Origin of the sequence: Allobacillus halotolerans (assembly GCF_018967645.1) — a bacterium.
Classification (GTDB): domain Bacteria; phylum Bacillota; class Bacilli; order Bacillales; family Alkalibacillaceae; genus Allobacillus; species Allobacillus halotolerans.
Window position 1 is genome coordinate 57,672 of record NZ_JAHLZF010000010.1, and the last position, 40,532, is coordinate 98,203.

At 41.8% G+C, this 40,532-nt stretch carries 39 protein-coding genes (1 of these 39 only partly in view); 31 read left to right on the forward strand and 8 right to left on the reverse strand.

Annotation, left to right across the window (positions count from 1 at the left end):
- From KQ486_RS08140 to KQ486_RS08155, 4 genes are all read left to right on the forward strand, one after another.
- Positions 1–936: the 3' portion of an NAD(P)/FAD-dependent oxidoreductase gene (locus KQ486_RS08140; RefSeq protein ID WP_216687331.1), read on the forward strand. Its footprint begins 168 nt before the window's first position; only the last 936 of its 1,104 coding nucleotides appear in the window; its start codon lies beyond the left edge, outside the window; its stop codon occupies positions 934–936.
- Positions 937–992: 56 nt separating this feature from the next.
- Entirely contained in the window at positions 993–1,781 is a 789-nt protein-coding gene (locus tag KQ486_RS08145; RefSeq protein ID WP_216687332.1) for a fumarylacetoacetate hydrolase family protein, read from the forward strand.
- 100 nt (positions 1,782–1,881) lie between these two features.
- Complete coding sequence (locus KQ486_RS08150; RefSeq protein WP_216687333.1) at positions 1,882–2,193, forward strand: CidA/LrgA family protein; 312 nt, start codon at positions 1,882–1,884, stop codon at positions 2,191–2,193.
- Complete coding sequence (locus tag KQ486_RS08155; protein ID WP_216687334.1) at positions 2,184–2,852, forward strand: LrgB family protein; 669 nt, start codon at positions 2,184–2,186, stop codon at positions 2,850–2,852. Before KQ486_RS08150 ends, KQ486_RS08155 begins: the two co-directional genes overlap by 10 nt.
- A 939-nt stretch (positions 2,853–3,791) precedes the next feature.
- Here the strand turns inward: KQ486_RS08155 and KQ486_RS08160 are convergent.
- A complete protein-coding gene (locus KQ486_RS08160) occupies positions 3,792–4,181 on the reverse strand; it encodes a cell wall hydrolase (RefSeq protein ID WP_375713325.1) in 390 nt (129 codons plus the stop codon).
- A gap of 83 nt (positions 4,182–4,264) precedes the next feature.
- Between KQ486_RS08160 and KQ486_RS08165 the strand changes: the two genes are divergently transcribed.
- Both KQ486_RS08165 and KQ486_RS08170 read left to right on the forward strand, forming a co-directional pair.
- Positions 4,265–4,636, forward strand: coding sequence for an LrgB family protein (locus KQ486_RS08165; RefSeq protein ID WP_216687336.1), 372 nt, complete (start codon positions 4,265–4,267; stop codon positions 4,634–4,636).
- A gap of 121 nt (positions 4,637–4,757) precedes the next feature.
- A complete protein-coding gene (locus KQ486_RS08170) occupies positions 4,758–5,066 on the forward strand; it encodes a hypothetical protein (protein ID WP_216687337.1) in 309 nt (102 codons plus the stop codon).
- A gap of 233 nt (positions 5,067–5,299) precedes the next feature.
- On the opposite strand, the gene KQ486_RS08175 is transcribed toward KQ486_RS08170, so the two are convergent.
- Positions 5,300–5,815, reverse strand: a complete 516-nt coding sequence (locus KQ486_RS08175; RefSeq protein ID WP_216687338.1) for a GNAT family N-acetyltransferase — start codon at positions 5,813–5,815, stop codon at positions 5,300–5,302.
- 221 nt (positions 5,816–6,036) lie between these two features.
- Here KQ486_RS08175 and KQ486_RS08180 point away from each other — a divergent pair, with 221 nt between their 5' ends.
- The 3 genes from KQ486_RS08180 to KQ486_RS08190 all read left to right on the forward strand — a co-directional run bounded on the left by KQ486_RS08180 (position 6,037) and on the right by KQ486_RS08190 (position 9,636).
- Entirely contained in the window at positions 6,037–6,981 is a 945-nt protein-coding gene (locus tag KQ486_RS08180) for a hypothetical protein (RefSeq protein ID WP_216687339.1), read from the forward strand.
- A 72-nt stretch (positions 6,982–7,053) separates the two neighbouring features.
- A complete protein-coding gene (locus KQ486_RS08185) occupies positions 7,054–7,680 on the forward strand; it encodes a hypothetical protein (RefSeq protein ID WP_216687340.1) in 627 nt (208 codons plus the stop codon).
- Positions 7,681–7,788: 108 nt separating this feature from the next.
- The gene (locus tag KQ486_RS08190; protein WP_216687341.1) at positions 7,789–9,636 is read left to right on the forward strand and encodes a zinc ribbon domain-containing protein YvbJ; all 1,848 of its coding nucleotides are present in this window, start codon (positions 7,789–7,791) and stop codon (positions 9,634–9,636) included.
- 106 nt (positions 9,637–9,742) lie between these two features.
- On the opposite strand, the gene KQ486_RS08195 is transcribed toward KQ486_RS08190, so the two are convergent.
- Positions 9,743–10,516 carry a hypothetical protein gene (locus KQ486_RS08195; protein ID WP_216687342.1) on the reverse strand — a complete coding sequence of 258 codons (774 nt, stop codon included), beginning with the start codon at positions 10,514–10,516 and terminating at the stop codon, positions 9,743–9,745.
- 197 nt (positions 10,517–10,713) lie between these two features.
- Between KQ486_RS08195 and KQ486_RS08200 the strand changes: the two genes are divergently transcribed.
- Positions 10,714–11,655: an MBL fold metallo-hydrolase gene (locus tag KQ486_RS08200; RefSeq protein WP_216687343.1), complete on the forward strand. Its 942-nt coding sequence runs from the start codon at positions 10,714–10,716 to the stop codon at positions 11,653–11,655.
- 243 nt (positions 11,656–11,898) lie between these two features.
- On the opposite strand, the gene KQ486_RS08205 is transcribed toward KQ486_RS08200, so the two are convergent.
- Positions 11,899–13,257 (reverse strand): hypothetical protein, encoded by a 1,359-nt coding sequence (locus tag KQ486_RS08205; protein WP_216687344.1) that lies wholly within the window; start codon positions 13,255–13,257, stop codon positions 11,899–11,901.
- A 1,142-nt stretch (positions 13,258–14,399) separates the two neighbouring features.
- Here KQ486_RS08205 and KQ486_RS08210 point away from each other — a divergent pair.
- Together KQ486_RS08210 and KQ486_RS08215 are read left to right on the forward strand one after the other, a co-directional pair.
- Positions 14,400–14,924: an AbrB family transcriptional regulator gene (locus tag KQ486_RS08210; RefSeq protein ID WP_144161746.1), complete on the forward strand. Its 525-nt coding sequence runs from the start codon at positions 14,400–14,402 to the stop codon at positions 14,922–14,924.
- Positions 14,917–15,399, forward strand: a complete 483-nt coding sequence (locus KQ486_RS08215) for an AbrB family transcriptional regulator (protein ID WP_216687345.1) — start codon at positions 14,917–14,919, stop codon at positions 15,397–15,399. Before KQ486_RS08210 ends, KQ486_RS08215 begins: the two co-directional genes overlap by 8 nt.
- A 1-nt stretch (position 15,400) precedes the next feature.
- Here KQ486_RS08215 and KQ486_RS08220 read toward each other — a convergent pair whose 3' ends face one another.
- On the reverse strand, positions 15,401–15,574 hold the full coding sequence (locus tag KQ486_RS08220) for a hypothetical protein (protein ID WP_186278564.1): 174 nt from the start codon (positions 15,572–15,574) through the stop codon (positions 15,401–15,403).
- An 86-nt stretch (positions 15,575–15,660) separates the two neighbouring features.
- Between KQ486_RS08220 and KQ486_RS08225 the strand changes: the two genes are divergently transcribed.
- Both KQ486_RS08225 and KQ486_RS08230 read left to right on the forward strand, forming a co-directional pair.
- Positions 15,661–17,556, forward strand: coding sequence for an SEC-C metal-binding domain-containing protein (locus KQ486_RS08225; protein ID WP_216687346.1), 1,896 nt, complete (start codon positions 15,661–15,663; stop codon positions 17,554–17,556).
- A 1,049-nt stretch (positions 17,557–18,605) separates the two neighbouring features.
- The gene (locus KQ486_RS08230) at positions 18,606–20,078 is read left to right on the forward strand and encodes a GGDEF domain-containing protein (RefSeq protein ID WP_216687347.1); all 1,473 of its coding nucleotides are present in this window, start codon (positions 18,606–18,608) and stop codon (positions 20,076–20,078) included.
- A gap of 56 nt (positions 20,079–20,134) precedes the next feature.
- Here the strand turns inward: KQ486_RS08230 and KQ486_RS08235 are convergent, their stop codons facing one another.
- Positions 20,135–21,220, reverse strand: coding sequence for an ABC transporter ATP-binding protein (locus KQ486_RS08235; protein WP_216687348.1), 1,086 nt, complete (start codon positions 21,218–21,220; stop codon positions 20,135–20,137).
- Between the two features lie 131 nt (positions 21,221–21,351).
- Between KQ486_RS08235 and proC the strand changes: the two genes are divergently transcribed.
- On the forward strand, positions 21,352–22,140 hold the full coding sequence (gene proC / locus KQ486_RS08240; protein ID WP_216687349.1) for a pyrroline-5-carboxylate reductase: 789 nt from the start codon (positions 21,352–21,354) through the stop codon (positions 22,138–22,140).
- A 338-nt stretch (positions 22,141–22,478) separates the two neighbouring features.
- On the opposite strand, the gene menC is transcribed toward proC, so the two are convergent.
- Positions 22,479–23,591, reverse strand: coding sequence for an o-succinylbenzoate synthase (menC, locus tag KQ486_RS08245; protein WP_216687350.1), 1,113 nt, complete (start codon positions 23,589–23,591; stop codon positions 22,479–22,481).
- A gap of 86 nt (positions 23,592–23,677) precedes the next feature.
- Between menC and KQ486_RS08250 the strand changes: the two genes are divergently transcribed.
- The 16 genes from KQ486_RS08250 to KQ486_RS08325 all read left to right on the forward strand — a co-directional run bounded on the left by KQ486_RS08250 (position 23,678) and on the right by KQ486_RS08325 (position 40,077).
- Positions 23,678–24,286, forward strand: a complete 609-nt coding sequence (locus KQ486_RS08250) for a pyroglutamyl-peptidase I (protein WP_216687351.1) — start codon at positions 23,678–23,680, stop codon at positions 24,284–24,286.
- 12 nt (positions 24,287–24,298) lie between these two features.
- Complete coding sequence (locus KQ486_RS08255) at positions 24,299–24,589, forward strand: hypothetical protein (protein WP_144161725.1); 291 nt, start codon at positions 24,299–24,301, stop codon at positions 24,587–24,589.
- A 175-nt stretch (positions 24,590–24,764) separates the two neighbouring features.
- Positions 24,765–24,992: a hypothetical protein gene (locus KQ486_RS08260; RefSeq protein WP_144161722.1), complete on the forward strand. Its 228-nt coding sequence runs from the start codon at positions 24,765–24,767 to the stop codon at positions 24,990–24,992.
- Positions 24,993–25,115: 123 nt separating this feature from the next.
- Positions 25,116–26,321, forward strand: a complete 1,206-nt coding sequence (locus KQ486_RS08265; protein WP_216687352.1) for an Nramp family divalent metal transporter — start codon at positions 25,116–25,118, stop codon at positions 26,319–26,321.
- Positions 26,322–26,397: 76 nt separating this feature from the next.
- Positions 26,398–26,853 carry a PH domain-containing protein gene (locus tag KQ486_RS08270; RefSeq protein WP_216687353.1) on the forward strand — a complete coding sequence of 152 codons (456 nt, stop codon included), beginning with the start codon at positions 26,398–26,400 and terminating at the stop codon, positions 26,851–26,853.
- Positions 26,854–27,693: 840 nt separating this feature from the next.
- A complete protein-coding gene (gene murQ, locus KQ486_RS08275; RefSeq protein ID WP_375713326.1) occupies positions 27,694–28,596 on the forward strand; it encodes an N-acetylmuramic acid 6-phosphate etherase in 903 nt (300 codons plus the stop codon).
- A 9-nt stretch (positions 28,597–28,605) separates the two neighbouring features.
- Positions 28,606–29,673, forward strand: a complete 1,068-nt coding sequence (locus tag KQ486_RS08280) for a serine hydrolase domain-containing protein (RefSeq protein ID WP_216687355.1) — start codon at positions 28,606–28,608, stop codon at positions 29,671–29,673.
- Positions 29,674–29,686: 13 nt separating this feature from the next.
- Positions 29,687–31,285 carry an ABC transporter substrate-binding protein gene (locus KQ486_RS08285; RefSeq protein ID WP_216687356.1) on the forward strand — a complete coding sequence of 533 codons (1,599 nt, stop codon included), beginning with the start codon at positions 29,687–29,689 and terminating at the stop codon, positions 31,283–31,285.
- A gap of 125 nt (positions 31,286–31,410) precedes the next feature.
- On the forward strand, positions 31,411–32,355 hold the full coding sequence (locus tag KQ486_RS08290) for an ABC transporter permease (protein WP_216687357.1): 945 nt from the start codon (positions 31,411–31,413) through the stop codon (positions 32,353–32,355).
- A 36-nt stretch (positions 32,356–32,391) separates the two neighbouring features.
- A complete protein-coding gene (locus tag KQ486_RS08295; protein ID WP_216687358.1) occupies positions 32,392–33,222 on the forward strand; it encodes an ABC transporter permease in 831 nt (276 codons plus the stop codon).
- Between the two features lie 23 nt (positions 33,223–33,245).
- The gene (locus KQ486_RS08300; protein ID WP_216687359.1) at positions 33,246–34,448 is read left to right on the forward strand and encodes an anhydro-N-acetylmuramic acid kinase; all 1,203 of its coding nucleotides are present in this window, start codon (positions 33,246–33,248) and stop codon (positions 34,446–34,448) included.
- A 1-nt stretch (position 34,449) separates the two neighbouring features.
- On the forward strand, positions 34,450–35,445 hold the full coding sequence (locus KQ486_RS08305; protein WP_144161695.1) for an ABC transporter ATP-binding protein: 996 nt from the start codon (positions 34,450–34,452) through the stop codon (positions 35,443–35,445).
- A complete protein-coding gene (locus KQ486_RS08310; protein WP_246569248.1) occupies positions 35,438–36,418 on the forward strand; it encodes an ABC transporter ATP-binding protein in 981 nt (326 codons plus the stop codon). The genes KQ486_RS08305 and KQ486_RS08310 overlap by 8 nt, the downstream gene beginning before the upstream one ends.
- A gap of 22 nt (positions 36,419–36,440) precedes the next feature.
- On the forward strand, positions 36,441–37,286 hold the full coding sequence (locus KQ486_RS08315; protein ID WP_144161690.1) for a MurR/RpiR family transcriptional regulator: 846 nt from the start codon (positions 36,441–36,443) through the stop codon (positions 37,284–37,286).
- A gap of 57 nt (positions 37,287–37,343) precedes the next feature.
- Positions 37,344–38,759, forward strand: a complete 1,416-nt coding sequence (locus KQ486_RS08320; protein ID WP_144161687.1) for an FAD-binding oxidoreductase — start codon at positions 37,344–37,346, stop codon at positions 38,757–38,759.
- Entirely contained in the window at positions 38,752–40,077 is a 1,326-nt protein-coding gene (locus KQ486_RS08325) for a (Fe-S)-binding protein (protein WP_216687360.1), read from the forward strand. Before KQ486_RS08320 ends, KQ486_RS08325 begins: the two co-directional genes overlap by 8 nt.
- Positions 40,078–40,236: 159 nt before the next feature.
- Here KQ486_RS08325 and KQ486_RS08330 read toward each other — a convergent pair whose 3' ends face one another.
- Entirely contained in the window at positions 40,237–40,422 is a 186-nt protein-coding gene (locus KQ486_RS08330) for a hypothetical protein (protein WP_216687361.1), read from the reverse strand.
- Positions 40,423–40,532: the final 110 nt, after the last annotated feature.

Below are 40,532 nucleotides of genomic sequence, written 5' to 3' on the forward strand. Positions count from 1 at the left end.
GAATGGTTTGCTATCTCTAGTCGGGGAGCCTTGTATTATCCAGAATTAATTCAATCATTAGAAGAACTTGGAGAAACAGAAACGGGATATAAGTTCACTGGGGCATTAGCAACGAGTGAAAAATTAGAAGATATATATGAAGTTAAAAGTCGAGTGGAAGAGAAAAAAAGAGAATTTAAAGAAGTTGGAGAGATCAAAGTATTGGAGGCACCGGCAGCTCAAAAATACTTTCCTCCTTTAGATGAAAATTTACACGCACTCTATATTTCTGGTTCTGCACGTTTAGATGGTAGATTGCTTGCTAAAGCATTGGTAAATGGTTTTCAAAAAAATGGTGGAAAATTGGTAGAGGAAAAAGTTAGCTTAAAGCGATCCGGAAATTCTGCTACCGTTTTAACAAGTGATGAAAAGATTGAAGCTGATAAAGTAATTGTAGCCGCAGGTTCTTGGACTAATGATCTGCTAAAACAAATTGGAGTTTCGATTAATCAGAAACCACAGCGTGGGCAGATTGTTCATTTGACAGTTGATGAAGACACATCAAACTGGCCTGTTGTTTTACCGCAAACAAGTAGTCATTATATGGTTGCTTTCAATGACAACAGAATCGCCTTCGGTGCGACGCGTGAAGATGAAAGTGGATTTGATTACCGGGTTACTGGAGGCGGGGTCCTCGAAGTATTGGATGAAGGTTTAAGCGTGGCTCCGGGGCTAAAAAGTGCAACATTTAAAGAAGTTCGTGTTGGATTTCGTCCAATGAGTTCAGATATCAAGCCACTGCTTGGTCCAATACCAGATATAGAGAATGTGATTATAGCTACCGGTTTAGGAGCTTCAGGACTCACGATGGGACCATACGTTGGATCTCTTGCAGCTAAAATAGCTTTAAATGAAAAATTAGAGGTAGATTTAGCACCCTATAATCCGTTGCGATAAGTAAATTTAATAATAAATCGTTCTTTCTATTATAAAGAAAAGAAGCAGGTGTAAATATGAAATATGTTCGATTTAAATATAAGGATAGCATATGCTATGGCATATTAAGAGATTTAGAGATTACAATCATTGATGGTTCACCGATTTCAAAACATACTAAGACCACAGGAGAGAGAGTCGACCTAAACGAAGTCGAATTATTGGCTCCGCTTATTCCTAATGAAATTATTGGAATTGGTGCGAATTTTATTGCAGATGAAAATAGCCGACCAGGTGTGCCCCCAAGTACTCCGATATTTTTTAACAAGCCAAAGTCCTCGGTCATTGGTCCAAACAAAAATATAATTCTTCCCCCTGGTATAAATTCAGTAAAGTTTGAAGCGGAGATTGCAGTGATTATTGGTAAACGAACTGAGAAAATAAATGAGGAGAATTATCAGGATTATATATTTGGGGTGACAGTGGGGAATGACGTCACAAGTCCAGAATACTTTAGAGAGGATGGCCATTGGTTTGTCGGCAAATCGTTTCCAAGCTTTACTCCTTTGGGCCCTGTAATTGAGACGGATGTGGATCTTGCTGAGTTATCAATTACTTCTGCAGTGAACGACCAACCATTTCAAGATAGTCCGACGAGTCATATGATTGTCAGTATTCCTCAGATGATGGCCTACTTGTCTAGAGTGATGGTACTCCAGCCAGGAGATGTCATTTTAACAGGTAGTCCAGTAGGTGCAGATTTCATAGAAGAAGGAGACACAGTAACCTGCACTGTGTCCGGAGTGGGGCAACTTACGAACACTGTAATTCGTTCAGAATGCACAAATAAGGTGAAGTTAAAATAATTAGTCACAATACTTAACTTTTTAAAACTAAACTTTTACGATCGAGGTGTTTATTATTTCATATCTACTAGGAATCCTACTTGTTATCGGGTTTTATGCTTTGGGTGAAACAATTCATAATTACTTATTGTCTTGGTTGCCAGGCAGTATTATCGGAATGGTGCTTTTGTTTAGTGTGTATTTAATGATTGGTGAGAGACTGGTCCGATGGGTAAAGGAAGGAGCAGAATTATTTATCAAATATTTACCGCTGTTTTTTGTGCCAGTGACAGTAGGTATTTTACAATATGAAAATTTAATGAGTGGATTTGGAATTATTTTTTTTGGGCTTTTATTATTTAGTTCATTTTTAATGATTTTAGTTATTAGTTACTTGATGAATCGAAGAGAGAGGGATTTATCGTGTGGCTGATTTTGACGGTTGGAATATTCCTATTATCGCAATGGCTTTATGTGAAAATAAAAAAAAGCTTCTTATTGCCCGTATTTACAACAACAATTGTGATTATCTTATTATTATTATCAACAGGTCATACATACAAACATTATTATGAAACAGCTCAATGGATCGACTGGTTGCTTGGCCCAGCGGTGGTAGCTTTAAGTTATCCATTGTACAAGCATCGTAAAATGCTTCTTAAAAACGGTGTGAAAATTATTAGTTGGGTGGTAGTTGCAACAGCAATTAGTATTCTAACTGGTGCGTTCATCTTTTGGTTGTTTGGTGTAAATGATACGTATGTTGTCACAGCCATGCTGAAAAATATTACAGCCCCTGTAGCAATTGACTTGGCAGAAATCTATGGAGGAATTCCAGCTTTAATTGCGGTGCTTTGTACATTAGCAGGTATGCTAGGTGCTGTCGCAGGTCCCCCTGTGTTCCGTTTATTAAATATAAAAAGCAGTATTGCAAAGGGAGTAGCAATGGGCTCCACTGCACATGCCATTGGAACCTCTCGACTTTTGGAAGATGATGATTACGCAGGAGCAATCAGTACGCTTTCTTTTCTAATTGTGACGTTAATCATGCCGGTTATTGTTCCAATTTTAGTATATTTAATGGTCAATTAAATAGAATTCAATTACAATAATTCAATGAAAAAATAATACCTGAACCAATAACAAAACCCGGCTGCCTCAATAGCCGGGTTTTATCTTTCTAATAAGGGAGATTTAAACCAATGTTACTTCTGCTCAGCCGAACGCAACTCCACTCGACGGATTTTATCGATTTTTTTTCGGTAGTTCTTCAATGAACTGTTAGGTCACATATCATCCTAACCAGGGTGCATATCGCCCGGTGCGGGGCCCATATATTTTCAATTTGGGAGCATATCTCGCATATTTTCTTCTGAGTCACTATGATCATGCTTAGGTCTCATTTTATTTTGCATTCGGTTCATATTTTTGGGTTTTGGGCTCACATATTCAGACGGCGGTCGCATATCTAATAGATTCGGTCACATATCATCCTAACTAGGGTGCATATCGTGCGGTGCGGGGCTCATATATTTTCAAGTTGGGTGCATAACTTTCATATTATCTGCAGCGTCTACTATGATCAGCTTAGACCTCATTATATTTTGCATTCGGCTCATATTTTTGGATTTTGGGTCCATATATTCAGACGGCGGTCGCATATCTAATAGATTCGGTCGCATATCTTCCTAACCAGGGTGCATATCGGCCGGTGTGGGGCCTATATATTTTCAAGTTGGGAGCATAACTCTCATATTATCTGTTGCTTTACTACGATCATACTTAGGCTTCATTTTATTTTGCATTTGGCTCATGTTTTTGGGTTTTGGGTCCATATATTCTGAAGACGGGCGCATATCTAATAGATTCGGTCGCATATCTTCCTAACCAGGGTGCATATCGTGCGGTGCGGGGCCCATATATTTTCAAGTTGGGTGCATGTCTTTTAGCGTTCTTCTCATGAAACGTCAAAGCGGGCGTATATTTCCTTAGATTGGCCCCATAAATTACCAAGTTTCAATAATTCAAACCTTATCGATAAGCACTCTCGCACGTATCTGCGATCGGTTCATAGTAGCAGTGTTGTTTATATTGTCCGGTGAATGGTTGGCCGTACCAGGTAGGTGGGCAGGGTGCATATGGGTTAAAGTACCATAAGGCATATTTCGATGGGTGTTGCCTCCATCGTTGCACGACTCTTCTTGCTAACTTTCTTTCTACTTCTCTTGCAGGTTGGTAAAACAAATTTCCTTTTTGTACGGCTTCAAAGGAGAAGTTTCCCCCTTGAACTTGGTAGATGACTTCTTCGATGTTTCGCACTTCTCGGAAATCCAAACAATCTGCAACGGCTCTGTTTACGATCACATTTCCGACCATCAGCATTCCTAATCTACCTTCCCCTTCAGCTTCTGCCCGCATCATCCGAGCGATTAAATCGATGTCTTTACTTGTATGTCTTACTCTTGTCACATCCATCACCTCTAACTATATTGTATGAATGGCTCATGGTTACATGTTCTTTTTTTTACACTGTGATCGAAAGAATGTGTTGTAGCGCAAAGCTGAAAAATATTACGACTCCGGTAGCGATTGACTTGGCGGAACTTTATGGCGGTATTCCAACGTTGGTTGCGATTATTTGTACTTTATTCGGTATGATTGGAGCAGTCGTCGGCCCGATGATCTATCGACGGTTTCGTGTTCAAAGTAAACTGGCACAAGGCGTAGCGATGGGTGCCCTCGCGCATGCAATTGGTACATCGAGATTGATGGAGGAGGATGATTATGCAGGTGCCATCAGTACGTTATCCTTTTTAGTAGTAACGTTGGTAATGCCATTGATCGTCCCTGTGTTGGTATATTGGCTCGTCGGTTAGGTTGTCGAAATCTGTTGAAAAAAGTCATATAAAAAGGTTTTGTGATATAATAAAAAGGAGACTGAAATTTTATATACATAGAAAATAAATTTCAGCGATTGAATATAAGGGGGAAATATTGTTGAGAAAGTTAATTATGACCGTCTTAATGGCAGGTTTTCTACTGTTAGTCGCCTGCGGAGGACAAAGCATTGAAGGAAAATGGGAAGATAGCACAGGCGCAATCGTTGAGATTACTGAAGATGCGATGAAATTCGGGGAAGATATGGGTCTGGCCTTAGAAATTGACCTCGCACATATAGAAGATGACTTGTATGAAATCTCCATGATGGGTGAATCTGAAGAAGTGAAATTCAACGTCGATGGCGATGAGTTAACCATGGAGCACGTGAGCTCTGGTGAATCAGAGGTTCTGATAAGAGCTGAATAATGGAAAGAGAAAATCAGGCTGTCCAATGCGGGCAGCCTTTTTTGAATAAAATTGTTCAGGCATGGCGTGGCACATATAAATCTGATTTGGGTGCATATCTCCAATAGTTGGGTCCATATAGTTGGTCTTTGGTCACATAAAATGGACTGGAGGGTTCATATACGGCCACGGTGGCTCAAATAATTGAATTAAGGTCGCATATATTGCTGATGACTGAGCGGAAGGAACAAAATTTACGCTCCAAATACATAATCCTTCCGCAGTAAACTCATCACAAAGGCATCATGATATTCGCCGTTCACGAAATAATGTTCACGCAGCCTGCCATCGATTTGAAATCCAATTTTTTTGTAGATGTGCACGGCTTTTTCGTTTATTTCATCGACATATAAATACAGTTTGCGCAGGTTCACTTTATTGAACCCATATTCCACGGTTAATCGCGTGGCGTCTGCAGCATAGCCTTTTCCTTGATGCTCGGGTGCGATCATAATTCCGAATTCTGCGTTTCGGTGTCTTGTTTCAATATCAAAAAGGCCGACATAGCCAATTCGTTCGTCATTTTGGTACAAAACAAATTGACGGTGCGAGTCGTTGTCCTGGCTGTTTTCATATATCGTGTTCATTTTTTCAAGCGTCGTGTAAGGCTCTTCAAACCAGTAGTCCATCACATCAGAGTTGACGCGCATTTGATGCATGAATTCCAGGTCGCTTTTTTCTAAAGGTCGTAAGTGTAAGTTGTTTGTCATTATGGGTTCTCCTTCGTTTGCAGATTATTTTTATCATAGCAAAGCAGTGAGAAAACGTGAAATGATTGATTTGAAGGTTAGCGATTTTTTGAGCGTTGAACGGTCTGTCAGGAGAGAAGTTTTTTTAGATGCGCAATGAATCGAATGGAGGAAAGTTTTAGCAAAGAATGATATAATCTACGTAACTTAGTCGAATTTCCAGTAAGTTGGGAGAGACGGAAATGAAACAGAAACGATGGATGTTAGTCTTGGTGACTGTGGGCTTGCTTATTTTGCCAATACATATGACAGCTGAAGAAAATCAGAATGAGCCTACTGTTCAGGAAGAAAATGATCCGCCAGCTGAAAGTCCGGAAACGGATGATCCTGAAATACCCAAGGATGAAGAAAATAAACCAGCTCAGCCGGACGGGAATAACGAAGACGAGTCGCCTGACGATGGACCGTTGAAGGAAGAAGAGTCAAACGGAACAACAGATGAATCCCCAAGTCCAGAAGAAGAATCTAAGCCAAGTAAAAAGCCGGATAAAGATAAAAATAAAGCCCCTGACAAAGATAAAAATGAATCAACAGAAAAAAACGAGCAAGATCGTTCACCACAGCAAGATAAGGATTCTACAACAAAAGAAGAGTCCGATAAAAAGGATTCAACTAAAAAAGACGATAATTCGAAAACATCAACAGACAACACAAGCAAACCGAAAAACGACGCAAATGATTCAACGGACACAACTAACGAAACTTCAACTCCAACCAACTCATCGAACAGCGAGTCTACATACGAAGATAATTCAGATCCTGAGATCGAGGATGTGCAACTGGAGGATGAAGAGGTTGACGAAGATGAAGAGACGGAAGAAGTCGATGAAGATGAAGACGAGGAAGAGGATTCAGCACTCGGCGGAATCGGCAGCAATATTTTCTCGAATCAACGCGTGACGGATGGATTTTTTCAAGAAGTTCGGTTGGTAAAGAGTAAACCTGAGGAAAAAGAAGCTGAAGCGGAGACGGATGCAGATTCAGCGAATGAAGTGAAAGTGAAACATTATTCTTCCGGTTACACATCGGATGAGCCGAATACGTTATTGATTGTAGTCATCGTGTTGACGACAGGAATTTTAGCGTTTATGGCGATTCAGCATTTGGTGAAACGGCGAGAGAAGTAAATGAATTGGCGCAACTCGATTCAAGGGTCGCGCCATTTGTTTATTTTTTCAACAAAAAAGGAGGCGTTCTTCATGGAAAATTACGTTTGGTATGCGAGTTACGGATCGAATATTAACCAAGATCGTTTTCATGCGTATATTTTTGGGGAAATTCCGCCGGGAGGAACGGTGAGTGAGATTGGTTGTCGCGATCAGTCTCTCCCTTTGCGTGCTGAAAATGTGATGATTGATTTTCCGATGTTTTTCGCGAAGCAGTCGAAGAGGTGGGACAATAAAGGAGTCGGTTTCATTGATACGACGTCGAATCCGGATCGGCCGACTTATGGACGGATGTATTTGATTACGAAGGAGCAATATGTTGATGTCGTTCGGCAAGAAAATAACGATATGACACTTGAGATTGATTTTGACCAACTGGAGTCGAAGGGAGAGTATGTCATCGATTCGAATAAGATGTACGGGAAAGTCCTCGACGTCGGAGAAAAAGAGGGACGTCCGATTTATACGTTTACGCATCCGAATGCAATCCAGCCGAATGAACGGATGACTCCTTCGATGACGTATTTGAAAGTGATCGGCGCGGGGATCAAAGAAGCGTTTGAAATTTCGACAGAGGAATTGGTCGATTATTATTTCTTACGAGAAGAAGTAGCGGAGGCTTATACGAGAGCGGAATTATTGAAACAATTGGCCCGGTAAGTCGGTTGAACGAGCAAACTTTCATTGAGCCTCTATCTTTTGCATGAATTTTCAGCTAATATAATACTATAGAACTATAAAAAGAGAAAAGAATAAAGGGGTAGAGAAATGAAGTTTTGTTCAGAGTGTGGAACGGAATTGTCTGAGTCGACAGCATTCTGTTCGAATTGCGGGAAAGAAGTAGGGTCGTCAACGAATCAACAGGGGGAAAAACCGACGACAAATGGGGCGAATCGACAAAGCCAGACGAATGATGGAATAGGGGTATTCATCAAAAAACATAAGCAATTGTTGTCAATTGGATTAGGTGTGGCACTCGTCATATTGGCTGGTTATTTCACCTTATCATTTATCAATTCATCAGAGCGTTTCGTCAATGGCGTCGTGGAAGCTATTGAAGAAGATGATTATGAATCATTGGTTGGTACGATGTATTTTTCAGATACGGAAGAAGAGATTTCAAAAAATGAAATAGAAATTTATATTGATTATATTAAAGAAAATGCCAACCATCTTGATCAAGTGAAGCGTGGCTTACAAGAGCAAGCGGAGATGATCGAGCAAGAACATGCGATTTCACAAGATTTTTCTAGCTATGCGGAAGAAATGTATTTGGTAAAACGGGAAGGATTTTTAAAAGATTCTTATCAAATTCATGTCATCCCGAGTTATATAACGGTTGAATCGACGATGGATGGTTTAATTTTATCTAATGAATCAGAAGAGGAACTACATACGTTTTCGACACATGAAAGTACATTTGAAGTAGGACCGACTGTACGTGGTTTTCATCAGTTCACCTTTACATATGAAGGCGAATGGATGCAGTTGGAGGAAGAACGCGAACATTATATTGCTGGGAAAGCTGAGCATATTTCACCGCAGTTTGATGTAGATTACGTAACATTTAAAACAGATTTTCCTATGGAATATGAAGGGAAGCTTCTTGTCGATGGAACGGAAGTGAAGGAGCCTGTTTTTAACGAACAGATGGGTCCATTTCTACTGGATGAGCAATCAACAGTTCAATACGATGTTGATTTTCCATGGGGTACGATGTCAACAGGCGAGCAGCCGATTGATGCAGCAACAGTTTCCTTAAACTTTGAATTGCATCAAGCGTTTGCCGACCAGTTGGCAGAAGCGTTACAAAATCACTACGAAACGATTCTGACAAGCTACGAGACGAGAGACTTCATCTTGATGGAAGGGATGAATGCAGGATTACGTGATTCTTATGAATACGACTACGAATCAATGTATCGTGCGTTCGATCGAAGTGATGAGTGGTATAGTGGGTTACATTATAAAGACTTTCAAATTTATTCGAGGTTAACAAACTTCGGTAAGGATGACCAGGGTGAGTGGTTCGTTGTCGTACCGGTGGCAGAGGATAAAATGGTGATCAACTCTTATGATCAACCGGATGCCAGTGAATTGGAGGATTACCGGAAAAACCACACTTTTTATCAGCTAAATTTCCGTGATGATGAGTGGGTTGTTGTCGATGATGTTCCGAGGTTTGGGTTTACGAGCGAAAAAGAAACGTATGATTATACCTATGATGGCGAAGTAAGGCTATTGGAAAAAGAAGAGACGCCTGAAGAGGACGTTGAAAAAGTCGTTCAAGTCAGTGTAGGTAAATATATCGAACATTTAGTTGAAGCTGTTAACGCTGGCGATTACTCCATTGTGTCGCCTTACATTTTATCGGGAAGTGACTTAGAGAAAGATCAACAGTCTCTTGTGGAACGTTTGCATGAAGCAGGGACGACAGAAGAGCTTGTTTCATCAGAAGTACTGTCTGTCAAAGAAGATGGAGATAGCTGGAAAGTTGATACAAAAGAAGAGGTCACCATTCATTACGATAGCGGAGAAAGTGAAACGAACTCATATGAGTGGACCTACACAGTCGTTGAAGAAGACGGGGATTATTTACTTAGTACGATTGAATAAGTAATCAGAAGCCTTTCAATAATTGTCGTTATATATAAAAATCGTGGAGCTGCATTAGGCATGAGCTCCACGATTTTTTTATAGTAATTGTGCAGGGCTGAAAACTTTAAAAATAAGTTAAGTGCTCAAACAAGTCCATCAAGTAATTATTAAATAAGAAGTATGTGATGAATGATACGAGTGCGACGCTGAATAAGGCGGCATACACATACTGGCCATTTTGTTTGGATAGGTGATGTGTCACGACGATCACGGGTGCAGCAGTGATGAATAAAGCGACAGGAACGGAAACCATAATGGCCTGGAAGGTTTCATCGCCACCAAGTCCAGCGAACATCGAAACGATTCCCACTAGGACAAATGGAACAGCAAGTAAACAATACTGTGTGGTAATCGTAGGGATACTAACTTTTTTCTGGGTAAAAGCAAGTGGTGCGACGGTTGCGATTAACCCTGCCCCTAAAAACAAAGCAACTCCTATAAATGAGCGTGAGAAAATGTCAAAAAAAGGCAAGGATTCAGGTTCATATCCCCAACCGCCTGAATGTTCTCTGTACATCCCATTCATCCAGAAGTAAAACGCCAATGCGATGAGGATCGCGAAAATGGCAACGGTCGTAATTCCGTAAAGAAACTGCTTATCCGTCCGTTTCAATGCCAATGTCGGGTCTTTCAAAATCGCGCCAAATTCATTCGAATACGTATGTTGATGAAAATTTACCGGTGCCTGTTTCGCTGTATTCGCGGCGTGTGTTGCAGCTACTTCATCTCGCTGGTTATGTACTTGGGCTGTTGCATGATTGCTGGCTAATGGTGTGCCGCAATTTTCACAGAAGTTTCCATGAACTTGTTCATTTTTACAAACATGACATCGATGCAATAATGACATCTCCTTTACGTTTAATAATCTAATCGTATGGTACTTTCTTTGAATAAACAAGACTTTATTCCTATAATTCGTTAAAACTCTTACCGTTTCGACATGAATTCACATGAACTTCATAGATTTTTTGTTGAAAAAATGGCATGATTTAATTATCAGATTACTGAATCTATTAAATTCGCTGGAGGTATTGGATGTTAGAGGAATTAGGAATAACCAAAGTTACGATTCCGCTTCCTTTTCGGTTGAATCACGTCAATTGTTTTTTAGCGGAAGGTCAAGATGGATGGCTCGTGATGGATACGGCGTTGAATCGACCCGTCACGAAAGAAATTTGGCAGAGTCATTTATCCGATAAAGAAGTGAAGCAATTATTGATTACACATTACCATCCGGATCACTCTGGCTACGCGGGTGAACTGCAACGACAGACGGGCGCGGATGTGTTGATGACGGAAATCTCAGAACGAGCGAGAAAGAGAAATTGGTTAGATGATACAGTGGAAACGATGAAGGCTTATTATCAAGCGGTTGGAATTCCGCATGAAATAGCGGACGGAATTAGTGAAAACACGATTGAATCAAGAGATTTCGTCATGCCGGAGCCTTCGGTGGATCGGTATTTGAATGAAGGCGATCTGATTAAAATCGGAAACTATGAATATCAGGTGATTTTTACACCGGGCCACGCACCAGGATTAATTACGTTGTATAATAAAGATAAAAATGTGTTGCTATCGACCGATCATATTTTACCGAAAATCACGCCGAACGTTTCCTATATGTTCATGGGCGATCAAAATCCGCTTCAGACCTTTATGGAATCGTTGCAGAAAATTAAACAACTAGATGCCGGCTTTGTCATTCCTTCGCACGGCGAGCCTTTCCATGGAGCAAACGATCGCATTGATGAAATCGTCAAGCATCATGAGGACCGGCTCAACGACATACTGGATCAGCTCAAAGATGGAAAGACAGTTTATGAAGTGTGTCAGTATTTATTCGGCGATCGCTTGACCACCCATGAGATGCGCTTTGCGATTGGTGAAGCTTTAGCCCACTTGGAATTTTTACGTAAAAAAGGCGAGTGCCAACGAGAGGTACGTAGCCACGACTGGCTCTATCGCGTGAAGTAGGTGAAACTTCAGGGTGACTCCTGAAGTTTTTTTGTTTTTTGGAAGGGATTTTTAGAGGGAGTGAGCGTGAACGTTCAAAATGTCGCGCTGATCGTTCAAAGTTAGCGCGTGACCGTTCAAATTGTGACGCTGACCGTTCAAAGGGGTGCACTAACCGTTCAAACCAGCACTCCTACCGCTCAAGCAACGCCTACAAAATCATCCATATAAAAAAGCCCGTCGGTTTTGCCGAGCGGGCTTTCCTTATAGAAAGTAATAAAATCCACAGATCAGTAAGTAGTGTGCGAGGTATGTGAGCAAGCCGAAACGGAAATTTAATTGATAGCCAACGCGCAACGAGTTGCTTCCGACGAGGTTTCCTACCATCAAGTTCGTTGCCGAGAATGGCGAGATCATAATGGTAAGCATCCAGCCGCTCAAGATACCGAGGCTCAAAATGAGATGGTCGCCTGCAAAAATGACTGATGAACTGAATGTCGTCGCCAGTGCGGTATTGGTGATGATCGGATGTATGCCAATAAATGACAGCACGTTAATGACTAAAGCAATCAATGGTAATAAGATGAGCACATGTGTAATACCGGTTGACTGCAAGAAGAAAATCACTAAATCACTTGCTCCAGCTTGAATGATGGCATATCCGAATGCACCGGCTGCGATGAATAATGATAGTTCATTCCCCATTTTCGGTAGTCGATCTTGTGCGTATTCGGATAATTTTTCAGCAAATTGTCTTGGTGATAAGTAAAACAATGCCCACACTGTTGAAAATCCAATAGCAACAAGTGGAACGATCGTAATCATCGATAAATTGACGAACTGTTCGAGTAAGATGGTGATCCCTGTCATGGTGACGATTAACGTCAGTAATTGAGCAACTTTTCGCTGGGCATTTTTCAATGTCTGTTCATCTACGGGATCTTGATTGATGACGATCGGCTGTGAATTTTTTCCTTGAGCAATCATTCCCATGACCATGCCAACAAGAGCGAGCGCAAGACCATACGGAAATAATTCTAACCAGGAAATATCAAAATAACTCAAAACGAGGGCAACGGAAATAAAATACGGTGACCACATGAAGGCCATTGAAAATCCACGATTCATTGCCCGCAACTTTGTATCCATGTGAGGATTGAATGCATCAGTACTCGTCAGTTGGTGGATGATCGGAATGGAACCTAAGTTCATCACCGAGCCAACCCCCATCGTTGAAAAAGACAAATAGGTGAAAAGCTGTTTTGTTGTACGAACATACGATGTAAAAATAACATCCATGGAATCCAAGTATTTACCTGCTTTAATCGGAATGGATATCAGCGGAACGAAAATGAAAATCGCTAAAAGTCCCGCATTCTCATCAAAACTCCACAACATCTGAAGTAACCCTTCACCGAAAATGGATAAGATGGTGGTCAAAATCAATAAAGAGCTAATGAGGATTCTCGGAACTTTTGTTAAATAAGGGATAAAAAGAACTAACGTAATAAAAGCGAAAATACTGACCAATTTAGGCAGAAGCGGCGAGTCTATGAACTGGGAAATCAAATACGTGATCCCCATCAGCAAGATGCTCGTCGACTGCAAACGTATATAAATCATGTTGAAACTCCTTTGTGATTCACTTGTACCATTATAGAAAAGTTGGCGTGATTTGTCATGGAGACTGTCTGTGGAGGGGGGATTAATGAGGGAATTATCTAGAAATGATATGCGCCCATTTGCTTTGGATATGTAACCGACTTGGTAAAATTTGAACCCACTTCACTGATATATGAGCCGAGGCATCGAATGTATGCGCCCTATTGAGTGAGTTATGAGACTAACTTGAGGAAATATGATCCATTGAAATCTAGCTGCTGAACTGCCGCTTTATTGGAGATGAATGCTAGGATATGCGCCCTGATTTCCAGGAAATGAGCCAAGATTGACTGATATGCGACCAGCTATTGTATATATGATCCCGAGTTATTGAGATATGTGCCCAGAGACCGAATTTATGAGCCCAACTTCAAGATATATGAGCCCACTCCGCATAATATGTATTCATCTCCATGATCTATGCGGTAATCTCAAGCTATATGCTCCCAACTCCAGAATATATGCACCCTACTCAAGTCATATGCACCCAGCTGTGGTATATATGGTACCGAGCTACAGAGATATGTGCCCAGAGACCGAAATTATGAGACCAACTTCAGGATATATGGGCCCACTCCGAAAAATATGTATTCAGTCTATGATTTATGCGGTAATCTCATGCTATATGCCCCCAACTCTAGAATATATGCTCCCTACTTCAGGCCATATGCACCCAGCTGTAGCATATATGGTACCGAGCTACAGAGATATGTGCCCAGAGACCGAATTTATGAGCCCAAGTTCAGGATATATGAGCCGGCTTCAAAAAATATGTATTAATCTCCATGATCTATGCGGTAATCTCAAGCTATATGCTCCCAACGCCAGAATATATGCGCCCTACCTCAAGTCATATGCACCCATTTGTGGCATATATGGTCCCGATTTATAGAGATATGCACCCAGCATCCTAATTTATACGACCAACTTCAAGATATATGAGCCCGACCTCAAAATATATGACCCCAACTCCAAGAAATATGAGCCCACTCCCCAAAACATATCCACCGAAAACCAAGACACATCCTCCCTCCCTGGGTTTCTTTTCCGAAGTGACTCGATTATTATAGAAAATAGATGTTTAGCATGAAAGGGACCGATAGATGATGACAGCTTCTGTGATTTTTTATCTTATTCTCGCGTTAATCGGCGGGGCGATTGGCTATATTACCCGCTTGCCGGTTGGCGTCGTTCTTGGCTCGATGTTTGCGGTCGGGTTGGCGAAGTATTTCGATATTTTACATTTGGAGCGAACCGTTTCGATTTCGTTTGTCATTCAGGTGTTGCTCGGTGCGATGCTTGGGTTGTCGTTGATTAAAATTAATAAACAACAATTAATCACGCTCGGGAAAAGCTTGGCTGTCGTCGTGGTCATCGTGGTTATTTTTACAGGTGTGGCAGGTGCGACGCTCGGTTGGATGACGGGCACTAATCCTGTTCTGGCAACGCTCGCGGCATCGCCTGGTGCCATTGTGGAAGTTGCGACATTAGCGCAGGAATTGGACTTGGATGCACCGACTGTTGTACTCGTTCATCTTGTGCGCGTTGTCGTCATTATGAGTCTGTTTCCAATTTTATTGAAACAAGCAATGCGATTGAGAAAGAGAGAGGGGGATCTCAATGGATAAGTGGATTTTTGTAGCCGTATTGGCTTTTACCGGCGGTACGATTGGATTTTATTCAGGGATTCCTCTTGGGACGTTGCTCGGATCCTTATTTGCGGTCGGTGGCTATCAATTTGTCCGAAAAAATTTACCGACCTTTAGTTTCCGTGCAAAAAAAGTCATGCAAAGTATCATCGGAGGGAGTATCGGCCTCGCATTTACGACAGAAACATTTCAGGCGATTCAATCCGTTTGGAAGGTTGCACTGTTGGCGCCGATTGCCCATTTAATTCTTGCCGTTATCTTAACGTGGGTTCTGCATCGTGTTTTTCAATTTGATATCGTGACGTCATTTTGCAGTTCAGCGCCGGCTGGAATGAGTGAAGTGACGATAATTTCGGAGGAGTTCGGAGCTCAAATGCCTGTCGTGATCATGGTTCATACGATTCGCGTGATTGCGATTGTCGTGAGCGTACCACTTCTCGTCATGTTGTTTTAAATTATTTTTGAGGATATTTTCGTGAAAGTGGAACGATCAGTAAAAAGTGAGCTAGCGTACCACCGATTAATGAAGCAATTAGGAAAGTCCAATTAAACTCACCATCATACCAACCAGATATTAAAAATGAGATGAAAAAACCAAGCCAAATGCCAATTAGAAAATGGATTTTCATAAATAAACCTCCTCGAAGCCTTTGTTTACTGATTATACAAGATGCCATATACTGAAAGCAAATGAACTTGAACGAGGTGACTAAGTATGATTGGAAGAAATGACCCGTGTCCGTGTGGAAGTGGAAAAAAGTATAAAAAGTGTTGCTTGAATAAAGTTCAACAAGTGGCAGGGATGGTATCTCAAGGGATGTTTGAAGAAACCATCCAAGCGTTTCAACGAATGATTTTCGAAATTACAGAGAACTATACTCATTTATTGCCGACTCGGTTTGTGGATCTTGAAGACAATGACCTTGATTTTGTATATCAAGTTTCTAAGTTATTGAACGCGTTACGAAATGAGGAAAAGGGAGAAAGCAAATCTTATCTTGATCACGTTATCGCGCACCAGAAGAAAAAAGAACGACGGGAATCCGTCATCCGAAGTATGGATGAATGGCATAAGGTTGAGTCGTCATTTTTTGAAATTCTTGAAATGGAAAATGGTATCGCGCGTGCGAAAAATGTGTTCACCGAAGAAGAAACGTCGCTTCTTTTAGGATTCCATACAGACGACCCGGAGATAGACTGTGTTTTTGGACTCCCTGTACAGTGTGGTCCATATCAAATTTTTCCGCATGAACTAATAGAGATCATCGATGAAGAAATGGATCTTTTGAAACAATTGATTTCGTATGCGGCAGATGAAGAAGGACAAAGTATTGATGAATTTTTACGAACAACTGATTATATCTTTCCGGCAATTGATCATTTAGATGAAATGATGGAAGAAGCGACTGAAGATATGATTGGTTCATTTTCCTTGCTTCCGGAAGAAGAGGAAGTTTCGCAAGGGATTCGTCAGCTTCAGAAACCTGGAAATGAAGATGTCATTGATGAAATGATTGCTGAGTGGGAAAATATGGCACGTGTTAATTATATTCAAATCAATAAACCAGAACCAATAATTGCGGCTTTTGAATATGTTTACCGGGTAGACCTTTATCCAGAGGATTATAAAAAGGTGACACTCAAATTTTTAGCCGAAAAATATCAAACAACAACTGGGTCGATCAGTAATCGGAAAAAACAAATCGAGGAATATTTTGATGATAAAATGGAAATGGGATCGCCGATTATTACCCGACAATCTCCAGCAGCGGATTTTTCCAGTCCAGCAGAAGATATGTTTCGGGCGATGAACGAGCAAGTCTTTGAAGATGAGGAAGACATCGAGCGGTTTATTCAGAAATGGAATGAAACGGGCGGCGAACGGATGATTCCCGACAAATCAGAAGCCGAAAAATTGTTTGAGGAAGCGGTCCACGCACAATCCCAAGAGCAAAAAGAGACGCTTGAAAAAGTATTGAACCTTGAACCTGATTATATCGATGCACTCATTCTCTATTCATTTCACCTTTCATCTGATGAGAGAGAACGCTGTTTGACAGATGCAGTGAAAATCGGAGAAGAGAAATTCGATGATGAATTCGAGAAGGAAAATGCAGGCTCGTATTGGATGATGGTTGAAACAAGACCTTATATGCGAGCTTTATATGCATATGCGAAATATTTGATAGAAGTAAATAAGAAGGAAAAAGCAAGGGAGTACTTTGAGCGGATCATGTATTTAAACGAAAATGATAATCTTGGCGTTCGTTATGATTTGATTCCGTTACTGATCGAACTCGGAAAATTTGACCGAGCAGAAAAGTTGTTTGATGCGTTTCCAGAACAAACAACTGAAATGATGTATCACAAAGTGCTGTATGATTACAAGGCCGAAAAGCCAGAGAAAGAATTGAACCAATCAATCAAACAAGCCATTCAAGAAAATGAGCAAGTCATCGTCGTGATGGGCATTCTAGCCGATGTTCAGAGGGGCGGGAAAATCACCCCTGAGATTGGCCAAGCTGAATACGAAGCCTATCAATATGCGAGTCAGTATGCACAGTATTGGGACGAACCACTTCTGGAAAAAGTCAGAGAGATTCAATTTTAACCCACAAACTCACCAGGAATCTGGTGGGTTTTATTTTTTCTACCTAATTCATGGTTATAACGTCAATGAACTGAGTAAGGATAAGAAACGGTTGGTTGTCATTATCGACAATGCACACCATTTAATGAAATTTGGGTCGATTTCTAGTTGCCTGCAGCTTTTTATCTCGCCTGTTTAAAGGTGGGTTCTTTTTTGCGGGAGAGGGCTTGGATATGGACCCTTATTTGAAAAATATGAGCCAAGTAGACGAGAAATGTGCCAGAGTTTTGTTTATATGGTCCCATTTATAGGACATATGCGCCCATTCTTGAAATATATGTACCCAGTCTCAAAATATATGCTCCCTTAGGCGGAGAATTGTTTTCGGAGCCTTTGGAAACAATCCCACGTGAATTCGTCGCTTAATGTGAAGTTGTTGCTTCGGAAATGTACCCTAATTAGAAAAATATGAGCCAAGTAGATGAGAAATGTGCCCAAGTTTTGTTTATATGGTCCCATTGATGGGACATATGCGCCCATTCTTGAAATATATGTACCCAATTTCAAAATATATGCTCCCTTAGGCAGAGAATATTTTCGGAGCCCTTGGAATCTGATCCCACGTAAATTCACCCCCTATAGGGAAGTTATTGCTTCAGATATGCACCCTAATTTGAAAAATATGTGCCAACAGGATGAGATATGTGCCCGAGTTTTGGTGATATGAACCCATTCGAGGGATATATGCACCCATATTTGAAATATATACGACCAATCTCAAAATATATGCTCCCGCCCCCGGTATACATAGACTAGCCTCAAAAATATATGCCAAACCAAAATATATGCTCCGTGTCACATGAAATATGCGCCCATGCAACGGATATATGGGACCGAATTATGAATTTATGAACCCAACCTACGATTAAATGGTACCAATCTAGAATTTTATGTGAACAAATTGCAAATTTATGAGCCGAATCAGAATCTAATTGAACTTTTTTTCTGTTTTTTATGCTACGATATGGAATGGTTCATAATAAATCGTACATAAGCTGGGGAGAAGCAGGATGTATAAGAAATTTCGAATTAAATTATTTTTGACGATGATTGTTTTCGCTGTCATGATCGCTGGAACGATTGCTTTCGTGAATTTCAATGAATTGAAGAAACAAACGACACAAGATCACGAAGAGAAGATGCAGCATATTGAAGATATGGTGACTCAATCATTGGAAACGACGGAAAAAGCATATTATTTTCTTGATCAGGAGATCGCTGAACAGATGGAAAATATATCTGAACGGTTCGTTGAGAAATATCAACGTAATCCTGATTTCGATACATGGAATTTTGCTGAGTTGAAAAAAGAAATAGGAATGGATATCTATATCATCAATCAGGAAAATGAAATCACACATAGTAGTTTTGCCGATGATATCGGAATGGATTTTGATGATTGTTGTTCAAAGCTAGCTGTATTACTGGATCAGTACCGGATGAATGGAATTTTCCATCATGATGGAATGGAAGTTGAACAGAAAACCGGGAAAATAAAGAAATACAGTTACATGGGGACTCCAGATGGTAAGTATGTGATCGAGCTCGGGAATGATCTAGGTAATGAAGAGGTTTTTCATACGTTTAATTTTTTGGAGTATGAAGATCAATTGACACAAAAATTTGTGTCGGTCGAATCGGTACGAATACTGAATATATGGGGACTGGCCTATGGAATGGCACGGGAAGAAGCTGAGTTGAGCGGAGAGCGAAAGGAAGTTTTTTCACGAGCGTTGGGTTCCAACACGGAGCAAGAGATGAAGAAAGATGGATTCACTTATCGATATATTCCTTACCAATCGGAGTTTGATTCAGGTACATCGGAGAAGAAAGTGATCGAGTTGGTCATGAATCGAGATATGTTGACATCCGTATTAGATTCCCAGCGAAATAAATTTTTCTTGCAGATGACGGCGATTATCGTCATTGCTATATTGGTTGCGGCGCTTATTTCTCGGTGGGTGTCGATTCCGATGCATCTCGCTTTCCATGATGGTTTAACGAAATTGAAAAATCGCACGGCATTTGAGGAAGTGCTCAACCAATCACTTGCGAAACGTACAAATTATGCTTTTTTAATGATTGATTTGGATTATTTTAAATCGGTAAATGATTTGCTCGGTCATGAGGCTGGTGACCGGTTACTCAAAAAAGTTGCATTTGCGATTGAAGAAAATATACCTGAACAGGCTACTGCTTATCGGTATGGCGGTGATGAATTTGTTGTGATCATCAAGGATAGCAGTCGTGAAGAAGCGGTCGAGACAGCAAACCGAATCTTGAAATCTCTTGAAGAAGTTTTTGGGGACCATGAAATGTTGCGTCAGTTGAACGTGTCTGCGAGTATCGGTATTTCGCTATCTCCAGACCATGGAAAAAATGCATCATCACTATTTCGAAAAGCGGATGCAGCCCTATATCAATCGAAGGAAAAAGGGAAGAATCAATGGGGATTTTTAACACATGGAATAGAGGATGAATAGGAAAACTCCAGGTTAGTTATTGAAGTGACTAATCTGGAGTTTTTTAAATAAGCAATCTATGAAATTCTTTCTTCGGTTTCGTAATCAAAAAAGTGAATATGGTCTAAGTCGAAAGCTAATTTCATCGTGTCTCCTGCTTTGTAATCTGCATGGGAATCAACACGTGCCACCAATTCTTGCCCGGAAATTGTCGTATATACATAGCTTTCCGATCCCAATAATTCGACGACTCGAACAGTGGCTTCGAACGTTGCATAGTTGTCATCTAGACTTTCGCTGATATTTTCAGGTCGGATGCCTAAAATGATGGGTTTATTTTCGTAGCCACGTTCCTTCAAGGTTTGAAAGTGAGGTTCAGGGAGCAGAAATTTTGATTGACCGACGATAAAGTGACCGTCTACAATTGTCCCGTTTATGAGATTCATAGAAGGTGAACCGATGAATCCTGCGACAAATGTGTTTTTCGGATTGTCAAAGATTTCTTTCGGAGCACCGATTTGTTGAATTTCACCCTGATGCATCACGACTAATCGGGTGGCCATTGTCATTGCTTCAACCTGGTCGTGTGTTACGTAAATCGTTGTTGTCTGGAGCTCTTGATGGATTTTTTGAATTTCTGCACGCATTTGAACACGTAATTTCGCATCCAAATTGGAGAGCGGCTCATCCATCAAAAATACTTTTGAATCGCGGACGATTGCTCTTCCTAAAGCGACGCGTTGACGCTGACCGCCAGATAAAAATTTCGGCTTACGATTCAAAAATGGTTTTAAGTCGAGAATTTGCGCAACATGTTTAACGCGCTCATCAATCTCTTTTTTCGAAAACTTTCGAAGCTTTAATCCAAACGCCATGTTCCCATAAACGGTCATATGTGGGTATAAAGCATAATGTTGAAAAACCATCGCGATATCGCGGTCCTTAGGTGAAAGATCATTCATTCTTTTTTCATCGATATAAATATTTCCTGATGAAGGATTTTCTAGTCCTGCAATCATACGTAATGTCGTTGATTTGCCGCACCCGGATGGACCTACGAGAACGATGAACTCTTTATTGTGTATATGTAAATTAATGTTATTGACCACAACGTTTTTTCCATCATAGGATTTTGACAGATTTTCTAACCGAAGCTCAGTCATATGTATTCTCCTCCGTCGTTACTTGTATTTATTTTAACGTATTTGTTTGAATGCCGCCTAGTATAACCCTGTACTTTCAAGCTTCTATCTACTAAAATTAAATGAAACAATTCGTACGAGGTGAATCTGAGATGGATAAAAATATTGGTTTTATCGGCAGTGGAAAAATGGCACAAGCCATGATTGGTGGGATGTTGGAATCACGAATGGTCAATAAGGATCAAATTTTTGCATCGGCATTGACGACCCGCACAATCAATTGGATGGAAGAGCGATACGGGATTGAAATGTTTAAAGATAACAAGAAGGTCGCTTCAGAAAGTGATTATTTATTTTTTGCAGTGAAGCCGTATGTTTATCCAGAAGTGATTGAAGAAGTAAAAGGACATTTAAAGAAGGGTGCGATCATCATCACTATCGCACCAGGTGTTTCGATTAAAGACATTACCGACGTATTCGGGGAGCAAACAAAAGTTGTGCGCAGCATGCCGAATACACCTTCATTTGTCGGAGAGGGCATGACCGTTATTAGCCCAAACGAACTCGTATCAGATGAAGAACAAGGTGAGGTCATTAAAATATTCGAAGCTTTCTCCCAAGTGGAAGTGATGGAAGAAAAGCAAATGGACGCGATTCCTGCAGTATCCGGTTCATCCCCAGCATATGTTTATGTCATGATTGAAGCGATGGCAGATGGCGCGGTGAAACAAGGAATTCCGCGAAGACAGGCGTATCGCTTGGCCAGTCAAGCCGTTCTGGGTGCCGCGAAAATGGTGCGCGACACCGACATTCATCCAGGAGAACTGAAGGACCAAGTATGTACACCGAAAGGCACGACGATCAAAGCCATTGCAGCGTTGGAAGAAAACGGATTCCGTAACAGTATCATTAAAGCGATGGATGCGACGAGAGAAGAATAATATCAGGTGGCGCGCTCTTCAGAAATTGAATGAAGAGCGCGTTTTTTTTGTGGGTTTATCGTGATTGCTTTGAGCGGTTAAGGTAATTCTTTGAACGTTCACTTGCGTACTTTGAACGGTTATCCACACCGTTTGAACGGTCGTGTTTATCTTTTGAACGTTGAGCGCTCTTGTTTGAACGCTGCCGCGCACCGTTTGAACGTTGAGCGCTCTCATTTGAACGGTCCCGCGCGTTATTTGAACGTTGAGCGCTCTCATTTGAACGATCACGTACATTATTTGAACGTTAAACAAACTCTTTTGACCGCTTAACGCTAAACACGCTCGCTATAGCCGAATCAAAATTCAAACACCTTCTGATCAATCGTAAATTTCTCCATTGCCTCATAATCGATGTCAAATCCAATTCCAGCACCCGTTGGCACAGTGATTTCGCCGTTTTGGACGGTTACTTCGGGTGTAATAATGTCTTGCTCCCAATAAAGTGCGGAGGCTGCGGTGTCACCGGGGACGGTAAAGTTCGGCAGGCTTGTGAGTGCGATGTTGTGCGCTCGTCCAACGCCTGCTTCAAGCATGCCGCCACACCAAACGGCAATTCCTTTTTCGGCGCAATAGTCGTGGATGCGTTTGGCTTCGGTCAGTCCGCCGACGCGTCCGATTTTGATGTTGACGACTTGGCAGCTTCCGAGTTCAATCGCCTTCCGAGCGTCTTCAAATGAGTTGATGCTTTCATCTAAACAGATCGGTGTTTCGATCGCTTGTTGCAACATAGCGTGATCGACAATATCATCATGACCGAGTGGTTGTTCGATCATCATCAAATCGAGCGTATCCAATTGCTTCAAATGTGCCATATCTTCTAGGGTGTAGGCAGAATTGGCATCAACCATCAATTGCGCATCCGGAAATTCTCTCCGCACCTCGGTCAGTGGATCGATGTCAAAGCCGGGCTTGATTTTTAGTTTTATCCGCTTATAGCCGGCATCTAATTTTTCTTGGACGCGGTCGAGCAATTCATCGGTCGTAGGTGCAATACCGAGACTAATCCCGACATCAATCGTTTCTTGACTACCCCCGAGCGCTTCACTCAACGAAATGTTTTTTCTTTTGGCATAAAGGTCCCACACCGCGCCTTCAATGGATGCTTTCGCCATGTTATTCCGTCGGATGACTGCAAAGCGTTCGGTTACTTCACGCGGATGATCGATTGGTTTTTCCGTCAATAATGGGATTAGAAAATCAATGAGCATATGCTCTGTCGTTGCGACGGTTTCCTCTGTATACCAAGGTTCTGTGAAGGCTACGGATTCGCCATAACCACGGTTGCCCTCAGCATCTTCTGTTTCTATGATAAAAAGTTCTTTATTTTGGAGTGTGCCAAAACTCGTTTGAAATGGATTTTTCATACGCATACGTAATTTATGTAATGTGATTTTTTGAATCGGGATCATGGAATGACTCCTTTAAACAATCAGTTATTTTCTCCATTTTATCATATCTCCAATGTGTTAAAATGACAGAAAAGGGAGCGAGTCAGATGAAGACATTATTGTTAACCGGTTTTGAACCGTTTTTGAATTTCAGTGAAAACCCGACGATGAATATTGTTGAAAATCTTCATGGAATAGAAATAGCTGGGTACCAGGTGATCGGCAAAAATTTGCCGGTTGATTATGAAAAAAGTGGCAATGCGATGATCGAATTGATGGATGAAGTGGGGCCAGATGCTGTTGTATCTTTAGGTCTTGCAGGTGGAAGAAACCAACTAACGCCTGAGCGGATTGCGATTAATTGTAATGAGTCCGATCAACCAGATAATGCAGGGAACAAGCCGCGGGGCGAGCGAATACATACGGAAGGACCCGATGGCATTTTTTCGACATTACCGATTCAGCAAATGGTCGACCGCTTGCATGAAGCAGGGTATCCCGCGAAAATATCCAATTCAGCTGGAACTTATTTGTGTAATCATGTCATGTACAGAGCGCTTTATTACTTTCAACAAAATAAACAACAAGCGCCAGCAGGGTTTATTCATATCCCGGCTTCACATCAATTAGCTGTCGAGCATGGACGGATTCCAAGTTGGTCTCAAGCGGATTTACAAGAAGCCGTTCGAATTTGTTTGTCATGTCTCGAACAATAGAGGGGGAGCGTTATGGGTGAAATTATCTCATTTGTATTGTTGCTAATGGGCACATTACTGCTAATGTGGAAAGATCTAAAAAGGCTAAAATTCCGCGAATGGATTGGTTTCATTATTAGTCTTGTGACAGCTGTCGCGGTTGGTGTCATCATTATTTACTTTTTCGGCAATTGGATTTTGGATATGATCGATCATGCTACACTGCATTGGATTCTCAGCTGGGGCATTGCCATTTTTGGTGTGGTCATTGCATCTTATATCTATTTCAAGTTGACTCAAAAATTTACGCATGGAAAGTTATAAACCGGTGCGCTTCTAAGTTCATGATGATTGAAAAAAGAGCGATCAGGGAATAGTATTCTAAAACGGCAAAAAAGGTGTGTCCCTGATGCGGTGGATTTTTCGAATGTTATTTCGTGTATTTTTAGCTAAGAAATTATATAACAAAATTCGAGGCAGAAAATAACGAGGTGATTGCATGAGTGAACTAGAAGGTTTAGATGGTACAGTGAATGTTTATGTCAATGGAAAAGAAGTTGAAGTGTTTATGGGTGCACGGGTGAGAGATGCACTCATGACTTATGATCAAGAAGCATTCAGTGAGCATTTGCAAGGTGAAATCCGAATCGAAGACCAAGATGGACACCGACTGAGTCCACAGGAACGTGTGGCAAACGGTGCACAATACTTTATTGATGAAAAATAATGTTGTTCAAAAAGCTTCAATAGCCAGAAATTGCTGTTGAGGCTTTTTTTATATCCTCGAGCTTTGTCAATAATCAGAAAAAAATGTATACTTGAGTCAAAAAAGATTGAAAGGGAGATTTTTATGGCTCGGAAAGGGTTGGTCGAACGGATTAAACGAATTGGACCAGGAACGATTGTCGCAGCAGCGATTGTCGGGCCGGGAACGGTGACGACGGCCTCATCTGTTGGTGCGGAATTTGGTTACATACTCATTTGGGCGCTCGTCTTCTCCGTCTTGGCGACGATGTTTTTACAAGAAATGACAACTCGGCTGGGCGTCGTATCTCGAATGGATCTAGGCGCTGCGTTTCGAAATCAATTTCAGAATCCGATTTTGAAAACGGCTACAATCCTGTTGATCATTTCAGCGATTTTCGTCGGGAATGCGGCATACGAAGCGGGTAACATTACTGGTGGAGCCATTGGTGTGGCTGCACTGACGGACACGCCAGTTTCTTACTGGTCGATTATTATAGGTGTGATTGCTGCATTGCTTTTATGGTTTGGAAATTATCAAATGATTGAGCGTGTCTTTATTGTATTAATAGCCGTTATGAGTTTTAGTTTTATTCTCACGGCAATTGTCATCAAACCGGATATCGGCGAGATTTTTGGTGGGTTTGCTCCTGAAATTCCCGACGGGGCAGCAATTTTAGTGATCTCTTTAATCGGGACAACGATTGTACCTTATACGCTTTTCTTACAATCGGCAACGGTGCAAGAACGGTATGAAGGAAAAGAGCGTTTAGGCGATAGCCGTTTTGATATTATTTTTTCAATGGTCATCGTCATGGTAGTTACCGTTTCGATCATCGTGACGGCAGCGGTGGCTTTTCCGCTTGGAACAAATATCGAAAATCCGATTGATATGGCAGACCAATTGGAGCCACTGCTAGGTACGTGGGCAAAATATGTTTTCGGGATTGGTATTTTTGCAGCAGGGATCACTTCAGCGATGACGGCACCACTTGCTGCAGCTTATGCGACAACTGGAGTGCTCGGTTGGAAACAAAACCTGAAATCCTATAAATTCCGTGCCATTTGGTTGTTCATATTAATCACAGGTGTCGTGTTTGCTAGTATGGGCTATAGTCCAATACAGCTCATCGTATTCTCTCAATATGCGAACGGACTCATTTTGCCGATTATCGTTCTTTTCTTGATGTTCGTCATGAACAATAGTCGAATGCTCGGCGAAAATACAAACCGAACATGGCTAAATATTGTCGGATGGATTATATTTGCGATTACGTTATTGCTGACGTTAAATAGTTTTGAAATTATTTAATGAGGGTTAGAGGGAGCCATGTCAGTTCACGTGACTGGCATGGTTCTTTATACAAATTTCGAGAAGAGGTTTGCTGATGTATTTTCCGTCCAAAAATGACTTGCTTTTTTTCTTGATATTCTGGGGAATTATTTTGTTTTTAGTCGGCGTTTATTTTGTAGGTGGCGAACCTAGTGGCTTTCAGCTAATCGCGTATGACAGTTTAATCGGCATCATCATTAACGTATTACTGATTGGATTTTTGCTATGGATTTGGTTTGGTACGGGTTATTTAGTAGAGGACGGAAAGATCGTTATACGTTCAGGACCGTTTAAAACAACCGTGCCAATCGGTGAAATTAAAAAGTTAAGTAAAACCAAAAACCCATTTTCAGCACCGGCCTTATCGATTGATCGGATGGAAATATTATATGGACATTATAAGGTCGCGTTAATCTCTCCAGATCATGAAGAAAAGTTCGTTGTGATGTTATTGGAAGAAAATCCGCGGATTGAATTGGATGAGAAATTAAAGAATCACATAGAGTTATGATGGTTCCATCGGGAAAAAAGAGAAACGACATAATGAAATAGAATTTCACTCCAGTTAATTTTTTGACTGGAGTGATTTTTTGTTGTTGGCGGCTGAAGTAAGGTGATTTTAGCGGCCGTATATGCGACCATCTTTTGAAAATATGCCCCCTATATGTCGCAATATGTACCCGGTTTCTACACATATGCGACCGGCCAGACGATATATGAGCCCGTGAGCAGAATATATGTGCCCACTTTTCATTTATATGTGCCCAATCAGATCCCAGAGGAACCGATCTGGATGATGTAGATATATGCGCCCAACCTCAGGAAATATGGGTCTATCCTAGTGTGTTATGCCCCCGTTTTCTACATATATGCGCCCGACCAAGCGAGATATGAGCCCGCGAGCAGATTATATGCTCCCACTTTTCATTTATATGCGCCCAATCAGATCCCTGAGGAACCGATCTGGATGATGTAGGTATATGCGCCCAACCTCAGGAAATATGGACCTATCCTGGCGTGTTATGCCCCGTTTTCTACACATATGCGACCGACCAGGCGATATATGAGCCCGCCGGCAGAAAATATGCTCCCACTTTTCATTTATATGCGCCCAATCAAATCTCAGAGGAACCAACCTGGTTGATGTATATATATGCCCCATACTATAAGTAATTCCTTTCAGAATTTTAACAATCAACTGCTAAATAAAAATAAATTTCACAAAATATTGTTGAAATTTGATATTTTATTTTATACAATGAATATATAGTACTTAGCTTAAGTGTAAGTCTTTTTTTAAAACCACTTTTGAAAAGGCTTTCATATTAAGTAGGAAGGTATGAACATGGATATGCTAACGAAGCTTACGACAGAAAGACAAAACCAAAAATCTTTGCAACTCGATCAGATGCCGGTCCGTGAAATTCTTCAGCTGATGAATGAAGAGGATCGTTTGGTTGCTGATGCGGTTGCCAAGGAGCTACCTTCAATCGAGCAAGTGATTGAAAAAGTTTGCGAAAGTTTTCAAAACGGAGGGAGGTTATTTTACGTTGGTGCCGGAACGAGTGGACGGATTGGGATTTTAGATTCGGTTGAATGCCCGCCGACATTCAGTACTCCGCCGGAACAAGTACAAGCGGTCATGGCTGGCGGTCAGCAAGCGTTTCTCGTAGCTGTAGAGGGTGCTGAGGATCAAGAAGTGAATGGCAGGAATGATTTATCTCAAAGAAACTTGACTGAAAACGATGTCGTGGTCGGTATTGCGGCAAGTGGCCGCACGCCTTACGTGATCGGCGCGCTGAAATTCGCAAAGGAAATTGGAGCAACAGCGGTCAGTCTCGCGAGTAATCAAAAGAGTGAAATCAGTCAATATGCCGATTACTCTATTGAAGTAGAAACAGGTCCGGAAATTTTGACGGGCTCGACTCGGTTAAAAGCAGCTACCGCTCACAAAATGGTATTGAACATGATTTCAACCATTTCCATGGTCAAGGTGGGGAAGGCTTATAAAAATTACATGGTCGATGTCAAAGCGTCTAATCATAAACTTCGCGAGCGCGCAAAATCGATTGTGGCAGAAGCCGCTGATGTTCGGTACGAAGAAGCGGAAGCTGTTTTACAAGAAACAGAATTTCAAGTGAAGCCGGCAATCGTCATGATCATGACAAATCAAACTTATGAATCTGTGAAACTTGCATTGAAGGCGTCGAATGGATTCGTCAAAGAAGCGATTCAACAATTGCTGAAACAGTAGGTGATAATGATGGAATTACAAAAAGAAATCCAGACCATCACTGATTCTTTTCTAACAGAAAACTATTTTAATACAGTCGATCTCTTATTCAAGCAGGCTAATCACGAAATGGTTCGGCTGTCTTACTCGGATGGCAGGTGGATCAATGAACCGTCTAATCTATTGATTTTTGATTTGGCGAGTCTGACAAAAATCGTCACGACGACGGGGATTCTCAGATTAATCACAGAGAAGAAGCTATCACTCGATTCAACATTAGCTGAGCATTTACCGCTACCGAAGTCGCTTATAGGAAAAATCGGACACATCACGATTGAAGAACTATTAACACACTCATCCGGTTTGAGGGCATGGTATCCATTTTATAGTCTACAAACGAGAGATTTTTTGGAAGCTTTAACCCAAATGGAACTCACACATAATCAAGAGAAAAAAACGGTTTATAGTGACTTGAATTTCATGTTATTGGGTGAAGTAATCCAAGCAATTACAGATATGCGTCTAAATGATTTTGTGAATAGCGAAATCGTAAAACCTTTAGAACTTCGGACATTAACCTACGGGCCTGTAACGAATGACAAGACCGTTATACAGACAGAGTTCGGGAACCAGACAGAGAGAAAAATGTGTTCCGAACGCAATACTTCCTTCGATGGTTGGAGAGATTTCGATCAAGCCATGAAAGGCGAAGTGAATGATGGCAATGCTCATTATTTTTTCGGTGGTCAAGCAGGCCATGCAGGGTTATTTGGAAGTATAGATGATTTACAAAAAATACTAGATTTATATAGAAAAGGGGGACTACATAAAGGAACCGTCTTTATTGAGCAAGAGTTAGTCGACCGATCGCTTTGCTCGTTAATCGAACAAAGAGGACTCGGTTGGCATTCGGGTGAACCATTTCCGACTGGAGTTGGTCATACAGGATTTACAGGAACATCGATTTGGCTTGACCGAACCAATGAGCTGACGGGGATTATTTTAACGAACCGCTTGAATGAATCGACACCAAAGAACATTAATCCTTATCGCTTGCAGGTACATCAAAAAGTAGTGGATTCGATTCAAAAATACTAGGAGGTAGGAACTCTTGAAAAACAAAAAAATTCTTTTGGCTTTGTTTGCGATTACATTCATGATGTTGCTTGTGGCTTGTGGAGGAAGCGATGATGAAGGATCGTCCGGTGAAACAGATACGGAAAAAACGGAAGATACAAATACAGAAACGGAAGAAGGCAATGAAGAAGAATCGTCTGGAGAGCAAGTGTTGAAAATTGCGAACGATCAAGAACCGGCAGGACTTGATCCACATATTACACCAGCACATTCATCCGTTCGTGTTTATTCAAAAATTTACAGTACGTTAGTGCGTTTCGATGAAAACATGGAAATTACTTCAGATCTTGCGAAAGAGTGGGACTGGAAAGACGATACGACACTTGTTTTCCAATTAAGAGAAGGTGTCACTTTCCATAATGGAGACGAAGTGACAGCAGAAGATGTCATTTATAGTTTTGAGCGTATTTTAGATGAAGAAACGGGTTCACATATTGCTTCTTATCTTGGTTCGATCGATAGCATGGAAGCAACGGACACTTACGAAGTTACGTTCCACTTAGCAAGTCCGGATGCAACACTGTTAACGAATCTGACAAACTCTAGTGCAGCGATCGTCAATCAAGCAGTTGTTGAAGAAAATGGTGACTTGCAGCAGGTTGCAGTAGGAACAGGACCATTCAAATTGGAAGAATGGGTTCCAGATAACCGTGTAACGCTATCCAAAAACGAAGATTATTATGTTGAAGGACAGCCAGCAGTAGACAAACTGGAATATTACACAATGGTTGAAGAAGCTTCTAGATTATCAGCGGTGCGTACGGGTGAAGTCGATATGACTACTGTTACCGCACAATCGGCTGAGCTTTTGGAAAACGAAGAAAACGTCAATGTGATGGATTTTCAAACATTGGAATATAGCTATGTTGGTTTTGATATGAACCACGAAATCTTAAGTAATCAAAAGGTCCGCCAAGCACTAAGTCTTGCGACGAACCGTGAAGCGATTGCGGATATCGTATGGAATGGCCAGGCGACAGTCAGTGGTCCGATTGCACCATCTATGGGGAACTGGTCGATCGATGTGAAAGAACATGATCTTTATTCAAATGATCTTGATCAAGCACGTCAGTTATTGGAAGAAGCGGGCTATGGTGACGGCTTTGAAATTGAAATCACTGCAGCTTCTACGTATGCTGACATGATTGATACGGCTCAGATTCTACAGCAACAGTGGGCAGAAATCGGTGTCGATGCATCCATTAAGCAAGTTGAATGGGGCGAGTACATCGACATTTGGTCAAATACTTCTGCTGACGTTCTTGTCGGAAGAAACGGTTCCGGAAGTGACCCAGACCGTGCAATGAACTACTTCTTTAATTCTGAAGGTTCTGCAAACGTATGGGGTTATGCGGATGAAGCGTATGATGAAATCGTTACAAATGGTAAAACAACGATTGATGATGAAAAACGTCAAGAAATCTATGTAGAAGCACAAAATCATCTATTGGAACAGTCTCCAAACTTATTCTTAGTTTCTCCGAAGAACTATGTGGCTGTTCGGGACTCTGTTGAAAACTATCAACCATACCCGCACAATGCTGAATATATTGTAGAAACAACGAAGAAATAAGTTCATTATTCAATTGACCGAGCAACTCGAGTAGATTTACAAAATGTTGGTTGCTCCGGGTTAAAAAAGAATGAGAGGCTGCTTATTGATAAGCAGCCTCATCTTTCTACTTAAGGGTGAGATTCATGTACGCATATATAATTAGAAGGCTTCTCATGATTATTCCAGTGTTGTTTGGTGTCTCGGTCGTTATTTTCTTTACGCTTCGAGTCATCCCGGGAGATGTTGCACAAACAATTCTCGGGACAAGCGCTACAGAAGAATCATTAGCAGCACTACGTAATAAATTTGGTCTTAATATGCCGTTGTATGAGCAATATTTTACATGGATGTCCGGTGTGCTTGTCGGGGATTTCGGTGTATCCATGCGGACTGGGGCAGAAATTCTGCCGGAAATTTTAAGCCGCTTTGCGATCACGTTTGAATTGACCATTTTAGCAGCCTTCATTTCATGGATTATTGCTATTCCACTCGGCATTATTGCTGGGGTGAAACGGAATACAAAAACGGACTTCTCCGTTCGGATCATTTCCTTATTAGGTGTGTCCGTTCCAAACTTTGCGTTGGCAACAATCTTAATCTTAGTTCTGTCACTTAGCTTCAATTACAGCCCGCCAGTCGGATATGTCGGTTTTTTCGAAGATCCAGTAAAGAATCTACAAATCCTTTTCTTACCTGCCTTTGTGCTTGGAACAGGAATGGCTGGAGCAGTCATGCGGATGACCCGATCGTCCATTTTGGAAATATTGCGGCAAGATTTCATTCGTACTGTACGCGCTAAAGGTGTGAGGGAGCGAGTGGTCATTTTCAATCATGCTTTTAAAAATGCGCTGATTCCGATTTTAACGATTATCGGGATGCAAATTGGCGTTTTACTCGGTGGTACGGTCATCATTGAACAGATTTTCTCTTTACCGGGATTAGGCCAAATGGTGTTAACCGGTATTAACCAACGTGACTTTACCGTCGTGCAAGGGGCTATTTTATTTATTGCTTTTGTTTTTGTCCTGATTAATTTGCTCGTTGACTTACTCTATTCTTATTTAGATCCGAGAATATCGTACAAATAGTCTAGCATGGATGAGTCTTAAGAAAGTGGGATTCGAATGAGAGATTTTACACGAAAAATAATAGAAGACAAAGTGGGGCTCGTCGGTCTGATCGGTGTTTTGCTTGTTGTCTTGTTGGCTATTTTCGCGCCGATCATCGCGCCTTATGCGCCGGATAAAATGCACACGCTGCATACGATGGAAGGGCCGAGTTCCCAGTTTCTTTTCGGTACCGATGAATTTGGTCGCGACATTTTTTCCCGTGTCGTTTATGGTGCGCAAGTTTCCTTGCAAGTCGGCTTGATCGCCGTTGGAATCGGAGCATTTTTTGGCTTGTTGTTCGGTTTGTTGGCTGGTTTCTTTCAAGGGAAAATCGACCAGTTTATCATGCGGATCATGGATATCTTTTTCGCTTTTCCGGATATTCTTTTAGCCTTGACGATTGTCGCGGTATTAGGACCGAGCTTGACGAACACGATGATTGCGATCGGTATTGTGTTTACGCCGGTTTTCACCCGTTTGATCCGTTCAGCAGTGTTGACCGTTAAGGAAAATGAATACATTACCAATGCAGAAGCGGTTGGAGTCAGCAATACGAAGATTATCGTCAAACATATTGCACCGAACGTAATGGCGCCGTTCATCGTACAAATTACCCTCGCTTTATCAGGTGCCATTTTAACAGAAGCCGGTTTAAGCTTTTTAGGCTTAGGTGTTCAGCCACCGGATCCTTCATGGGGCGTCATGCTGAATGAGAGTCGCTCTTATATGGAAATTGCGCCATGGATGATGGCGTTCCCCGTGACGGCAATCATCATTACAATTTTCTGTTTTAATCTATTGGGTGATAGTTTACGAGATTTGCTCGATCCGAAGTTAAAACAATAACTTTTTGATAAAGGATGAAAAACATGTCGAAGTTAGGAATCGGTTTGATGTCAGGTACCTCTCTCGATGGAATTGATGCAGTTCTCTGCCGGGTTAATGGCACAGGCTTTGAAACTGAGCTGGAAGTGCTTGATGCCTATAGTATTTCTTATACCGACGCAGAGAAACAAAAAATCATGGCTTTATGCGATGAAGAGACGGCACGCGTGGATGAGATTACGGCGATGAATTTTTATTTGGCGGAAAAGTTCAGTGAAGCGGTTTTGCAACTCGTCGATCAATCGGATTATTCGTTAAAGGATATTGATTTTATTAGCAGTCATGGACAAACAATCTATCATTTGCCGGATGAAGGGAAAAATGAGTTTCAACCGAAAAGCACACTACAAATCGGTGATATTTCGGTTATTTCTGAGCGAACAGGCTTGCCGGTCGTTGGCGACTTTCGGACTGCCGATATGGCAGCAGATGGACAAGGTGCACCGCTTGTATCTTTCTTGGATTACGTATTTTTCAAAGATGAAAAGAAATCACGTGCTTTGCAGAATATCGGTGGCATCGGGAATGTGACATATCTTGGCCGTGGTGATGACCAGCAGCTGACTTCGTTTGATACAGGGCCTGGCAATATGGTGATCGATGAAGTGGTTTATCGGTTGTCGGAGAAAACGTTAACCTATGACAAAAACGGTGAGTGGGCTGCGAAAGGACAAGTGAATAACGCGTTCGTCGATGAATTAATGCAGCATGATTATTTCTCACGGAAACCACCGAAGACGACCGGCCGTGAAGTGTTTGGAAAAGCCTATGTCGATGGTGTCATGAACCGGGCAGAAGCGATGAATCTATCAGCGGATGACCTCGTTGCCAGTGTGACGGCTTGGACGGCGAAAACCATTGCGAACAGCTATAACGATTTCATTTTATCGGCGAATAAACCACTTGATGAAGTCATTGTTTCAGGTGGAGGCGGACATAACGAAACGCTTCTCCGATTTTTACAAGATGATTTACCAGAGCAGCGTGTCACCACAATCGATGAGTTCGGAATTTCTAGCGATGTGAAGGAAGCTGCGGCGTTTGTCGTATTCGGCTATCATTTCTTACAGGGAAAAACCAATACAATCCGTGAGTTTACCAATGCGGACCATGAAGTCATTATGGGTAAGCTGAGCTACACACAACCACAAGCGTTCGAAAAGGTTCTTTCCATAAGGGGGAGTTAGCGTGGAAAGTTTGTTGGAATTGAAAGATGTTTCCATAGATTTTCAGTCGAAACGAAAATCATTTAACATCATCAAAAATATTAATCTAAAGATTGACCGGAAAATGAAGTATGGCATTGTCGGTGAATCAGGCAGTGGCAAAAGCTTGACTTCCTTGGCAGTGATGAATCTATTATCGGATAATCTATCGATCGGTCAAGGCGAAATTATTTTACGGACTGAAGAAGAAAAAGTGCTGAATCACTTAAGCAAAAAGGCAATGCGCGACGTTCGCGGTGAAGACATTGCGATGATTTTCCAAGAGCCGATGACAGCGTTAGATCCGCTTTATACGATTGAATACCAAATCATTGAAGTGTTAAAATATCACCGCAAAATGAGTAAAAAAGAAATGCGTGAAAAAGCGATTGCGATGCTGACGAGTGTTGGTATTTCTCGACCGGAGAAAATCATGGACGATTATCCGCACCAGTTATCTGGAGGGATGCGGCAGCGGGTAATGATTGCGATGGCGCTGATTACAGAACCGAAGCTGTTGATTGCCGATGAACCGACAACCGCGCTGGATGTCACCATTCAAGCGCAAATCCTCGACTTAATGAATGATTTAACCGAAGAACATGGCACGTCCATTTTAATGATCACACACGATCTAGGCGTTATTTTGGAGACGTGTGACCGGGTTGCCGTTATGTATGCGGGTCAAGTGGTGGAAGAGTCTACGGTCAAAAATGTGTTTGACAACCCGCAACATCCTTATACGCAAGGATTACTGAAATCGATTAAAACATTAGGCGACCGTTCTGAAAAGCTTTATTCCATTCCAGGTAATGTCCCGACACCAGATGAATATCAAGAGCTCGGTTGTCGGTTTGCAACGCGCTGTCCATTTGCTTTCGATAAATGTTTCAGCGAAGAGCCACCAGCATTTCAAGTAGGGGCAGATCAAACGAGCAAGTGTTGGCTTCACGATGAGGAGGCAAATCCGAATGAGTAATCAGCCAGTTGTTTTGGAAGTGAAAAATTTAAAGAAGCATTTCCCGATTAAAGGGGGAGTCTTTAAAACAACCCAAGGCTACGTCAAAGCCGTCGATGGCATTTCTTTTTCCATTAAAGAGAATGAGACGTTTTCGATCGTCGGAGAAAGTGGTTGTGGGAAGTCGACGGCCGGTCGAACCATTTTGCGTTTGTTGGAACCGACAGAAGGAGAAGTTTGGTTCAATGGTGAAAATCTATATGATATTAAAAAACGGGCATTTCGGAAAAAGCGGAAAGATTTTCAACTGATTTTCCAAGATCCTTATAGTTCCTTGAATCCAAGAATGACGGTCCAAGAGTTATTGGTCGAGCCATTATTGACGCATGATTTATGTTCGAAAAAAGAAGCGATTGAAAAAGCCAAGGAAATGGTTGACCGTGTCGGTTTATCGGAAAAACATTTAAGTAGATTTCCACATGAATTCAGTGGTGGTCAACGACAGCGGATCAGTATCGCACGGGCGTTGATCGTTCATCCGAAATTGGTCATTCTTGATGAAGCTGTTTCGGCATTGGATGTGTCTGTGCAATCGCAAATTTTAAATCTATTAATAGACTTGCAGGAAGAGTTTGAACTCACGTATATTTTTATTTCGCACGACTTGAACGTTGTCAAGCATTTAAGTGACAGGGTCGGTGTCATGTATTTAGGACAAATGATGGAGCTGGCAAAAACGGACGATCTATATAAGGAGCCGCTGCATCCATATACGAAGGCTTTGTTGTCAGCAATTCCGAATCTGTCGACGACTGAGAAAAAAGAACGGATCATCTTACAAGGTGACGTTCCAGACCCTTCTAATCCACCTTCTGGCTGTCCGTTTCGCTTGAGATGCCCTGCCGCCCATGACCGCTGTGTGACGGAAAATCCAGTTTTCCAAGAAGTAAAGAATGACCATTGGGTTGCCTGTCATTTATATGATGAAAAATAGCTGAAGAAGGAAAGGGATACTGATGAATTCAGGGTTACTGATTGTGAAAGAAATGATGGAGAAGCTGCCGAATTCGGAGAAAAAAATTGCTCACTATATATTGGAACATCCGCAAGATACGGTTTCAATGACGGTGACAGAACTCGGGAAAAAAAGCGGAACAAGTAGTGCGGCCGTTATCCGCATGTGCAAATCATTGAAATTAAAAGGATTTCAAGATCTGAAATTGCGCATTGCGGGTGACTTGCAACGCCAACAACCAGTAGAAGAAAGAGACATTAATCGCAATGAATCGATTGATTCCATCTTGCAAAAGGTGACGACGATCAGTCAACAAACGATTCAAGAAACGGCAGATTTGCTGGATGTCGATCAACTAAGAAAAGCCGTTGAGGTCATTTTGAACAGCCGAAACGTCCACTTATATGGAGTTGGCGCTTCTAGTATTGCTACCTATGACGCTCAGCAAAAGTTTTTGCGTATTAACCGGAATGCATTTGTGTTTTCGGATTTACATATGGCTGCGACGACCATTGCCAATGGGACAGCAGAAGATACATTGATGGCTATTTCTTTTTCTGGAGAGACAAATGAAGTCATAAAATCTTTGCAAATTGCCAAGGATTCCGGAATGAAGACGATCAGCTTGACGAAGTATGGTGACTCGACGGTGGCCCGTTTGGCGGATATTAACTTATTTACTTCAGCGACAAAGGAAGCGAACTTCAGAAGTGGTGCGACATCTTCTCGACTCGCCCAACTTCATGTCATCGATATTTTATTTATGTGTGTCGCTTCAAAAACATTTGATGAAACGATCGAATACTTGGATTCAACACGACAAGTGATCCGTTCGTTGTATGAATAAGTAGAGGTTGTTTCGGTTGCGAACGTGATTACGTACTTATTTTAAAGGAGAGATTATATGTTATCTCCAGCGATCATTCAAGAATTTGAACAGTTATGCGGGAAAGAAAATGTCCAGCATTCAAGCGCCTCGAAGCTCGCTTACTCGTATGATGCGACAGCGAATTTCCAATCGTTGCCGGACTTGATCGTCTCGCCTCGGAATACAGAGGAAGTATCCGGGATTGTGAAGCTTTGTCAAAAACATGAGATTCCGATTGTTCCGCGTGGATCGGGAACAAATTTGGCTGCAGGTACGACTCCGACGATGGGCGGTGTCGTTCTTTTATTTCGGCATATGAATCAGATACTCGAACTCGATGAAGAGAATTTGACGGTGACCGTGCAGCCTGGCGTGATTACGGATGAAATGAATGCGTTTGTTGAGGAAGAGGGATTGTTTTACCCGCCTGATCCGAGCTCTGGAAAAATTTCGACACTCGGTGGCAATATCAGTGAAAATTCAGGTGGATTGCGTGGCTTGAAATACGGCGTGACGAAAGATTATGTGTTAGCACTTGAAGTTGTTTTACCGAGTGGGGAAGTGATTCGAACCGGTGGAAAATTGGCCAAAGATGTTGCGGGGTATGACTTGACGAGTTTAATGGTCGGTTCTGAAGGCACACTTGGCATCGTGACGGAAGCGATCCTTAAGTTAGTTCCAAAGCCTACGCATAATGAAACTTTATTGGCTGTGTTTGATTCATTGGAAAAAGCGGCCGAGACGGTTTCTGCGATTATCGCCGCTAAAATTATTCCGGCCACACTCGAGTTTATGGATCAGGGAACGATTCAAGTCGTGGAAGGTTATAAACAAATTGGTTTGCCACTTGATGCGGAAGCGATTTTGTTAATTGAACAGGATGGGCCTGAAGAAGTTGTCGGTTCTGACATGGCAACCGTGTTAACGATTTGTGAGCAATACGGTGCAAGAGAAATCTCCAAGGCGAAAAATGAACAGGAAGCAGAAGATTTACGACGTGCGCGAAAGGATGCGCTGTCTTGCCTAGCGCAACTGACGCCAACGACAATGCTTGAGGATGCGACGGTTCCGCGTTCAGAAATTGCGCCGATGGTCCGTGAAATTATTCGGATTGCTGAAAAATATGACGTTCGGATCCATACATTCGGTCATGCGGGTGATGGGAATTTACATCCAACTGCCGTAACCGATGCGCGAGATGAAGATGAAATGAAGCGTGTGGAAGAAGCGTTTGCCGAGATTTTCGAAACAGCCGTCAACATGGGAGGAACGATTACCGGTGAACACGGTGTTGGCGAAATGAAATCATCCTATCTGGAATGGAAGGTCGGTCCAGGTGGATTGGCTGTCATGCGAGGCATTAAGCAGGCCATTGATCCGAATAACATCATGAATCCAGGAAAGATGTTTGCGAAGTCGACGAGAAAACGGGTGGTGGTTCACAATGGCTGAAGCCCAATTACACGTTCGGATCCAAGAAGGATTCCAACAAGAAGTTGAAGAAGAAAAGCTGCTGGATTGCATGCGGTGTGGTTTTTGTTTGCCGGCTTGTCCGACTTATTTGCATTCGAATTTCGATGAAACGCAGTCACCGCGTGGGCGAATCGCCTTGATGAAAGCTGTTCGTGATGGGATGCTTCCATTTGATGATTCAATTGAGGAATCGCTTGATCTATGTTTAGGTTGCCGCGCGTGTGAACCGGCTTGTCCGGCTGGTGTCGAGTATGGTTCATTGCTGGAAAGTGCTCGCAATGTCATTCAACGTGAGAAAAAGCATTCAGTGACGGAAAAAGTTGCCCGCTATGGAGCGTTCAAGCATTTATTTAAAAACCAGCGGACAATGGAACGGACGACAGGCTTAATCCGGTTTTATCAAAAATCAGGGATTCAAGCATTGACGCGTAAAACAGGGGTTCTTTCTTTGTTTCCATCGATCATGAAAGATATGGAAGCGATTTTGCCAATTTTAAATAAGAGCGAGATCAAAAAAGGACATACGTACCAAAGTACAAAGAAAACGACAAAGGTCGCCTTTTTTACCGGATGTATGATGGATACGATTTTTTCTGAAACGAATCAGTCAACAGTCGAGCTGTTGCGAAAGTTAGGCTGCGATGTTTGGGTGCCAGAGAATCAAGTGTGCTGTGGTGCGTTACAAGGGCATAGTGGCGAACTTGACTTGGCGCGTGAGAATGCGATTCGTAATATCGAGGCCTTCCTTGCTGAAGATGTCGATTATATTGTGAACAACGCAGGGGGTTGCGGAGCGTTTTTATCTGAGTATGATCATTTACTGAAAGATCATCCAGAGTTGTTGGAAAAAGCTAAGGCTTTTTCCGAGAAAACCATTGATGTATCAACGCTGATCGAAAAACTCGGTGTTACCGGACGTTCATTGAAATTAAAAGACGGTCGCCAAGCGGTCATTACTTATCAGGACTCCTGCCATTTACGAAACGTCAATCGAGTTGTGGATGAACCGAGACAGATCATGCAATCGATTGATGGCGCGAGGTACGTGGAATTATCAACCGCCGACCAATGCTGTGGATCAGCCGGGATTTATAATCTGATTCATACCGAAATGGCAATGCGCATACTCGATTCAAAAATGGAGGACGTCAAAGAAACCGAAGCTCAATTTTTATTGACCTCCAATCCGGGATGCCTCTTACAAATGAAACTCGGTATAGAAAAAGCCGGCTTGTCTGATCAGATGGAAGCCATGCATCTCGTCGATTTTTTGACTGAGTATGTTGTGGTGGAGTGATACGGCTTGGCGTGCGGGTGAGGGGTGCGAGGCACAGGGCGCATATATTTCAGATTCGGGCCTATAAATTGTTGTGGCGGGCGCATAAATCCCATAACAGGTCGCATATTTGCATGGAGTGGGAGCATATCCATGTTTGGTGGGCGCATATATCCAAGGTTAGGGCACATATCCCAGCTTACTCTCATCAAATACAGCTAAGCTTGTCACAGGGAGCATATATTTCAGATTCGGGCCCATAAATAGCCGAGATGGTCGCATAAATCCCGTAACAGGTCGCATATCCGCATGGAGTGGGAGCATATCCACAATCAGTGGTCGCATATATTCAGAAGTAGGGAGCATATCCCAGCGCACCCTCATCGAATACAGCTGATTAGTCAAGTCCATTATTATGTGTAAATTCTCTCAAGTGATTTCAACGGGTAAAACAGCCTATTCATCTTTGACATCTG

Coding starts and splice junctions, on each gene's coding strand:
- KQ486_RS08145 (WP_216687332.1), top strand. CDS start 993: ATGAAATATGTTCGATTTAAATATAAGGATAGCATATGCTATGGCATA.
- KQ486_RS08160 (WP_375713325.1), bottom strand. CDS start 4,181: ATGATGCGGGCAGAAGCTGAAGGGGAAGGTAGATTAGGAATGCTGATG.
- KQ486_RS08165 (WP_216687336.1), top strand. CDS start 4,265: ATGGTTACATGTTCTTTTTTTTACACTGTGATCGAAAGAATGTGTTGT.
- KQ486_RS08175 (WP_216687338.1), bottom strand. CDS start 5,815: ATGACAAACAACTTACACTTACGACCTTTAGAAAAAAGCGACCTGGAA.
- KQ486_RS08180 (WP_216687339.1), top strand. CDS start 6,037: ATGAAACAGAAACGATGGATGTTAGTCTTGGTGACTGTGGGCTTGCTT.
- KQ486_RS08185 (WP_216687340.1), top strand. CDS start 7,054: ATGGAAAATTACGTTTGGTATGCGAGTTACGGATCGAATATTAACCAA.
- KQ486_RS08190 (WP_216687341.1), top strand. CDS start 7,789: ATGAAGTTTTGTTCAGAGTGTGGAACGGAATTGTCTGAGTCGACAGCA.
- KQ486_RS08200 (WP_216687343.1), top strand. CDS start 10,714: ATGTTAGAGGAATTAGGAATAACCAAAGTTACGATTCCGCTTCCTTTT.
- KQ486_RS08205 (WP_216687344.1), bottom strand. CDS start 13,257: ATGATTTATATACGTTTGCAGTCGACGAGCATCTTGCTGATGGGGATC.
- KQ486_RS08210 (WP_144161746.1), top strand. CDS start 14,400: ATGATGACAGCTTCTGTGATTTTTTATCTTATTCTCGCGTTAATCGGC.
- KQ486_RS08215 (WP_216687345.1), top strand. CDS start 14,917: ATGGATAAGTGGATTTTTGTAGCCGTATTGGCTTTTACCGGCGGTACG.
- KQ486_RS08220 (WP_186278564.1), bottom strand. CDS start 15,574: ATGAAAATCCATTTTCTAATTGGCATTTGGCTTGGTTTTTTCATCTCA.
- KQ486_RS08225 (WP_216687346.1), top strand. CDS start 15,661: ATGATTGGAAGAAATGACCCGTGTCCGTGTGGAAGTGGAAAAAAGTAT.
- KQ486_RS08230 (WP_216687347.1), top strand. CDS start 18,606: ATGTATAAGAAATTTCGAATTAAATTATTTTTGACGATGATTGTTTTC.
- KQ486_RS08235 (WP_216687348.1), bottom strand. CDS start 21,220: ATGACTGAGCTTCGGTTAGAAAATCTGTCAAAATCCTATGATGGAAAA.
- proC (WP_216687349.1), top strand. CDS start 21,352: ATGGATAAAAATATTGGTTTTATCGGCAGTGGAAAAATGGCACAAGCC.
- menC (WP_216687350.1), bottom strand. CDS start 23,591: ATGATCCCGATTCAAAAAATCACATTACATAAATTACGTATGCGTATG.
- KQ486_RS08250 (WP_216687351.1), top strand. CDS start 23,678: ATGAAGACATTATTGTTAACCGGTTTTGAACCGTTTTTGAATTTCAGT.
- KQ486_RS08255 (WP_144161725.1), top strand. CDS start 24,299: ATGGGTGAAATTATCTCATTTGTATTGTTGCTAATGGGCACATTACTG.
- KQ486_RS08260 (WP_144161722.1), top strand. CDS start 24,765: ATGAGTGAACTAGAAGGTTTAGATGGTACAGTGAATGTTTATGTCAAT.
- KQ486_RS08265 (WP_216687352.1), top strand. CDS start 25,116: ATGGCTCGGAAAGGGTTGGTCGAACGGATTAAACGAATTGGACCAGGA.
- KQ486_RS08270 (WP_216687353.1), top strand. CDS start 26,398: ATGTATTTTCCGTCCAAAAATGACTTGCTTTTTTTCTTGATATTCTGG.
- murQ (WP_375713326.1), top strand. CDS start 27,694: ATGCTAACGAAGCTTACGACAGAAAGACAAAACCAAAAATCTTTGCAA.
- KQ486_RS08280 (WP_216687355.1), top strand. CDS start 28,606: ATGGAATTACAAAAAGAAATCCAGACCATCACTGATTCTTTTCTAACA.
- KQ486_RS08290 (WP_216687357.1), top strand. CDS start 31,411: ATGTACGCATATATAATTAGAAGGCTTCTCATGATTATTCCAGTGTTG.
- KQ486_RS08295 (WP_216687358.1), top strand. CDS start 32,392: ATGAGAGATTTTACACGAAAAATAATAGAAGACAAAGTGGGGCTCGTC.
- KQ486_RS08300 (WP_216687359.1), top strand. CDS start 33,246: ATGTCGAAGTTAGGAATCGGTTTGATGTCAGGTACCTCTCTCGATGGA.
- KQ486_RS08310 (WP_246569248.1), top strand. CDS start 35,438: ATGAGTAATCAGCCAGTTGTTTTGGAAGTGAAAAATTTAAAGAAGCAT.
- KQ486_RS08315 (WP_144161690.1), top strand. CDS start 36,441: ATGAATTCAGGGTTACTGATTGTGAAAGAAATGATGGAGAAGCTGCCG.
- KQ486_RS08320 (WP_144161687.1), top strand. CDS start 37,344: ATGTTATCTCCAGCGATCATTCAAGAATTTGAACAGTTATGCGGGAAA.
- KQ486_RS08325 (WP_216687360.1), top strand. CDS start 38,752: ATGGCTGAAGCCCAATTACACGTTCGGATCCAAGAAGGATTCCAACAA.
- KQ486_RS08330 (WP_216687361.1), bottom strand. CDS start 40,422: ATGCTCCCTACTTCTGAATATATGCGACCACTGATTGTGGATATGCTC.